The organism is Methylomonas sp. BW4-1, assembly GCF_052474385.1.
The window spans coordinates 3446319-3503989 of sequence record NZ_CP184125.1; the positions used below are offsets into that span (position 1 = coordinate 3446319).

54 protein-coding genes (2 of these 54 cut by a window edge) are annotated in these 57671 nt (G+C 51.2%); 22 read left to right on the forward strand and 32 right to left on the reverse strand.

Going from position 1 to position 57671, the window contains the following annotated elements; genetic code table 11:
- The 14 genes from ACH5Y9_RS15960 to accA all read right to left on the reverse strand — a co-directional run.
- Window positions 1–2018: the 5' portion of a type I secretion system permease/ATPase gene (locus tag ACH5Y9_RS15960; protein ID WP_445366793.1), read on the reverse strand. It extends 133 nt beyond the left edge of the window; the window shows 2018 of its 2151 coding nt (coding positions 1–2018); the start codon lies at window positions 2016–2018; the stop codon falls past the left edge of the window.
- A gap of 111 nt (window positions 2019–2129) precedes the next feature.
- Window positions 2130–3167 (reverse strand): tRNA pseudouridine(13) synthase TruD, encoded by a 1038-nt coding sequence (gene truD / locus ACH5Y9_RS15965; protein WP_445366794.1) that lies wholly within the window; start codon window positions 3165–3167, stop codon window positions 2130–2132.
- Between the two features lie 206 nt (window positions 3168–3373).
- A complete protein-coding gene (locus ACH5Y9_RS15970) occupies window positions 3374–3661 on the reverse strand; it encodes a hypothetical protein (protein ID WP_101051828.1) in 288 nt (95 codons plus the stop codon).
- A 141-nt stretch (window positions 3662–3802) separates the two neighbouring features.
- The gene (ispF, locus tag ACH5Y9_RS15975) at window positions 3803–4276 is read right to left on the reverse strand and encodes a 2-C-methyl-D-erythritol 2,4-cyclodiphosphate synthase (protein WP_445366795.1); all 474 of its coding nucleotides are present in this window, start codon (window positions 4274–4276) and stop codon (window positions 3803–3805) included.
- A complete protein-coding gene (ispD, locus tag ACH5Y9_RS15980) occupies window positions 4273–4968 on the reverse strand; it encodes a 2-C-methyl-D-erythritol 4-phosphate cytidylyltransferase (RefSeq protein WP_445366796.1) in 696 nt (231 codons plus the stop codon). Before ispD ends, ispF begins: the two co-directional genes overlap by 4 nt.
- Before the next feature lie 3 nt (window positions 4969–4971).
- Window positions 4972–5241: a septum formation initiator family protein gene (locus tag ACH5Y9_RS15985; RefSeq protein WP_101051831.1), complete on the reverse strand. Its 270-nt coding sequence runs from the start codon at window positions 5239–5241 to the stop codon at window positions 4972–4974.
- A 102-nt stretch (window positions 5242–5343) separates the two neighbouring features.
- On the reverse strand, window positions 5344–6627 hold the full coding sequence (gene eno / locus ACH5Y9_RS15990; RefSeq protein ID WP_445366797.1) for a phosphopyruvate hydratase: 1284 nt from the start codon (window positions 6625–6627) through the stop codon (window positions 5344–5346).
- A gap of 9 nt (window positions 6628–6636) precedes the next feature.
- Window positions 6637–7470: a 3-deoxy-8-phosphooctulonate synthase gene (gene kdsA, locus ACH5Y9_RS15995; protein ID WP_205453532.1), complete on the reverse strand. Its 834-nt coding sequence runs from the start codon at window positions 7468–7470 to the stop codon at window positions 6637–6639.
- 12 nt (window positions 7471–7482) lie between these two features.
- On the reverse strand, window positions 7483–9120 hold the full coding sequence (locus ACH5Y9_RS16000) for a CTP synthase (protein ID WP_033158830.1): 1638 nt from the start codon (window positions 9118–9120) through the stop codon (window positions 7483–7485).
- A gap of 128 nt (window positions 9121–9248) precedes the next feature.
- Window positions 9249–10721, reverse strand: a complete 1473-nt coding sequence (locus ACH5Y9_RS16005; RefSeq protein ID WP_101051833.1) for a diguanylate cyclase domain-containing protein — start codon at window positions 10719–10721, stop codon at window positions 9249–9251.
- Between the two features lie 13 nt (window positions 10722–10734).
- Window positions 10735–10932, reverse strand: coding sequence for a hypothetical protein (locus ACH5Y9_RS16010; protein WP_445366798.1), 198 nt, complete (start codon window positions 10930–10932; stop codon window positions 10735–10737).
- A gap of 2 nt (window positions 10933–10934) precedes the next feature.
- The gene (locus ACH5Y9_RS16015) at window positions 10935–11129 is read right to left on the reverse strand and encodes a hypothetical protein (protein ID WP_101051834.1); all 195 of its coding nucleotides are present in this window, start codon (window positions 11127–11129) and stop codon (window positions 10935–10937) included.
- A gap of 28 nt (window positions 11130–11157) precedes the next feature.
- Window positions 11158–12489, reverse strand: a complete 1332-nt coding sequence (gene tilS, locus ACH5Y9_RS16020; protein WP_445366799.1) for a tRNA lysidine(34) synthetase TilS — start codon at window positions 12487–12489, stop codon at window positions 11158–11160.
- Between the two features lie 66 nt (window positions 12490–12555).
- Complete coding sequence (gene accA / locus ACH5Y9_RS16025) at window positions 12556–13530, reverse strand: acetyl-CoA carboxylase carboxyl transferase subunit alpha (RefSeq protein ID WP_033158825.1); 975 nt, start codon at window positions 13528–13530, stop codon at window positions 12556–12558.
- Between the two features lie 88 nt (window positions 13531–13618).
- On the opposite strand from accA, the gene ACH5Y9_RS16030 reads away from it, so the two are divergent.
- The gene (locus ACH5Y9_RS16030) at window positions 13619–14929 is read left to right on the forward strand and encodes a replication-associated recombination protein A (RefSeq protein ID WP_445366800.1); all 1311 of its coding nucleotides are present in this window, start codon (window positions 13619–13621) and stop codon (window positions 14927–14929) included.
- 230 nt (window positions 14930–15159) lie between these two features.
- Here the strand turns inward: ACH5Y9_RS16030 and ACH5Y9_RS16035 are convergent, their stop codons facing one another.
- Entirely contained in the window at window positions 15160–15321 is a 162-nt protein-coding gene (locus ACH5Y9_RS16035) for a hypothetical protein (RefSeq protein WP_165385922.1), read from the reverse strand.
- Between the two features lie 375 nt (window positions 15322–15696).
- Here ACH5Y9_RS16035 and ACH5Y9_RS16040 point away from each other — a divergent pair, with 375 nt between their 5' ends.
- Window positions 15697–16344: a DUF2959 domain-containing protein gene (locus ACH5Y9_RS16040; protein ID WP_445366801.1), complete on the forward strand. Its 648-nt coding sequence runs from the start codon at window positions 15697–15699 to the stop codon at window positions 16342–16344.
- Window positions 16345–16433: 89 nt separating this feature from the next.
- Here the strand turns inward: ACH5Y9_RS16040 and ACH5Y9_RS16045 are convergent, their stop codons facing one another.
- The 4 genes from ACH5Y9_RS16045 to ACH5Y9_RS16060 form a co-directional block, all read right to left on the reverse strand.
- On the reverse strand, window positions 16434–17141 hold the full coding sequence (locus ACH5Y9_RS16045) for a dinitrogenase iron-molybdenum cofactor biosynthesis protein (protein ID WP_033157020.1): 708 nt from the start codon (window positions 17139–17141) through the stop codon (window positions 16434–16436).
- 10 nt (window positions 17142–17151) lie between these two features.
- On the reverse strand, window positions 17152–17460 hold the full coding sequence (locus ACH5Y9_RS16050; RefSeq protein ID WP_033157021.1) for a rhodanese-like domain-containing protein: 309 nt from the start codon (window positions 17458–17460) through the stop codon (window positions 17152–17154).
- 35 nt (window positions 17461–17495) lie between these two features.
- A complete protein-coding gene (locus tag ACH5Y9_RS16055) occupies window positions 17496–18071 on the reverse strand; it encodes a hypothetical protein (RefSeq protein ID WP_101051838.1) in 576 nt (191 codons plus the stop codon).
- A gap of 254 nt (window positions 18072–18325) precedes the next feature.
- Window positions 18326–19078, reverse strand: coding sequence for a TOBE domain-containing protein (locus ACH5Y9_RS16060; RefSeq protein ID WP_445366802.1), 753 nt, complete (start codon window positions 19076–19078; stop codon window positions 18326–18328).
- A gap of 305 nt (window positions 19079–19383) precedes the next feature.
- Here ACH5Y9_RS16060 and ACH5Y9_RS16065 point away from each other — a divergent pair, with 305 nt between their 5' ends.
- Genes ACH5Y9_RS16065 through ACH5Y9_RS16080 form a run of 4 tightly spaced genes read left to right on the forward strand, consistent with a single transcriptional unit; the run spans window position 19384 to window position 23400 of the window.
- Window positions 19384–20880 (forward strand): alginate export family protein, encoded by a 1497-nt coding sequence (locus tag ACH5Y9_RS16065; protein WP_445366803.1) that lies wholly within the window; start codon window positions 19384–19386, stop codon window positions 20878–20880.
- A gap of 26 nt (window positions 20881–20906) precedes the next feature.
- On the forward strand, window positions 20907–21677 hold the full coding sequence (modA, locus tag ACH5Y9_RS16070; protein WP_445366804.1) for a molybdate ABC transporter substrate-binding protein: 771 nt from the start codon (window positions 20907–20909) through the stop codon (window positions 21675–21677).
- 57 nt (window positions 21678–21734) lie between these two features.
- The gene (locus ACH5Y9_RS16075) at window positions 21735–22163 is read left to right on the forward strand and encodes a TOBE domain-containing protein (protein WP_445366805.1); all 429 of its coding nucleotides are present in this window, start codon (window positions 21735–21737) and stop codon (window positions 22161–22163) included.
- 55 nt (window positions 22164–22218) lie between these two features.
- Window positions 22219–23400 carry a molybdenum ABC transporter ATP-binding protein gene (locus ACH5Y9_RS16080; protein WP_445366806.1) on the forward strand — a complete coding sequence of 394 codons (1182 nt, stop codon included), beginning with the start codon at window positions 22219–22221 and terminating at the stop codon, window positions 23398–23400.
- 10 nt (window positions 23401–23410) lie between these two features.
- Here the strand turns inward: ACH5Y9_RS16080 and ACH5Y9_RS16085 are convergent, their stop codons facing one another.
- The 4 genes from ACH5Y9_RS16085 to ACH5Y9_RS16100 all read right to left on the reverse strand — a co-directional run bounded on the left by ACH5Y9_RS16085 (window position 23411) and on the right by ACH5Y9_RS16100 (window position 29268).
- Complete coding sequence (locus ACH5Y9_RS16085) at window positions 23411–24178, reverse strand: HAD family hydrolase (protein ID WP_445366807.1); 768 nt, start codon at window positions 24176–24178, stop codon at window positions 23411–23413.
- Between the two features lie 270 nt (window positions 24179–24448).
- Window positions 24449–26236 carry a S8 family serine peptidase gene (locus ACH5Y9_RS16090; RefSeq protein ID WP_445366808.1) on the reverse strand — a complete coding sequence of 596 codons (1788 nt, stop codon included), beginning with the start codon at window positions 26234–26236 and terminating at the stop codon, window positions 24449–24451.
- Window positions 26237–26455: 219 nt separating this feature from the next.
- Window positions 26456–28318 carry a S8 family serine peptidase gene (locus ACH5Y9_RS16095; RefSeq protein ID WP_445366809.1) on the reverse strand — a complete coding sequence of 621 codons (1863 nt, stop codon included), beginning with the start codon at window positions 28316–28318 and terminating at the stop codon, window positions 26456–26458.
- Window positions 28319–28557: 239 nt separating this feature from the next.
- Window positions 28558–29268, reverse strand: coding sequence for a PEP-CTERM sorting domain-containing protein (locus ACH5Y9_RS16100; RefSeq protein WP_445366810.1), 711 nt, complete (start codon window positions 29266–29268; stop codon window positions 28558–28560).
- A gap of 756 nt (window positions 29269–30024) precedes the next feature.
- On the opposite strand from ACH5Y9_RS16100, the gene ACH5Y9_RS16105 reads away from it, so the two are divergent.
- Together ACH5Y9_RS16105 and ACH5Y9_RS16110 are read left to right on the forward strand one after the other, a co-directional pair.
- Window positions 30025–30720 carry a hypothetical protein gene (locus tag ACH5Y9_RS16105; protein WP_445366811.1) on the forward strand — a complete coding sequence of 232 codons (696 nt, stop codon included), beginning with the start codon at window positions 30025–30027 and terminating at the stop codon, window positions 30718–30720.
- Window positions 30721–31014: 294 nt separating this feature from the next.
- Window positions 31015–31521, forward strand: coding sequence for a glutathione peroxidase (locus ACH5Y9_RS16110; RefSeq protein ID WP_445366812.1), 507 nt, complete (start codon window positions 31015–31017; stop codon window positions 31519–31521).
- Here the strand turns inward: ACH5Y9_RS16110 and ACH5Y9_RS16115 are convergent.
- From ACH5Y9_RS16115 to ACH5Y9_RS16135, 5 genes are all read right to left on the reverse strand, one after another.
- A complete protein-coding gene (locus ACH5Y9_RS16115; RefSeq protein WP_445366813.1) occupies window positions 31511–32692 on the reverse strand; it encodes a flagella assembly protein FlgT middle domain-containing protein in 1182 nt (393 codons plus the stop codon). The genes ACH5Y9_RS16110 and ACH5Y9_RS16115 overlap by 11 nt on opposite strands.
- Window positions 32682–33374: a hypothetical protein gene (locus ACH5Y9_RS16120; RefSeq protein ID WP_445366814.1), complete on the reverse strand. Its 693-nt coding sequence runs from the start codon at window positions 33372–33374 to the stop codon at window positions 32682–32684. Before ACH5Y9_RS16120 ends, ACH5Y9_RS16115 begins: the two co-directional genes overlap by 11 nt.
- Before the next feature lie 114 nt (window positions 33375–33488).
- Complete coding sequence (gene rsfS, locus ACH5Y9_RS16125; RefSeq protein WP_101051849.1) at window positions 33489–33830, reverse strand: ribosome silencing factor; 342 nt, start codon at window positions 33828–33830, stop codon at window positions 33489–33491.
- Window positions 33808–34473, reverse strand: a complete 666-nt coding sequence (gene nadD / locus ACH5Y9_RS16130; protein ID WP_445366815.1) for a nicotinate-nucleotide adenylyltransferase — start codon at window positions 34471–34473, stop codon at window positions 33808–33810. Before nadD ends, rsfS begins: the two co-directional genes overlap by 23 nt.
- Complete coding sequence (locus tag ACH5Y9_RS16135; RefSeq protein ID WP_445369898.1) at window positions 34473–35711, reverse strand: glutamate-5-semialdehyde dehydrogenase; 1239 nt, start codon at window positions 35709–35711, stop codon at window positions 34473–34475. The genes nadD and ACH5Y9_RS16135 overlap by 1 nt, the downstream gene beginning before the upstream one ends.
- A gap of 215 nt (window positions 35712–35926) precedes the next feature.
- Here ACH5Y9_RS16135 and ACH5Y9_RS16140 point away from each other — a divergent pair, with 215 nt between their 5' ends.
- The 6 genes from ACH5Y9_RS16140 to nhaD all read left to right on the forward strand — a co-directional run bounded on the left by ACH5Y9_RS16140 (window position 35927) and on the right by nhaD (window position 46955).
- The gene (locus tag ACH5Y9_RS16140) at window positions 35927–37039 is read left to right on the forward strand and encodes an NADH:flavin oxidoreductase/NADH oxidase (RefSeq protein ID WP_445366816.1); all 1113 of its coding nucleotides are present in this window, start codon (window positions 35927–35929) and stop codon (window positions 37037–37039) included.
- Window positions 37040–37127: 88 nt separating this feature from the next.
- A complete protein-coding gene (locus tag ACH5Y9_RS16145) occupies window positions 37128–38345 on the forward strand; it encodes an MFS transporter (RefSeq protein ID WP_445366817.1) in 1218 nt (405 codons plus the stop codon).
- A 554-nt stretch (window positions 38346–38899) separates the two neighbouring features.
- Entirely contained in the window at window positions 38900–42637 is a 3738-nt protein-coding gene (locus ACH5Y9_RS16150) for a response regulator (RefSeq protein ID WP_445366818.1), read from the forward strand.
- 8 nt (window positions 42638–42645) lie between these two features.
- Window positions 42646–43644: an HD-GYP domain-containing protein gene (locus ACH5Y9_RS16155; protein WP_171696353.1), complete on the forward strand. Its 999-nt coding sequence runs from the start codon at window positions 42646–42648 to the stop codon at window positions 43642–43644.
- A gap of 306 nt (window positions 43645–43950) precedes the next feature.
- Entirely contained in the window at window positions 43951–45297 is a 1347-nt protein-coding gene (locus ACH5Y9_RS16160; protein ID WP_445366819.1) for an OpgC family protein, read from the forward strand.
- A 218-nt stretch (window positions 45298–45515) separates the two neighbouring features.
- Window positions 45516–46955 carry a sodium:proton antiporter NhaD gene (gene nhaD, locus ACH5Y9_RS16165; protein ID WP_445366820.1) on the forward strand — a complete coding sequence of 480 codons (1440 nt, stop codon included), beginning with the start codon at window positions 45516–45518 and terminating at the stop codon, window positions 46953–46955.
- Between the two features lie 114 nt (window positions 46956–47069).
- Here the strand turns inward: nhaD and ACH5Y9_RS16170 are convergent, their stop codons facing one another.
- Together ACH5Y9_RS16170 and ACH5Y9_RS16175 are read right to left on the reverse strand one after the other, a co-directional pair.
- Entirely contained in the window at window positions 47070–48362 is a 1293-nt protein-coding gene (locus tag ACH5Y9_RS16170; protein WP_445366821.1) for an MFS transporter, read from the reverse strand.
- Window positions 48363–48456: 94 nt separating this feature from the next.
- A complete protein-coding gene (locus ACH5Y9_RS16175; RefSeq protein ID WP_445366822.1) occupies window positions 48457–48756 on the reverse strand; it encodes a hypothetical protein in 300 nt (99 codons plus the stop codon).
- Between the two features lie 14 nt (window positions 48757–48770).
- Between ACH5Y9_RS16175 and ACH5Y9_RS16180 the strand changes: the two genes are divergently transcribed.
- From ACH5Y9_RS16180 to ACH5Y9_RS16200, 5 genes are all read left to right on the forward strand, one after another.
- Complete coding sequence (locus tag ACH5Y9_RS16180; RefSeq protein WP_445366823.1) at window positions 48771–49280, forward strand: sigma-70 family RNA polymerase sigma factor; 510 nt, start codon at window positions 48771–48773, stop codon at window positions 49278–49280.
- A 6-nt stretch (window positions 49281–49286) separates the two neighbouring features.
- On the forward strand, window positions 49287–50252 hold the full coding sequence (locus ACH5Y9_RS16185) for a FecR domain-containing protein (protein ID WP_445366824.1): 966 nt from the start codon (window positions 49287–49289) through the stop codon (window positions 50250–50252).
- A gap of 78 nt (window positions 50253–50330) precedes the next feature.
- Window positions 50331–50633 (forward strand): BrnT family toxin, encoded by a 303-nt coding sequence (locus tag ACH5Y9_RS16190; RefSeq protein ID WP_101052155.1) that lies wholly within the window; start codon window positions 50331–50333, stop codon window positions 50631–50633.
- Window positions 50623–50901 (forward strand): hypothetical protein, encoded by a 279-nt coding sequence (locus ACH5Y9_RS16195; protein WP_445366825.1) that lies wholly within the window; start codon window positions 50623–50625, stop codon window positions 50899–50901. Before ACH5Y9_RS16190 ends, ACH5Y9_RS16195 begins: the two co-directional genes overlap by 11 nt.
- A gap of 452 nt (window positions 50902–51353) precedes the next feature.
- Complete coding sequence (locus tag ACH5Y9_RS16200) at window positions 51354–53801, forward strand: TonB-dependent siderophore receptor (RefSeq protein ID WP_445366826.1); 2448 nt, start codon at window positions 51354–51356, stop codon at window positions 53799–53801.
- A 168-nt stretch (window positions 53802–53969) separates the two neighbouring features.
- Here ACH5Y9_RS16200 and ACH5Y9_RS16205 read toward each other — a convergent pair whose 3' ends face one another.
- Window positions 53970–54509, reverse strand: coding sequence for an REP-associated tyrosine transposase (locus ACH5Y9_RS16205; protein WP_445366827.1), 540 nt, complete (start codon window positions 54507–54509; stop codon window positions 53970–53972).
- Between the two features lie 407 nt (window positions 54510–54916).
- Between ACH5Y9_RS16205 and ACH5Y9_RS16210 the strand changes: the two genes are divergently transcribed.
- The 3 genes from ACH5Y9_RS16210 to ACH5Y9_RS16220 all read left to right on the forward strand — a co-directional run bounded on the left by ACH5Y9_RS16210 (window position 54917) and on the right by ACH5Y9_RS16220 (window position 57339).
- Entirely contained in the window at window positions 54917–55423 is a 507-nt protein-coding gene (locus ACH5Y9_RS16210) for an RNA polymerase sigma factor (RefSeq protein ID WP_445366828.1), read from the forward strand.
- Between the two features lie 287 nt (window positions 55424–55710).
- A complete protein-coding gene (locus ACH5Y9_RS16215; protein WP_171696361.1) occupies window positions 55711–56232 on the forward strand; it encodes an RNA polymerase sigma factor in 522 nt (173 codons plus the stop codon).
- A 48-nt stretch (window positions 56233–56280) separates the two neighbouring features.
- Entirely contained in the window at window positions 56281–57339 is a 1059-nt protein-coding gene (locus ACH5Y9_RS16220) for a FecR family protein (protein ID WP_445366829.1), read from the forward strand.
- 51 nt (window positions 57340–57390) lie between these two features.
- Here ACH5Y9_RS16220 and ACH5Y9_RS16225 read toward each other — a convergent pair whose 3' ends face one another.
- On the reverse strand, window positions 57391–57671 hold the 3' portion of the coding sequence (locus tag ACH5Y9_RS16225) for a type II toxin-antitoxin system VapC family toxin (RefSeq protein ID WP_445369899.1). Its footprint extends 127 nt past the window's final position; 281 of the gene's 408 nt are visible here — the last part of the coding sequence; its start codon lies off the right edge, out of view; it ends in the stop codon at window positions 57391–57393.

A 57671-nucleotide genomic window follows, 5' to 3' on the forward strand; every position in this document is an offset into this window, starting at 1 on the left:
ACCAGTATCAGAGTCTGTTCGCCCAATTGCGCAGCAAACCGCTGTTTAAACGCCTCCTCGCTACTGTTGTCCATCGCATTGGTCGGCTCATCCATAATAAAAATGGATGGCGACAACAGCAAAGCTCTAGCCAGCGCAATACTCTGCCGCTGCCCGCCGGACAAGGATGCACCGCGTTCGCCCACTTGCAAATCAAAACCCGCAGGATGTTTACTGACGAATTGATCAACACCGGCAATCGCCGCCGCTTTTAACACCGCAGCGTCATCGGCGTAGCGTGAACCCAAGACAATATTGTCCTTCACGCTGCCAAACATTAAGGCAATATCTTGCGGCACATAGCCGATTTGCCGGCGTAAATCGGAAGGATCGATTTGGCGAATATCGGTGCCGTCTATCAATATCGAACCCTCTTGCGCCTGATATAAACCCAGCATCAATTTTTCCAACGTACTCTTGCCGGAACCTATGCGGCCGATAAACCCCACACGCTCACCAGCCTTGATCTTAAACGTAATGCCGTCCAGGGCCTTGACCGGTTGCTGCGGATAGCTGAAACGGACGTGCTTGAACTCTATCTCGCCCTTGAAACCCGGCCTATGCAAATAGTCCTTGCCACTCTCGCGTTCCACCGGTAAGGCCATCATGCGGTTAAACGACCCCAAGGCGGTCACAGCTTGATGGTAACGGGTCAATAATGCAGCGACCTGCCCGACCGGCGCCAAGGCCCGCGAGGTCAACATTGTGCAAGCCACCAGGCCGCCGGTCGTCAAATCGCCATCCGTAATCTGGTAAACACCGGCCACCACCACCAGTACCGATGCCAATTGCTGTAGAAAAGCAGTCAAATTGACGGTTAAGCCGGCGTAAAACCGCGACTTTAACCCCAGCCGGGCAATTTCGCCGACATTCTGTTCCCAACGGCGCTGCAATTGCCCTTCCGCACCGGCCGTTTTGATAGTTTCCAGATTGGACAGCGCTTCCACCAGTGTGGCATTTTTCTCACCGCCGAATTTGAACATGGCGTTGATCGTGTTTTTCAACGGCGCCTGCAAGGCGATGCCAATCAACATGGCCAACGGTAAAATCGCCAACGGAATCAAAGCCAAACTGCCGCCGACGCTATAAATAATCAGTAAAAACAAAAACAAAAACGGCAAATCGATCAATGTCACCAGCGTTGCCGAGGTCAAAAACTCGCGAAACGATTCGAATTCGCTCAGGTTGTTGGCAAATGCACCCACCGATGGCGGCCTGGCTTCCATGCGAATATTCATCAGTTTTTCAAAGATATTCGCCGATAAGATAATATCGGCGCGCTTACCGGCCGCATCGATAAAATAACTTCGCAGCAGCTTCATCGCCAATTCGAAGCCAAACACGATCAGCACACCTACCGTCAGGACCCACAAGGTTTCCAGCGCGTGATTCGGCACCACGCGATCATACACATTCATGAAAAATAACGGCGCCGCCAAAGCAAACAGATTGATTAATACCGAGGCCGCCAACACTTCCGCATAAATCGGCCAAGATTTATACAGGACGTCCCAAAACCAATGTTTGACCTTAGGCACCGCCGATTCGGCGGTTCTGCCGTCAAAGCGATGCTGTAATTGCACAAAAAAAGCCGAACCGCTGTAACTGGCTTGCAGCTCCGCAAAGCTAACAGTCTTTTCGCCGCTCTCGGTTTCCGGCAACACCACGGTATAGTTTTCTGCGTTCTTGGCAAGCAACACGCAGGCGTTGCCATCTTTAAGCAACAACACTGCCGGCAGCACCAAATTGGAAATTTTCTGCAAGGGCCTGCGCAATAAGCGGCTGGTCAAACCGGCGCGTTCAGCGGCTCGCGTAAACAAGGCCGGCGTTAATTTATTATCGACTAAGGGCAGCCCAGCCACCAAGGCCGTAGCGGTTTGCGGGATATGCAACAACTTGCAGACCGACAGCAAAGCCAACAATAAAGGATCGTCAAACGTGGAATCTGCTGGTCCGGATATCTGGCCGCTATCAGGCATGGAGGATGTGAGTAGAAGTTATAGTTCTTATAACGCTGAAACGCGCTACTGTACTTAAGTATTATAAAGCGCTGCCATTACAACTTAAAAAGCAATTTTATCAAAGCAAATTCAATCACCGGCACCAGGTGCATCACTGATAATTTCCCGTAACAAGGCGGTGGCATAGCTACCGGCGGGCAAATTGAAGCTCAACTTGAGTTGATTATCCAACCACTGCCACGCCATATCTTGCGGCAATGCGCGCAAGGCCCGACGATCTGCTTCCAGATCAAACGCAATCAAGCCGTCGGCTACGGATGCGTTAGCGGCAATCACGGCACTTTCTATCGCACCGGCCTCAGCCGTAGCCGTCTTACCGCCACGACCCCACATGATCCCGGTGGGATGAATATCACCCTGTTCGACGCGAGCCGACAGACTGGCGTCGTTGGTATCGCCGCTAAAACAGCTATTACTGCCGTCTAGCTTGAATACATCGCCACTTATCGCACGCTGCCAATTGGCTTGCTCGACGCGCCGGGCCAAGATTAAATTGAACAAATACGAACGCGCCGCCGATAAATATAGGGAACGTTGTTCCCGCTTGACCTTGGCACCAGCAAACATGGCCAGCGCGCGCTGGATATTTTGGCCATGATGCCCGAAACGCTGCGGGCCGAAGTAATTCGGAAAACCCTGGGCTTTGATGTGTTGCAACTGCTTTTCGGCAAGTTCTTGATCGCCTGTCCAATTGCGGATCAGCAAAGTAAAGCGGTTGCCGGCCAATACGCCGCGCTTAAGTTTCCGGGCATGCCGGACCGTTTGCAAAACCTGCAACCGGTCGGTTTCGATAGCTGACCAATCCGGATCAGCCTTACCCGGCAGCCACACGCTGAACCATTGCCGGGTGCGGCCATGTCTATCTTTCAGACCGGCGTAGCTGACATCGTGTTGTCTGACACCGGCATGGCGAGCCAACTGCCGCGCGACATATTCGGTGTTTTCGCCGATTTTTTGGATATGGAGGAATACATGCTCGCCACTGCCTTCTGGCTCAAACGATAGAATTTCTTCGACGACGAAATCTTCAGGCTCGGTTTTGATGGCGCCGGTACCGGACGGGCCACCGTAGGCGTAAGGCCATTCGGGTAAACTAAAATCTGTCATTGGAGATTTGGTCAAGTTGTTGCAATACGAGTGCATGGATGCGGGAGGTATAGCGCCACAGGAGCTGTTGCCGAGACGGCACCCGACATATCAGGGTTGTTACCAATAAATTATCCGGAAACGCTACGCGCCCCCTGGCCGACCTAACCAAAATTTTCGTTGCCCTGCTTCAGCGTATCGCGCAGCAAACCAAAATGTTCAGAAAATTAGCTTGGTTGAAAAAGTATAAAAAAAACACCTAACACAACAAAGAAGATTCCAACCTTAAAGGTAAGGTAGTGCGAGTGATAATACTCTTCCTCCGTAGTTGGCGGACGTGAGTCATTTTGCGCGTCTAAATACCCTTTAACTCCCCTTTTTTGCCTGCCGCTTAGCCAAGGAATCATCCCGGAGCTAATAAGGATAGTGATACCAAAAAGCACAATTCCGAAGCCGTCGCCATAGTGCTCGAAGCCATAAGCAATAAATTCGCTTATGGCGTCATTTCTACTCATAGTCGACTCCTTAATTTACAGAGCATCAACACCAAAAATCTGAGGGGACGCACCGCATACCGAACGAAGGCCGTAACGAAGACACTAGCCAGAAGGTGCGCGGTGAGTGCCTTCTGGCTAGATCAGCCACTAATAAGGTTTTTATTTCTCAATCAACACCACCACCTGCACCGCAATACCTTCCTTGCGCCCCTCGAAACCCAGTTTCTCGGTGGTAGTGGCTTTGACGTTGATGAAATCGACATCGACAGCCAAGTCGGCAGCGATGTTGGCGCGCATGGCCGGCACGTGCGGCAGCATTTTCGGTGCCTGGGCGATGATGGTCACATCGGCGTTGACTAATTTGTAGCCTTTTTCCTGAACGATTTTATAGACGTGGCGTAGCAATACGCGGCTGTCAGCGCCCTTGAATTCGGGGTCGGTGTCTGGAAAATGCTTGCCGATGTCGCCTAAAGCCGCCGCGCCGAGAATGGCGTCAGCTAGTGCATGCAGCACCACGTCGCCGTCGGAATGGGCTTCCAGGCCTTTTTCGTAGGGAATTTTTACGCCACCCAAAATGATGTGGTCGCCGTCGTTGAAACGGTGGACGTCGTAGCCTTGGCCGACTCGGATCATGCTTGTTGCTCCATATAAAATTGCGCCAGCGCCAGATCTTCCGGCCGGGTGATTTTGATGTTATCGGGACGGCCTTCGACAATTTTCGGCAGGAACCCCAACAATTCCAGCGCACTGGCTTCGTCGGTAATGGCCGGATTGCCTTCGGTTTGCTGCAAGGCGTCGCGCAACATGCCGTATTTGAACATTTGTGGGGTCAACGCCCGCCAGACATGTTTGCGATCTATCGTTGCAGTAATCGAGTCGCCGTCGACGTGCTTCAGCGTGTCGTGTGAAGACAGCGCCAGTATGCCGCCGACCGCATCGTCTTTTAGCGTGTCGATTTGCAGATGAATATCGGAGGCAGTCAGACAAGGCCGGGCGGCGTCATGCACCAACACCCAGTCGTCTTCGGCGGCCTGGCCTTGCAAAGACTTCAGCGCCGATAGTACCGAGTCGGCCCGCTCTTTCCCGCCAGGTGCGGTAATCACCTGCGGATGTTTAGACACATCCAACTCCGGCCAATACGGATCTTCAATGGATATTGCTACAGCCACGGCTTGAAAAGCGCCGGACTGCAATAATCGGTCTAAGGTATGTTCAATGACGGTTTTGCCGGCCAGCGGCAGATATTGTTTAGGGCGGTCGGCTTGCATGCGTTTGCCGACGCCGGCTGCCGGGACAACTGCCCAGCATTTAGGAGTTTGATTCATGCTCTACTCAAGCACTTGAAAGAAGGTTTCGTTTTCCTTGATCATGCCCAGCTCGTAGCGGGCGCGTTCTTCGATGGTTTCCAAGCCACGGCGCAAATCCAGTACCTCGGCATATAAGGAGTCGTTGCGTTCCTTTTTTTCCTGGGCTTCCTTGGTCAAGGTTTCCAGGCGTTCCCGATAATCGCTAATCTGCGAGACGCTGGCATCACCTAGCCACAACCGATACTGGAAGTGAACGATTAACAGGATGATGATGGCGATCAGGGTTTTAATGGCTACTCTCGATCTGTAAGATGGGTTGCGTCTAGAAGAACGCAACCCAACAATAAAGCAATTCGTTGGGTTACGGCTGCGCCTAACCCAACCTACGCTTCTTTATTTCAGCATTTTGAACGCGCTACGGCCGGCGTATTTAGCCTTTTCGCCCAACTCGTCTTCGATTTTCATCAAGCGGTTGTATTTGGCAACACGGTCGGAACGGCTCAATGAACCGGTTTTGATTTGGCCGGTGCCGGTCGCCACAACCAAGTCGGCAATGGTGGTGTCTTCGGTTTCACCTGAACGGTGAGAAACCACGGCGCTATAACCCGCAGCAGCAGCCATATCGATGGCCGCCAGGGTTTCGGTCAAGGTACCAATTTGGTTGACTTTGATCAGAATGGAGTTGGCGATGCCTTTCTCGATACCTTCTTTCAGGATGGCAGGGTTGGTCACGAACAAATCGTCGCCGACCAATTGAATTTTGCCGCCCAATTTTTCAGTTTCATATTTCCAGCCGTCCCAGTCGTTTTCATCCAAACCGTCTTCGATCGAAATGATGGGGTATTTATCTACCCAGGCAGCCAGGAAGTCGACCATTTCCGTGGAGTTAAAGCTGCGATTTTCCGCAGACAACACATATTTGCCGTCTTCGAAGTACTCGGAAGCCGCTGCATCCATACCCAAGTAGATGTCTTCACCCGCTTTATAGCCGGCTTTTTCGATCGCTTCCAGGATGACTTCGATAGCTTCTTCGTTAGAAGACAGGTTAGGCGCGAAACCGCCTTCATCGCCCACGGTGGTAGCCAAGCCGCGGCTTTTTAGTACCTTGGCCAGGTTATGAAATACTTCAGCGCCGTAACGGATCGCTTCGCGGAAAGTGGGGGCCCCAACAGGCAGAATCATGAACTCTTGCAAATCCACGCTGTTATCGGCGTGGGAGCCGCCGTTGATGATGTTCATCATCGGTACAGGCAGAATGAATTCGCCGGATTTGTTCAGGAATTTGTACAAGGGTACGCCGGCTTCTTGCGCAGCAGCACGGGCAGCAGCCATAGAAACGCCCAAAATGGCGTTAGCACCAATGCGGCTTTTGCTAGGAGTGCCGTCCAAGGCAATCATTTTTTCGTCCAATGCGGCTTGGTTGTTGGCATCCATACCCACCACAGCTTCACGGATTTCGGTGTTGACGAAGTTAACCGCTTTCAACACACCTTTGCCCAAATAACGGGCTTTATCACCGTCGCGCAACTCAATCGCTTCGCGTTCGCCGGTGGAGGCGCCGGATGGCACCATCGCAGTACCGACGATGCCGGATGCCAAATACACTTCCGCTTCTACAGTTGGGTTACCGCGTGAATCCAGAACTTCTCTTGCCTTTACGTCTACTATTCTTGCCATTATTTTGCCCTATAGTGTGGTTTCAATCAGGCTGGTGGATTTAACAGCCCGGTCTATCGTTACTAACATTTCCAATAATTCTTTCATGCGGTGCAAGGGCCAGGAATTGGGACCGTCGCTCAACGCTTCTTCGGGTTTGGGATGCGATTCCATGAACAGCCCGGCGATACCCACAGCGACTGCGGCGCGCGCCAACACGGGCACGTGCTCTCGCTGACCACCGGAGACATTGCCCTGCCCGCCCGGTAACTGCACGGAATGGGTGGCATCGAATACCACCGGGCAACCGGTGTCGCGCATTACGGCCAGCGAACGCATGTCCGAAACCAAATTATTATAGCCAAACGACACGCCGCGCTCGCAAACCATGATTTGCTGATTGCCGGTGGCTTTGGCTTTGGCGGCGACATTGGCCATATCCCAAGGCGCTAAAAACTGGCCTTTTTTGATATTCACCGGCTTGCCCAAAGCCGCGACGCTTTGAATGAAATTGGTCTGGCGGCACAGGAATGCCGGGGTTTGCAATACATCCACCACCGCCGCCACTTCCGCCAGTGGCGTGTCTTCATGCACGTCGGTCAATACTGGCACGCTTAATTGTTGCTTCACTTTTTCCAGGATCTGCAAACCTTTTTCCAGGCCCGGACCGCGAAAACTGCCCAATGAAGAACGGTTGGCTTTGTCGAACGAGGATTTGTAGATAAACGGAATAGCCAACTCGTCGGCTATTTCTTTCAATTTACCGGCGGTATCCATGGTCATTTGTTCGCTTTCGATCACACAAGTACCGGCGATCAGGAAAAACGGCTTATCCAGGCCAACTTCGAAATTACATAATTGCATGTTTAACCTTGTTTATGCCCCTAAAGGGTGTTTCTTGTGTTTGGCGGCCGCTTCGACGAAGCCGGAGAACAACGGATGACCGTTACGCGGTGTCGAGGTGAATTCAGGATGGAATTGGCAGGCCAAAAACCAGGGATGATCGGGCAGCTCAATAATTTCTACCAAGCGGCCATCCAGCGACTTACCGGAAAAACGCATGCCTGCGGCTTCCAATTGCTTCAAATACTGATTGTTAAATTCGTAACGGTGACGATGGCGCTCGGTAATCACATCTTTTTGGTACAACTCGAATGCCAATGAATCGGATTTTAAGCGGCATTTCTGCGCGCCCAAGCGCATGGTGCCACCGATGTCGGAGTCTTCGTCGCGCACGTTCAACTGTCCGGCTTCATCCATCCATTCGGTAATCAAGCCGATGATGGGGTGCGGGCTATTCGGCAAAAACTCGGTGCTATGCGCGCCTTCCAAACCGACCACATCGCGAGCAAACTCGATAACCGCGGACTGCATGCCCAAACAAATGCCCAAGTAAGGAATCTTGTTCTCGCGGGCGAAGCGTACCGTAGAAATCTTACCTTCTACGCCGCGCTCACCAAAGCCGCCTGGCACCAGAATCGCATCGACATCTTTCAGCTTTGCCGTGCCTTCGGCTTCGATGGTTTCGGAATCGATATAAGTGATTTGCACCTTGTGACGGGTGTGGATCCCAGCGTGAATCAAAGCCTCATTCAAGGATTTGTAGGCATCGGTGTGATCGACATATTTACCGACAATGGCAATATTGACTTCATCGGTGGGGTGAGTCAGGCCATCGACCACTTTCTCCCAAGCCGACAAATCAGCCGGCGGCACGTCGAGGCGTAACTGAGCCACGACGATGTCGTCCAGGCCTTGTTCGCGCAACAGCAGAGGAATGCGGTAGATGGTATCGGCGTCAATCGCGGAAATAACCGCTTTCTCATTGACATTGGTGAACAAGGCGATTTTTTTACGCTCACTGGCCGGAATCGGCTGCTCGGAACGGCAAATCAAAATATCCGGCTGGATACCGATAGTACGCAGCTCTTTTACTGAATGCTGCGTCGGCTTGGTTTTAATCTCGCCGGCCGACTTGATGTAGGGCACTAAAGTCAGGTGGATAAATACCGCCCGGTCTCGGCCCAATTCCACGCCCATTTGCCGGATGGATTCCAAAAACGGCAGAGATTCGATGTCACCAACAGTACCGCCGACCTCGATCAACGCCACATCTGTACCTTCCGCACTGGCATAAACGCGGCGTTTGATTTCGTCGGTAATATGCGGAATGACCTGTACGGTCGCCCCAAGATACTCGCCTTTACGCTCGTTACGCAGCACTTGCTCGTAGACTTGGCCGGTAGTGAAGTTGTTTTTCTTGGCCATCGTGGTTTTTAAAAACCGCTCGTAATGGCCTAAATCCAGATCGGTTTCCGCACCATCCTCGGTAACGAACACCTCGCCGTGTTGAAACGGGCTCATGGTGCCGGGATCGACGTTGATGTAAGGATCGAGTTTGGTGAGAGTAACTTTCAGGCCGCGATCTTCCAAGATGGCTGCCAACGATGAAGCGGCTATCCCTTTTCCCAAGGATGAAACCACTCCGCCGGTGATGAATATGAATTTTGTCATGAACGTTTGGCGCCCTGTTAAGCAATAGCAAGGGGGTCGAAAAGCGGCAAATTCTAACAGTTTTATGGTGCAATTGCCTTTTTAATTGCCAAAGCAAGCTGAGCAGGGATCTCGATTATTGAAAAACATCAACGAGATTCGGCAGTAAACACCAACTGATTTTTGCCACGTTGCTTTGCCAGATACATCGCATCGTCAGCACATTTAATCAACAATTCGGCTTCGAAATGATCGGTGGGATACATGGCAATGCCGATACTGGCACCAATTTTGACAGTCTTTCCATGAATTAAAAATGCTTGATTGATCGCTTTCAACACATTTAGCGCCACTTGCTTGGCTGCCAACACCGAGTGCAGCGACGTTAGCACGAATACGAACTCATCGCCGCCCAAGCGCGCGACGGTATCGACTTCACGGCAACATTGTTCAAAACGTCTAGCCACGGCTTGCAATAACTCATCGCCGGCATCGTGCCCCATTTCATCGTTGACATCCTTGAAACCATCCAAATCCAAAAACAGTACTGCCAAAAATGTCGAATCGCGCTTGGCGCGCAGCAAGTCTTGCCGCAAGCGCTCGATCAACAAACCACGATTCGGCAAACCGGTGAGTTGATCATGAAACGCCAAATGCATTAATTGTTTTTCCTTGCGCTCCTGCTCGCTGACATCGGTAATCGTGCACAAACTAATCTGATCGTTAAACTCGAACAGGGTTTGAGTGTTGATTTTGGCGACAAAGGTGGAATTGTCGCGCCGCAGCCCCAGCATTCGAGCATTGTCCGCAATAATCAGTTCTTTTAAAGGCTTGCCGATCAAGACCTGATCGCCATATCCGAACAACTGATTGGCGGCCTTATTGACGGAAAGCACACTTTCGTCTCGGCCATACAAAACGATACCGGTCTCGATGGAATCGATAATATTGCGCAAGGCCTGCACATTGCCCTGCGATTGCTTGATTTGCGCCAGCAAACGTTTGCAGACCAGAGCAAAATTCAACAGCGCCAGTAATAACAGACTAGCTTGCAAGGTACGCAAGTAGAACACTTCCTTGGTAGCGTTCTGCTGCAATGCTGTAGTAAGTTCATTCATCAACCCCAGCAATTGCGAGTTATGCATCAACAATGTATTTAATGCCGGCCGCAAAACCTCGGCATCAACCCCTGCACCACCTTGTTCAACCGGCAATAAACGTTTGTGGATCAAAGTCCAAAGCTGGGACGCCGATACCGTAATCATTTGCGTATTGGGGGCTTCGGTGGCAGCCAGATAAACCGGTTTGCCATCACCGCTACTGGTCATGCTGCCTTGCAAAAATCCGTTTAAGGTTTTATCGAACAAATCGACGGCATCGGAAAATTCGCTAAAAGCGTTGTGCTTTTCCGCGTCGGTTTGCGCGACATGCAACATCAGCAGCGATTTGGTCATGCGCTGCGACAACATCCGCTGGCGGCCGGACAAATTAATAGCCAACGCACTCTTTTCCAGCTTTGCAGAAATCCAAAAATTAAGCCCCAGCGCCACCGCATCAAATACGATGAATAACACCACCGGAATGAAAATCGCCGGAAGCTTGCCGCGGGTCTTTTCGGTCATGTCAGGCGGCCGCTTATAAGCCCTGATCTACGCCACTTTGTAACTTAGGCCAAGTGCTGAACGCAAACACCCAAATCATGATGACGTTAAGCACCGGCACCAACAAAACCAGGACCCAGCGCCCATCGAATCCGGCTTTTTCCAAAATCCGATAGCCCAACCACAGGCAAAACAGCATGAATACCGGTAACAACACAAAAAATAGTTCCATGGCTAGCGCTCCTGTTTTGTGTTCGGCCACTCTTGGAAGGCCAATTGCAAAAACACGATCAATAACCCAAAGACCGGCAAAAACACTAGCGCCGCCCACGCTGGGTTTAGCCCGGCTTTTTTATAGATCAGGATCGCCGGAATCGCGATCATCATACCCACGATCATGGCCTGGAGTATCTCGGGAAACATCAACATGACACCTCCTAACGGTTTTCGTTGCCTATCATTGCATGCTTTCCAATGCGCGCCAATCCAATTGGTAACAAGCGTCCGTCGCGCTGAGCCAAGCCCATTCCGCTACCCATAAACCTGCTACCGCAGCCAAGCGACCATTTAAATAAATCAAAGGCCGAATTTCTCTTTCCCAAGGCGGAACCCCAGCCTCTTGATAAAGTTTTTTTAGACAATGATGACCGACTCGGCCAGGCATTTTAAGGGTTTCGCCACCCCGCCTGGGCTCCACTGTCACTATCGCATTATTCCACAAGTTTTTAGATAGCCCGGCCGATGCAGTGCTTCTGGTCAATACATAGCCATTGCCTAAGGTTATCCGCTCCTGCTCTTGGTTCCACGGCTTTGCCTGAGTTTCTTTTTGTAAACGTTGCAGGGGGATGCAATACAATTTTTGCCGATATTTTCGGATGGAATGGCCTTGAATATTAATATGCGGCAACGCATCGGCACGCCCACCAATCAACTGCTCAACCAGCGCTTGCAACACCGCCTGGCTCGGCGGTTTCAACCCGATGCGGCCCAACCATTGCCGTAAAAGGCAATTCATTTGCATCGCTGTGACGGCTGATAAATCGGCGATATTGAAACTGCCATCGGTCGGATCGACAACCGCCTGCAAGGCCTGCTCCGCCCAAGCCTCTATCATCCGTGCCGCGTCGCCGCAATGCCCGGCCGAACGTGCAATCGTTTTATCCAGTGCCGGCCAGCGCCGCTTTAATAAGGGAAGAATGTCGTTACGTAGGAAATTGCGGTCGAAATCGCTGCTTTGATTACTGGGATCTTCCACCCACTGCAAACCTTGAGTTTGTGCATAGCGTTGTATCTCGACCTTGGCCACATTCAATAGCGGCCGCAGCAGTTGTCCTTTCCCAAACGCACTGGTAATCGGCATGCCGGCCAAGCCTGACACGCCGGCGCCTCGGAACAATTGCAACAGCAAGGTTTCCATCTGATCCTCGCGGTGCTGGGCCAGCAGGATAATATCGTCGACAGCCAATAATTCCCGTAGCGCCCGATAACGGGCCTCTCGTGCCGCCGCCTCCGGACTTTCGCCGTTGTTGGCCCTCGCATCAACCGTTAACAATTGAAAATCTACACCTAAGCGCTCTGCTTGCCGACGACAATGCTCACCCCATCCCGCCGACTCCGCTTGCAAGCCGTGATCGACATAAACGGCAATAATTTTGCCGGCGAGCGACGGCAAGCCAACGCATAAATCCAGCAGCACCGTCGAGTCCAAGCCGCCGCTATAAGCAACGAAAACTTTCCGGCACGTAACAGGTAATAAAGCGGCGATGACCTGAGTATTGAGATCGGGCATGGTTTACTCACAAAAAAGGCCGATTTCACTCGGCCTTTTAATGAACAACTAAATTAACTGACGGCTTTATTTGACCGGCTCTTCGATGTACGAACCAAAACGCATAATCCGTTGATAGCGTCTTTCCAGCAGCAGGTCCATATTATCCGCCTGTTGCTGAAGTTCGTTCAGATGTCTGCACAATGCCTCTTGCAGATTGGCGGCAATTTTTTCGAAATTGCGATGACCGCCACCGACGGGTTCGCGAATCACTTCATCGAGAAAACCTTGTTCGCGTACGCGGTCTGAAGTAATGCCCATCGCTTCCGCCGCCAACTGGGCTTTGTCGGCACTTTTCCATAAAATAGAAGCACAACCTTCCGGCGATATAACCGCATAGGTGCTGTATTCCAGCATCAATAATCTATCGCCCACGCCGATGGCCAACGCGCCACCTGAACCGCCCTCGCCGATCACGGTGCAAATAATCGGCGTCCGCAATTTGGACATTTCGAACAGATTGCGGGCGATCGCCTCGCTTTGACCGCGCTCCTCGGCACCTATACCCGGATAGGCGCCTGGGGTATCTATTAAACAGATGATGGGCAGTTTGAAGCGTTCGGCCAACTTCATCACCCGCAAAGCTTTTCGATACCCTTCCGGACGCGGCATACCGAAGTTGCGATAAATTTTTTCTTTGGTATCGCGGCCTTTTTGATGACCGATCACCACCACCGGCTGACCTTCCAGGCGAGCCATGCCGCAGACTATCGCCGGATCGTCTGCGTAGGAGCGATCACCGTGCAGCTCGTGAAATTCGGTGAAAATCAAATCGATATAATCCAGCGTATAAGGCCGGCCCGGATGTCTGGACAATTGCGAGATTTGCCAGTCCGACAAATCCGCAAAAATGCTTTCCGTCAAACTCTCGCATTTCTGCTCAAGCTGCTTCAAGGTTTCGGAAATGTCAAAATTGTTGTCGAGTTCGACCTTACGCAGCTCTTCTATTTTGGCCTGTAGTTCGGCAATCGGCTGTTCGAAATCTAAGAATTTTAAATCCATGTCAATCCGGCATTAGAATCAATAAAATGGTCGGCAATTCTAATGAAAAATGCCGCCATTGCCTATTTGTTTTACCGAGTCCCCGCAAATGAAGAATGCTACCGCCTTTGACAATACCGCCTATGCGCCGCTTGCGGCCAGAATGCGACCGACTACGCTGGACGATTTCATCGGCCAGCAGCACCTGTTGGGCAAGGGCAAATCGCTGCGCGTGGCAATTGAACAAGGCGCCCCTCACTCGCTGGTCTTTTGGGGGCCGCCCGGCGTCGGCAAAACCACTTTAGCCAAAATCATTGCCGCTAGCGCACACTGCCATTTCATCGAATTGTCGGCAGTCATGGCCGGCGTGAAAGAAATCCGGGCAGCAGTGGCCGAGGCGGAAGACGTCAAACAAAGTCGCAATCTGAATACCGTGGTATTTATCGACGAGATTCACCGTTTTTCCAAAAGCCAGCAGGATTCTTTGCTGGCCCCCATCGAAAGCGGCGCGATTATTTTATTCGGTGCCACCACCGAAAATCCTTCGTTCGAATTGAATAACGCCTTGTTGTCGCGCTTGCGGGTTTACGTGATGCGCAGTATCGAAACCGAAGATCTGCAAGCCTTGTTGCACAACGCATTGACCGACAAAGTACGCGGACTGGGTGACCGCAATTTGCGGATCGAAGACGATATATTGACCATGATCGCTAAAGCCGCCGATGGCGACGCCCGCCGCTGTCTGAACATCTTGCAAATCGCCGCCGACCTGGCGGAAAACCTCGACGGCCGGGAAACCGTCAATCGTGAAGTGCTGGACGAAGTGCTACTAGGCCACGCCAATCGCTTCGACAAAGGCGGCGATATTTTCTACGACCAGATTTCGGCCTTACACAAATCGGTACGCGGCACCGATCCGGACGCCGCTCTTTATTGGTTTGCCAGAATGCTGGACGGTGGTTGCGATCCTTTGTATATCGCCCGCCGAGTGATTCGCATGGCATCCGAAGACATAGGTAATGCCGACCCGCGCGGCCTGGAATTAGCGTTGAACGCCGCAAATGCATACGAACGACTAGGCAGTCCGGAAGGCGAACTGTCGCTGGCGCAAGCCATCGTTTATCTGGCCTGCGCTCCCAAAAGCAACGCAGTGTACGTGGCCTATAAAGCCGCGATGGCGGACGCCCGCAATAGCGGTTCGCTGGAAGTCCCCATCCATTTGCGCAACGCGCCAACCAAATTAATGAAGGAATTGGGACATGGCGCGGACTATCGTTACGCCCATGACGAGAAAAATGCTTATGCCGCAGGCGAAAACTATTTTCCGGAAGCGTTAAAAACCCGGCAATATTATTTTCCGGTGGAGCGCGGTTTGGAGATAAAAATAAAAGAGAAACTGGGCTTTTTAAGGAAGTTATAAAAATTCAAACGCGCACGTAATCTACCGGCGTAGCTAAAATTGGCCAATGCGGAATAGATCATAAAAACTATGACAACTTTCATATTATCGACAGCGGCACTTTCTAACTCTTACCACTAATATCATCTAGGCAAAAAAAACTCCCGTAGACCCATGAGACTACGGGAGTATGAACACAAGCGAATAATGAAAAATATCGCTTGCAAGTCTCTGACTATAGTGAAAAACTTTCAATTCTTAACTGCTTGCACACGATTATTTAATAGAATCGTACTCCATAATGCCGCCACCCCAAACATCATTGTTGACAATATAAATTGCCCGGAAACAAAAGCGACAATACCTAAAAATGATACAGAACCGATAAATACATCTTTTTTTAATTCGTTCATTTGCGCCACCTAATATAAAAAATAATAATTAAAAATTTAATAGTTTTTAAATCATCCCAAATCTTCAATGCCCTGTTCGAAAACGTGGCTTAAGTAAAACCTAAAATCGAATCATCCGCCACCGGCAATCGATAAATTTTGAATAGCTATCGCATTATTTTACTTTCAACAATATCCATATCTACTGTAACCCTGATTAAATCTGGAGTTTGCTTATTGATGTTTATTGCGTTTTAAAACACCAAGTCGAATATGTGAATATATTCACAATCGAACGTCCACACTCAGTCTAGCTGCGTCAGAACCCGGTAAGCACCCGAAGTTGAAGTACACGAACACGGGCTTATAATGCATCCACCAACCCACGGAGCTTTTATGAAACTCAGTTCACGATTTATGTTGTTTTTGTTGATGTTTGGCTTAGCCGCCTGCTCCAGCGCCTATTACAGCGGCCTGGAGAAAATCGGCATACCCAAACGCGAAGTGATGGTGCATCGCGTGGAAAAAGCCCGGGATACTCAAGAGGAAACCAAGCAACAATTTAAGTCAGCGCTCGAACAATTCACCGTGATGACCAATTTCAAAGGCGGCGATTTGGAAGCCACCTACAACAAACTGAACGGTGAATATGAGGCCAGCGTCAAGAAAGCGACGGAAGTGAACAAGCGCATCGCTGATATAGAGGACGTCTCCAACGCACTATTCAGCGAATGGGAAACCGAACTAACCCAATACAGCAATGTTTCACTAAGACGGAACAGCCAGCAAAAGTTGACGGCCACCAAAGCGCACTATCAACAATTGCTAGCGGCAATGCGCAAAGCCGAAACCAAAATCGAGCCGGTACTCAGCGTATTTCGCGATCAGGTGCTGTATCTGAAACACAATCTGAATGCCCAGGCCATTGCTTCGCTAAAAGGTCAGCTGGACTCGGTTAAATCGGATGTATCGGCTTTGGTAGTGGAAATGGAAAAGTCGATTAACGAGGCGGATGCGTTTATCAAAACGATGGAAAAGCAATAACGCTGCGCGATTAAATTATTACGGCCAAAGCTAAGCGGAACAAAACTTACCCTCTCCACGGAAAGGGTAAGACGCACAATTTCAGAACCTTATTCCTGATGAGCGAAACGCTTCCGCTCCTCGGCACTTTTACCGAGAGCCTTCGCCATCCAAGGCGGCGCAGCGTCAAACACTTTCTGAAACTCGGTGAGTTTCTCCACCGCATCGATCACATCGGGTTCCTTGATCGGATAAATATCGGCACGGATCACCTTGGCGGCCGCCGGCCCACCAATGGATTGCACAAACAATACGTGGCAATCCTTGATCATATTGGCCCGGAACAGATTTCTGTCGTCGGCGCTGTCGGCTTCCACTGTCGAGCGAATATCGATCAAGCGCATATCAGATCGGGACAATTGGTAGACCAAAAACCGGATGCAGGAACCAAAATGACCGTTCAATAGCTGCCCGCTATTGGAGGCAATCGCCACCCGGATCGACTCCGGAATATCACCCTCTTTATAAGGCATGATTTCCGGCAGCCCCTCATCTTCGTCTTCCTCGCCCCACAAATACCGGACCGCCAGCTTGATGTTTTCCAGACCGATGCCAATATCTTCGCCGTCTTCCTCGCCATCCAGACTTCCGATGCCGGTCTTCAGATTGGTAACGGTAATCGATTTCAGTTTTTCGTCATCCAACGGCGAGCCGACTTTTTCGTGCAACACACCGATCAACTTCGGTACATCTACTCCCGGCAAAATCCGCGAAGCCAGTGCAATACGCAAAGCCAGATCTCGTGATAATTGTTCCATAGCGTCACCCTTAAAGTTTGTGCTGTTCTTTCCAGTCGGCATAGCCGCCGGCCATGCTGTAGACCTGTTGAAAACCAAAATCGCCGAACATTTCCGCCAAATGCTCGCTGGCATGGCCGTAATAGCAATAAATCAGCAAAGGTTTGGCCTTGTCGGCTTTTTTTAACAGCGAATCGCGCAATTGCTCGTGGACATGCATGGCATTGTCGATATGCCCGGCCCGATAATCCTTGAGATCACGGCAATCCAATATCATCGGTTGCTGTTCAGCGATCAGCTTTTCGGAATCGACAGCGGAAATAGTTTTAAAATTTTTCATGGCGCATTCCCCAAAAAAGGTCCGCGGAACCCAACTTAAACCGGCCCAACGGCTAAATCTTTCTTAACCTCAATAGTTTGCGATAAAGCTGTCTCCAAACTGATCGACTCGGCTTTGATTTTATAGCCCTTGGCTGCCTCATATGCAGTGATGACCTTGTCTTCGCCGGATTGGCCTTTCAGATCGGATTTTTCGATATAAAGCTCTTCCAGCATCAAATTCCAAACCATGCCTTCCTGATGCGGCAATAAATTGAAGACAACGCCGTCTAAAACGATTTGCGTTGGTTTGGCGATGTTTTGCACGTAAAACAGCGTGACGGTTTCAGGCGTCAAGGCATCCTTATATTTTTCAACGAATACCGGCAGATCCTCCAATTGGAAAAACAAGCCGTTGATAAACAGAATTTTGTCGCTGTCGGCTAATATCGCTGATTGATTGATCACCAGCTCCGGGGTTTTCCGGTCACGAATATTCGTCGACCCTTCACGCAACTCGCCTTCGACCAACACCAAGTCGCCGCGAAACGCCGAAATGCCGGCTTTGCTGGTTTTGCCAACTAAGGTAGTGATCCATAAAAGCCCTTGGCTGTCGTATTTTTCAAGTAGCATCTGCTTAAATCCCCAATGAAAGGTAATGAATGAAAAGTCGTTAACAGCATGCAAGCAAAACACTTGCCAGGACGACTAAAACCACACCAAACCCATGGTTGAGACGGTTTTTGCTTGGTTTTCTGATGGGAATCATTCGCGGAAACCGGCAGTTTGGCGGCGAAGCGACCCGACAATGTCGCAAACGCGACAATTATCGAATGATGATTATTTAAGATTTGTAGGATTTATAACGAATATCTTTATCGGCCTAGCTAACAGTCGCCGGTAGGCACCAATGCAGCCAAGATCACAGCATTACTCTTAAACACGGCTGTCGCATTGGCGCCCGGTTTGAGTGTAAGAGCCTCAGCGCTAATCTGGGTGATAGTAGCGGCAATGGTTTCGCCACTGGGTAATTGGATAATCACTTCAGAATCCACACCATCAAAATGGATGCGAATCACACGACCAGCCAGACGATTCCGCGCCGACAATCCATGAAACCCAAGATCATCATCACCCAACACCAAAATATCCGGCGCATTGACCAATAACACGGCGTCGCCGCCTACCTTCAATTGCAAATTTACACATGTTGCCAACGGCACACTGGCAACAACTTGCTCTCCCCCCTTCAATGACACAAATACTTCGACGTTTACTGCGCCAGAATGGATCTTGGCAATCGTTCCGAACAGCTGGTTTCCGGCACTGGTTTTAATCACCTGACGTTTCAACAAAAGCATGACATCCGGATCGTCGATCAAGCTTTGATTGAGCTGCTGCAAAAGGGCGCGATGCTGATCCTCTAGGCGGGCAAATAGCTTGAGCAAGGACAAACCCGCCGCCGTTAGCTTGGTACCGCCTCCCTTGCTGCCGCCCGTCGCGGTGGCTACTAAAACCTTCGGAGCCAGATTATTTGCACGCTCTATCATCTGCCACGCACCTTTGTAGCTTAATCCAGCCTGTTTGGCGGCTTGATTGATAGATCCGCTTTGCTCTATTGCCCGTAGCAAGCTGATCATGCGCCGATCCAAAACGCCGGCTAGACGCAATTCACCTTCAAGCCAAGGGAGTTCTAGCGCCTTTGGATTTTTCTCTGGTGTAGACATTATTCAATTATTTATCTGATTTGAACAAAACGGATTGGCAACAAACACTATTTCCCACATTGAAATAAGTTATTTTTGTTTTTCGTTATTTACTTTTGTACATAACGAAAAGTAGACTGCCAACATTCCTTGGCCGTGATGAACACCATAGCAAAGTCATACAAAAGCCAGGACATTATCATAAACCCAAGGCATTTAACCCGCTTAATAGGTAAACCATGGCCCCCAAAAACCGTTATCGCAAAGTCTGTTTTCTCACGGCAATGAGTGCGATCACAACGAACAGCCTCTATATTGACGTAAGTGAAGCGGCGGAAAATAAAACCTACAGCAAGCCGCCCATGGCCGCATTTTCCAGTCAGATGCAGGACGCCCTGCTGGGCAACGATAAATTCGAAAAGCCGGTCTGGAATCTGCACGATGCGCTAAATCTGCCAAAATGGCTGGATGCGTCTGTAGAGCAACGCACCCGTTACGAAACGATGGACGGCAACTTCAAGGCCAACGGCCGGGGCGGAGATCAGCAAATCGCCTTGCAAACTGCGCTATGGCTACAAGCGCACATCGCTAAATTCAGGATAGGTGCGGAATTTCTCGATGCCCGCGCCTTAGGCGCCGATAGTGGTTCCGGCGTGAATAACACCCACGCAGATGCAGCGGACTTTATTCAAGGTTACCTAGCCTGGGCAGATCAAAACATTTTTTACAGCGGCATCGGCGCTGAAATTGTGGCGGGGCGGCAAACGCTGAACTTGGGCAGTCGCCGCTTAATTGCCCGCAATGCGATGCGCAACGACATCAACAGTTTTACCGGCGTAAAACTCCGGCTGCTGAATTACGATCAATGGCAATTTACCGGCTTTGTAACGATGCCGGTCAACCGCTACCCGACCGCTTCAGCTGATATTCTCAACGAGGTCCACGAGTTCGACGAAGAAGACACCCACACCTGGTTTTCCGGCGGCTTTTTGGAACTGTACAACTTGGCCTGGGGCGTCAACAGCGAAGTTTATCTATATCATCTCGACGAAGGCGACAGCATCCGCAACCCCACCCGCAATCGCCGCTATTTCACACCCGGTGTGCGATTTTTCCTGAAACCCAAGAAGGCCAATTTCGACTTTCAAACCGAAACAATCGGCCAGCTAGGCACCGTCCGTTCCAGTACTGCCGCCAGCAATGGCCGCGATTTGGAGCACGCGGCCTGGTACCAACATGCCGATTTCGGCTATACCTTCGATGCCCCTTGGTCACCGCGTTTTGCGTTGGAATACGACTATGCCAGCGGTGACGAAAACCCAAACGACAATCAAGACCAACGCTTCGACACCTTGTACGGCGCACGGCGCTTCGAGTTCGGCGCGACGGGTATGTATGGCGCATTCGCCCGCAGCAATATCAGCACGCCTGGTTACAGAATCGCCGCCGCGCCGCGCAGCGATGTGCAGCTTGGACTGAGTCACCGTTTCTATTGGCTGGCATCGGCCAGAGACAGTTGGACGGCGGCCGGTTTGCAAGATAGCAGCGGCCGTAGCGGCGATTTTATCGGCCAACAATTGGAATTGACTGCGCGTTGGGATTTCAACAGCAGCCTGAATTTCGAAACCGGCTGGGCACATCTGTTCAAGGGCGAATTCGCCAAAAAAGCACCGTCGGCACCGACTGTTAAAGACGACGTCGATTATGTTTACGTGCAGAGCCAATTACGGTTTTAAACGCTTTATCATTAAGGAGAAATAGCATGTCGTTTATCGCTTTAAACCGAATTATTCTGACCCTATCGCTGGCCGCGCTAAGCACAATAGCGCAAGCCGAAACGGCTTTAGTCGCGGTGGCGGCCAACTTTACCAAACCCATGACCGAGATCGCCGAGGCGTTTGAAAAAGCCAGCGGCCACAGTGCCAAGCTTTCCTTCGGATCGTCCGGTAAATTCGTCGCCCAATTTGAGAACGGCGCGCCGTTTGAGGTGTTTCTATCGGCTGATGACAAAAGCCCGCTGAAACTGGAGCAATCAGGTTTGGCGGTGGCCGGCACCCGCTTTACTTATGCCATTGGTAAGTTGGTACTGTGGTCCAGCAACCCTAATTATGTGGACGAACAAGGCCAAATTCTCAGCAAAGGTGACTTCAAACATCTGGCTCTGGCTGATCCGAAACTGGCGCCCTATGGGGCGGCCGCAGTGGAAGTCCTGAAAAGCCAAGGTTTATTGGAAAAACTGCAACCCTTATTCGTGCAAGGCGAAAACATCGCCCAAACTCATCAATTCATCAGTACCGGCAACGCCGAGCTGGGCTTTGTGGCTTTATCGCAAGTGATCGAAAACGGCAAAATCGGTTCGGGCTCCGGCTGGATCGTCCCGAAAAATCGGCATACTCCCATTCTGCAAGATGCGGTGCTGCTGAAAACCGGCGCCGAGAATCCGGCAGCTCAGGCTTTGCTGGCTTTTCTAAAATCACCGCCGGCATCAGCGATCATCGAGAAATACGGCTATGCCTTACCGGCGGTCAATTAATTTTCCACGCAATACCGTTATGAGACGGACTCCCCCCACACTTCACGAGGAATTACTATGAAAACCAGCGCACGTAACCAATTTTCCGGCACCGTTAATCAAGTCATCATCGGTGCCGTCAACGCTGAGGTACATGTTGGCTTAAAAGGCGGCGAAACCATCGTCGCCTCGATCACCAAAGAATCCGTTGAAAACTTGGCCATCGAAACCGGCAAGAAAGTCATCGCGTTGGTCAAAGCGCCGCAAGTGATCGTCGTCACCGATTTCGGCAGTTACCGGATTTCGGCGCGCAACCAGCTGGAAGGCACGATAACTGACGTCAAGCCCGGCGCGGTCAACACCGAAGTGGATATTGCCCTGCCCGGCGGCGACAAAATCGCGGCTACCGTCACCAACGATAGCGTGGAAACCCTGGGACTGCGTAAAGGCCAAACGGCCACGGCAATATTCAAGGCCGGCGCCGTGATTCTTGGCGTGCAAGGCTAATAAAATGCGCGACCCGGCCACCAAGCCGGGTTGGCTTTAACCACCGGAGGTGGTCATGCTGCTGGAAATGAATGTCAAACTGCGTCGCGGTCATTTCGACCTCAGCACGCAATGTTCGGTGGGCGACATCAGCGTTGGCCTGTTCGGACAATCCGGCGCCGGCAAAAGCACCTTGCTGGGCTTGATCGCCGGCACTATCCAGCCGCAAAGCGGGCATATTGCCCTGGACGGCAAGATTTTGTTCGACAGCCGTAAAGGCATCGTAATGCCGCGCGAACAACGGCCGATAGGCGCTGTATTGCAAATCGATTGCGCCGACGCCAGCGAAACCGTGCGCGACAATTTAACCGCCGCCTATTACCGAACCCTAAAACAGCGCCGGCTATTTAAACCGGACTATCTAATCAACTTACTGGAACTGGGCGCCAACCTGGATCAGCCTATCGAACGGCTCTCGGTTGGTGAGCGTCAGCGCGTGGCACTCGCCCGTTCCCTGCTGAAATCGCCAAAACTATTACTGTTGGACGATACCTTCGCCGCCATCGGCCATGGTTACCGCTCGCAACTGCTGCCGATTTTAAAACGCCTGCAAGACGAATTCGGCTTGCCGGTACTGTATGCCAGCCAGTCGCTGAGCGAGATTCTGGAATTGACCGACCAGTTGATCGTGTTGGAACACGGTCAGGTGCTGCGCAGCGGCTCCTTGCGCGAAGTGGCCAAACAACAAGGTATCTTGCGTTATCTGGGAATCCGCCAGATCGACAATATCTTGCCGATCAGTATCCGCAGTCACGATGTCCAGACGGGTTGCAGTATGGCGGACAGTTTCGGTCTGCCGCTGGCATTGCCGCTACGCCCGCAGTTTGCAATCGGCAGCCAGAGCCAGGTATCGATCCGCGCCAACGACATCGCTCTGTCTCGGGCCTACATTGATGGCATCTCCATTCAGAATCAACTGAAAGGCCGGATCTGCGCGATCATTCCCAGCGGCGAAAGCCTGATCGTGCAAGTCGATTGCGGGGGGACTTTATTGGTGGAAATTACGCCGGGCGCCTGTCAGAGCATGGCGTTGCGGGAAGGCGACGTAGTGTATTGCCTGATTAAAACTCACGCCATCGTTTATCTGGCCGAGATGGACACCCTACCCTACCAACGCATTGTCAGCCACGGCGACGGCTACTATTATTTGAACAATGCCGGCGTCGACACCCAAAGTGCTTTGGAATACCGCTACTGAATTCGGCGGTTTAAACGGCACCCAAACTGTCGCTGAGAAAAGTATCTAACTGTTGTAGCGCGATTGCTTGCCCCGCTGCAACGGCATGGTCTGCGGCAAGGTTATAACCCCAGAGGGCGAGGAATAATTTCACATCCGCCAACTCCGGATGTTTTTGCACCCCATCGAGAGCCGGTAGGCGATCCTCGGTAAAATAAATCGGCTGGCCCGGATGCCGGGCTTTCAAACCTTTCAGGATTTCCGGTTTGCTGAGCTTGCGGTCCATACCGAAAATCCGTTCGTCGGCCAATTCAATGTTGTTGGCGCTAAGGATTTCCTTCACGAAGCGCTCTTGTTTGGTGGTAATCACGCACCAAAAATGCCGTTGCCCCAAGTCACGCAGTTTTTCCGCAACGCCCGGATACAAGGGATTCTTGGCGATCCAGTCGGCACGATCACTGGCAATCCAATTGTCGCGAGTATCACCGAACAGCTTTTTCAAATCGTCGATGCTTAAATGGATTTCATCCAGCATCCGTTGCACTTTAGCGGCGTAGTTGGCGTAAATAGCGGCAGTGCTTTTGCCCAAATACATGAGGCGGATGATCAGAATAGCTTCGTAACCCGTCTCTATAATCGGCCGCACTTCGCGAAACTGCTCAACGATAGCCTGAGGTACTGCGTCAGGCATGTCTTTCCAAATAGTAGTGCCGGCTTTCCAGCCGGTGATCGCGGTTTCAATCGCGCTGTCGCAGACAACGCCATCAAAATCCAGCGCATAAATAATGGAATCGTTCATTTGAAAGGGAAGCTAAGGTTCACGGAAGATGGCGACTATTGTAACGGATGGCGCGGCGGATAATCTTGATTGCGTCGCAAATCCCGCCAGGAATCGTGCCACTCGCAATTATCAAAACTAGAGTCGATGCCGAGTGTGATTCAGTCGCGTAACTACCTGCGCTCGCCTTTGACTGGTCCAATTCTGGACTGTGTCGATTTTGCTGTCTGCCTGAGGTTTGAGCAAATATTGCGCCGGAAGTACGCGATACGAATCCCCTGACGGATAAGCTTATTTTGTCACCTGTATACTGACAGTGCCTGAATTACCAGATGTATCAGTTGCAATCGCTTTGATAACATGGTTGCCTGCTGAGATTTTTTTGGCGTTCCAGTTATAACTCAAACTACTGCTGGTCGTGGAAGCAACCAACTTGGTATCGATATAAATCTGCACCTTGGCAACAGCGACATTATCTTTTGCCGAAACAGAAACCGCGACCAAACCACTGACTTTAGCCCCGTTCACTGGGTTAGAAATATTAACCGTGGGTGCGATCAAATCAGCAGTGGCTGTATTGCCAGTAGTGCCGCCGGTAGCATTTTGATTCTGTACGCTAACAGCCACGACAGCAGATGAACCCGTATTGCCAGCCAAATCGATTGCGGCAGCAGTTAGGCTAACGTTGCCATTGGCTAGACTACTGGTATCCCAACTAAATTGATAAGGCGCGACACCGTCGGTTCCGACCAACTTGCCATTGGCAAAAAGCGAGACTTGGCTGACGGACACATTATCGCTAGCGGACACCGCTACAGAGGCCAACCCACTAACCACACTACCGGCACTTGGCGACATAATAGCCGCTGTCGGTGCTTGAGTGTCCACTGAAACGGTATTGATAGCTGTTTTTATTGCATTAGCCGCGTTGATTCGCCCATAGCCGTAGTTCAAGTCAAAATTAACACCGGAGACCTTATCGGCAGAACTTTTCAATATTTTCTCGACATTGTCAGGCGTAAGTTTGGGATTGGCTGCCTGAATCAGTGCGACAACACCAGCGGCAACAGGAGTGGCGAGCGAAGTACCGTACCAAGCAGCATAAGTTCCGCCTTTATTGGTCGTCGCGATGGATACGCCCGGTGCGGCAACATCAATGTATTTACCGAAATTCGAGAAGCTTGCTTTCACATCGTTGGTATCTGTAGCGGAAACAGCAATCAGATTTACATTATCTGCAAACCCAGGGTCCAAACCATCATTGCCGGCAGCCACCAATACCAAACCGCCTTTACTGCGCATGTATTGAGCAGCAGAGACTACTGCAGCACTATCGCTTGCGGCATAGCTAAGGTTAGCGACATCAGCACCATTATCCGCAGCCCAGCTCAAGCCTCGTGCAACATCACTCCAATAGGCATAACCACTGGCATCATTTGTAATTCTGATAGGCATGATTTTGGCGTTCCACGCTACGCCTGCCACACCACTGGCATTGTTGGTAACAGCAGCGGCGGCACCCGCCACGGCAGTACCATGTCCATTAATGTCAGTAGTCACCGAACCACTATCTACCGCGTTCCAGCCAGGCACTATATGTGCCGCTAAATCTGGATGTGAACCATCTACCCCACTATCAAGTATCGCAATGGTAATGCCGTCTGCTTTTGAGACATCCCATGCGTTAGGGCTCTGAATTTTAGACAAATGCCAGGCGTTGGCAAATTGTGGGTCGTTCGGAATAGCACTCAATGGCACAGCCATATCGAATTCGGCAAATTCGATATGAGGATTTTTTGACAAGGCCCGCACCACAGCTACTTCAGCATTTTCCGGGACATTGATGACATGAATAGCCGAACTACCGATCTTTTCTGCAATATTACCGCCGTTGAAATGAAGCACTTTTTCAAACTCGGTTTTTGGTAACCCTGCCTTGGGTTGAACTAAAATCTGTCCCGATTTCCACGTTTTGCCGGCTGGTAAATTCGTTGCGGTATTCGGAAAAGCTTGCCCATAAGCAAATCCGGTAGGCAAACTGAACAAACTGACAACCACAACATCCTTAACTCTTAACATTACAATCCCATTCATATAACAAAAAGGCCATTGTAAGGGGCTTAGGGCAAATACTTTATTAAGAGCACATTAAAACTTCTGGGGAACATACGCGAGTTGTCTCGCAAGGATTTGTTTAGCCGACTTGTACAATAAAAAACAGGGGCGAAATACACCCCTGTTTTTTATTGCCTTTCAGTACCGCCAACAAAACTGTTGGCAGTTTTCCGAATACGAAGGCTACTTACTGACGAGAATACTGACGGTACCGGTTTTATTGGCGGTATCGGTGGCAACCGCTTTTATCGAATGGCTGCCGGCAGCCACTTTCTTGACATTCCAGCTATAGCTCAAGGTTTTGTTAGTCGTAGACGACACCAGCTTGTTATCGATATAAAGCTGCACTTTAGCGACGGCAACGTCGTCATTAGCAGCAGCAGAGATACTCACCACGCTACCACTCAGTTTCGCACCGTTAATCGGGTTAGAAATAGTCACAGTTGGCGCCGCTTGATCCGTGGTGCTTACCGTGGTTTGATTTTGTACGTTCGCAGTCACGGCGCTTGATGAACCTTGGTTTCCGGAAAAGTCAGTCGCCACCGCCATTAAATTGATATTGCCGTTTGCCACAGTCGTGGAATCCCAACTGAATGTGTAAGGCGCAGTGCCATCTGTTCCGACCAATTTACCCCCTGCGTAAAATGAAACCTGGCTTACTGCGACATTATCATTAGCGTTAACAGCCACAGAGGTTAAACCACTGACCACAGCGCCAGCGGTTGGAGATGAAATGGCGGCGGTCGGCGCGAGAGTATCTCTAGCCACGGTATTGAGCGCTAATTGCACCGCGGCGTTAGCATTAATACGCCCATAGCCATAGTTTGGATCAAAATTAACGCCGGATACTTTATCGGCAGAATCTTTCAGCACTTTTTCGACATCCGCAGGCACCAAATTGGGATTTGCGGCTTGAATCAACGCGACTACGCCCGCAGTGACCGGGCTAGAAAATGAAGTCCCGTTCCAATTGGCATATCCGCCACCTCTCAAAAGCGTGGCAATAGAAGTGCCGGGAGCGGCGACATCAATAAAGGCGCCAAAATTGGACCAACTGGCTTTCGCGTCATTCCAATCGCTTGCTGAAACAGAAATCATGTAGGGATTATCGGTATATCCGGGATCGACTCCGTCGTTGGCGCCTGCAACAACCACTAATCCGCCTTTGGCATTCATATACTGCGCTGCCGATGACACGGCCGAACTAGCACTCACACCGTAGCTAATATTCGCGACATCGGCACCATTATCTGCAGCCCAACTCAAACCCCTAGCTATATCGCTCCAATAAGCGTATCCCGTAGAATCGTTAGTAATCCTCACCGGCATCACTTTAGCATTCCAGGCCACGCCGGCAACCCCAGTAGCGTTATCGGTGACAGCCGCCGCTGTACCGGCAACAGCCGTACCATGACCATTGATGTCAGAGGTATCAGAGCCGCCGTCCACGGCATTCCAGCCCGGAATCATATGATTAGCCAAATCCGGATGCGAACCATCAACGCCGCTATCCAATACAGCTATAGTAATGCCATCAGCTTTGGAAACATCCCAAGCCCCAGGCGTTTGTATTTTTGCTAAATGCCACGCACCGGCAAAATTCGGATCATTCGGGGTAGTCGTACTCATGGGCTGAACCATATCCAGCTCAGCGAACTCGATATGGGGATTTTTTGATAATGCCCGTACCACCGCTTCTTCCGCTTGTTCAGGAACGCTAACGATATGAACCGGCAAATTGCCGATCTTTTCGCTGCTTTTACCTTGATTGCCCCGCAGAATTTTTTCAAACTCCGCATCCGACAAACCCGCATTGGGTTTAACTAAAATTTGCCCTGGTTTCCAGGTTTTGGCGACGTTACCAGCTGACGCCGGCAACTGTTGCATATCCTGATTTATTTGCAAAATTTCCTGGTCTAGCAAGTATTTATCAAGATAAATGATTGCGGGCACTGCCAGTAGCGCGACACCTAAAGTGATGTATAAATTTTTTTTGTTCATGACTGTTCCCCTCGTTTTTGTTTTGAATATCCAAATCTTAAACACCTCATCCTTGGCTTCTTTGCCTTGAGGCTTTCTGAACGTAAGCTAATTTGAATGTTCTGAATTAGCTTTCTGCTTGGAAGGAAGTCTAAAAAAACTGGGCTGCCATTACTGTGACTTTGCTTTCAGAATCACCATAACAACAATGGGGTAACACATATTGCTAAAGCTACCAGACAATTTCTGGAAAAAAAAACGCCGGTTTAACCGGCGTTTTTTAGGTGTGTAAACAAGTCGGACAATCAGACTTTGCTTTTACGTGACAAACCCATGCCCAACAAACCCATGCCCAGCAAAGCTACAACGCTTGGCTCGGGCACGCTGCCTTGACCACCGCCACCGCCGTCGCGTGTATAGTTACCGATCAGGAAGCCACTATCCGAGCAACCTGCACAACCTGCCGTACTTAGTGATTGCAAATGCGCACCCAATTGACCGGCAGGTAACGTAGCTTCCGAGCTCTGTAGTGCCGCTGCGGAATAAAAGTCATCCAAAGTCCAATTGCGGTTTAAGGTTGCTGTAAATAACAAATTCACGGTATTTGTTACGTCCGCAGCATTGGGTTGGCCTGCCGGATCGAGTGCTTGAAATGAAAACGAAGGATTGAAACTCCCTCCACCTTGAACTGTTGCAGGAGATTGAATCTCCCAGCCAACTGGATTGTATCCCCCAAAAGTTACATCCGCGACGTTGACCAACGACCCCAAGTTGAAATAGAACTCGTCAAGCTTTGCATTCGGATGTAAAGGCGAAGCGATATCCACTGTCCAACTAGCGACTGTATCTACGACATTAATGCCGACGTTGATGAACAGATTGTCCGGATTATTGGTTCTGGGATCGCCTGTTAGGCTACCCGCTACGCTAAATGAGGCCGCTTGAGCGCCTCCTCCGAAAATTGCGGCTGACGATAAAAATCCCGCCAACAGTATGTGTTTAATTTTGGTTTCCATGATGATCCCCCGCAAATAAATTTGTAAAACGTCGAACTATTTCTTTGACTATGATTTCGTGAAAAAGGCACAAAACCCTGAAAATACCTAAGCAAATAGTAGACCATAAAAAATTTATGCTATAAAACATATGCTTAAAAACAAATACCCCCCAAAAAACAACACAGCCTGTAAATTTTTTCGTCAGTATTTGCTTACATTACCGTGCATTACAATTCAAACCTACCTGAGCATCAACTAAGAAAAACTGCGTCGTGGCATCAACTTAATCGGTTTTTCCCCAGGGATTTTCATTAAGTTTTTTTTGCAAATCCAATGCCAGAGCGCTTTTGCAAAGCAATTTCAGGAAAAAATCCCGACGCATTGTCATAAAAATTTAACACTACCCCGAACCACAATTTTCATTTGGAAATTCAGCATATTTGCCTGTAAAAAAAACTGACAAAACACTTGCGCTGTTGAATGTTTTGCCAGTCATGATCAATTGACCCAATCGAAAAATTAAAACTTCGTTTTTTAAATACAGAAAACCTACCTGGGAGAATGCGCCTTAGCTAGTGCTGCCCAAGCGCGGGCCTTGCGACTCGACAAATCAACTATTTCAACGATCTATGGTATAAAGCGCTGCGATTTAATCGTAGCGCTTCCATCATGCTTTGGAATACAAGCCGCGGAAGCTATGCCTAGAAAGCCAATCGGTAACGCTGTAGGTGTTAGTTAGTTTTGGATTAATAACAATATTGAGGGGGACAAATCATGATAGAACTTCTGGTAATCTTAGGGCTGGCAGTAGTCGGTTGGCTGGTCTGGAAAGGCAAACTAAAACTCAAGCCAATTGGCAAGACGCCGGAGAACAAACAGGGGACACCACCTCAACTAACTGCTTCCCGTGCAGCCAATTCCCCTTCGCAACCGAATACCGCGTCGCCAACCACTCCAATAGCGAAAGAAATCGAGACCCCGGTAGAGCCTCCCATCCAAGCGCCTGAACCAATTGCCGAACCCGCGCCACAGACGCCAATCGTCACAGCAGTTACCGAAGAGCCGAGTACACCGACGAAAGAAGAGCCGGCAATCACAATACCGGAAGATTCAGTATTAAAACGCCATTATCTGGCAGCATTGCAAGCGGAGAAAGAGGCCCTCAGCAATCCCTATCCCACCGACTCCGTGCTGCGCCGTCACTACGAAACGCTGCACAAAATCGCATCGCCTCAGCATTCACAAGCGGTGGACGAATCGGTGCCCTCCCAGCCGGAAGCTGCGGCCCAGCCAGCCAGCCCTGTAGAAGCGGTTCTGCCTGAAGATTCGTCAGTGCAGACGCACGACCTTGAGCAATTACGCCGCGAAATTGCAGCCGAATTGCCAACACCGCCTACCGACTCGGTGTTGAAACGCCACTATGACAGCTTAATGCAAACCAAACTGCAACAACGGCTAGCCTCACAATAGGCACTGAGAAATCTCGGCAGGTTTCGACAGCCGCCCATACGCCAGGACGCTATGGGCGGTCGTCCCGCGAGAGAATGGCCTAGGCGCTATACCTTCAAAGCCCATTAAAATTCCTGGTAAGCCCCCATGCAAATATGGGTATGTTGGCACTACAGATTTTTGACAATCCGATGAATAACGGTATGCTGGGTAAATGTTTGTCTATGCATCTTGATGAGGATACATAGGCTTTAAGAAGCGCCATCCCAACGTTTACCACAAGCACAAGTAATTCGACAACTGACCGGCATCAGCATGAATGACATATACCAATTCTCGGCGACTAACATTAACGGCGAAACTGTCGCTTTGGCAGATTACCGCGGAAAAGTGCTGCTAATCGTCAACACCGCCAGTCGATGCGGCTTTACCCCGCAGTTCCGTGGCTTGGAAGCGCTGTACCAGACCTATAAAAGCCGCGGCTTAGTGATCCTGGGGTTTCCGTGTAATCAATTCGGCCAACAAGAACCAGGCGATAGCCAAGAAATTGCCAGCTTTTGCGAACTGAACTATGGCGTTAGCTTCCCCATGTTCGAAAAAATCGACGTTAACGGTAACCACGCACATCCGCTGTTCGAGTATTTGAAAACCGCAGCCCCGGGAATCCTGGGTTTAAATGCCATTAAATGGAATTTCAGTAAATTTCTGGTCTGCCGAGATGGCAAGGTTTTTAAACGCTATGCGCCGATAGACACGCCGGCAGGTATCAGTAAAGACATAGAGCGCTTACTGAGTTTGAGCGACGCCCCCGTTAAGGCGTAGCAAAACTTTTCACCCAATCGCCCGGCCTTACTGCACCGGCAACCGCCGAAGAATCAAGAGTACCCGCCGCCGTAGCAGCACTGACGTCGGTTATCGTCAAGATGCCTTGCGACTCGCCCAAACCCGCTCCCGCCGTACCGCCGGCGGACGCCGAATAAATCATCAGCTTATCACCGACTCTGATTTTATCCTGGGCGCCGGCGGCAATCACAATGCGATTATTGCCAGCCTGGATTACACGGGTGGTAAAGGGATAGCAGCCGAATAATTTGTGAATATCTTCACTGGCCTGCTGAATGATCTCGCTGATGGCGTGACCGGCCGATGTCGAGTTGAAGCGGTCGCTACCCACCGTGTAGCCGCTCGGCAGCGAGACGTCGCCCAGGATGGAATCGGTATAACGATGTTGAAACAGCAAGGCACCGCTAAAACCGTCGTAAACAAATACGTCAATCCCAACACTACGGCGAGCGACAAAATCCCGGACCATGGATTTTAAGTCTGCCAGAGCGCCGCTACCGCGCACGTATTCGGTGGATTCCACCCGAAAATCGCGAATCACACCGGATAACACAAACTGCGCATTCTGCTGTTTGGCGATATTCAGAATTACCGATTCGGCTGTACCCTCGGCAAAGCGAATCTCCGGCGCCATATCGGGCCGGCTATATAAAGAGGTGTTGGTCAGATTACGGCCGATAAAATCGCCGGTTTCCATCAACTGGTTATTAATCTCTCGGGGAATGCCGCTGTATAAATCCTGGCTTTCGGTGCCGCTGATTTGATCGGCATTCATGACCGGAAAACCGGTGGCGACTATTTTTTTCCGATACGGCGAACCGCAGCGCTGTTTATCCGATAACACGGCCAGCGCTTGCACATGATATTGATCGGCATCCTGCCATTCGTCGACCACTTTAATATCACTAACCAGCATCGCCGAGTTATTGTTGCGTTTGAGCTGCAAGGATGCCTGATGCACCGCATCGTCGATAGCAGCGCGGCGGGCCGCTTCGATACCGCCGCCAACGATTGGCGCACTGCCTTGCACGCTGACCTGCTGGCCGGATACGGCAACACCATTTTCATCGCCGCGCCGTTTATCGTTGCCGCTGCTGCAAGCAGCCAGTAATGCGATCAGTAACACTGTTAGCAAGTTTCTATAAGGCACTATAAAATCCGTTGATCAACAAATACTGAAATATTGTCCGCAAACCGGTGTTGGCTATCCATTCCACATCATACAGACCGGCTTCCAGCAAAGTATCGTCCACGACATTGGGCTTTTTGGAAAAGCCAGACACATAATATTGATCGCTACAATCGCGTGCACCGCAGGCCAGGTTGGCCGAAGTCACCGTTGCTGTTTTATAGCCCAGCCGGGTAAACGCCAGTTTGTTATCTTCCTGCAGACACTGGCCGGCGACATAGGTACCGCCGGACATGCATTGGTAAAAACGCGGGCTCAGACGTAATTCAAGAGTCGTTTTTAAATTGTCTCTGACAGTCCGGTAATCGGCGGCACGCGCTTCGCGTAAGTAACTATCCAGATAAACCCGGTAGACCTCGTCACGCATCACTTGAGCGCCGACCGTGGTTTGATTGCCCAATTTTTCTTGATACAGCAAATCCGCCAAGCCGCGATAGGCATCCAGTTTGGCAGCTTGTTGCGCTTGTAACCAGCGTTGATTAACCGCCAGCTTACCGCTATCGTCAAAACGGCTATAACCGGTAGCCCGCAGGGTTTTTCCGGCTGACGGCGACGGCGCCTCGGCACTTTTACCGCCCACGGACGCGCACCCCGTCGCGACTGCCATTATCAACAGCAAACAGATTGTCGTAAACGCTTTCATAACCCCTCCTCCTACTCGCCTAAGTCATCGACTACTTGGGCTTTTTCTTGAGGGCGGATGACAAATTATGCCCTTGAGCCGGTTGAAATTGCTTTTAGCAAATCGCGGCAAAAACTAACTGTGCGTCTTGTCGCCGGCCACTGACCAGAGTTTTTCCAGCTGATACAGTTCGCGAGCTTGACCGGTCATCACATGCACGATCACATCACCCAAATCCAACAAAATCCAGTCAGAACTTTGATCGCCTTCCAATCCCAGCGGCTGCTGCCCCTGCTCCTTGACCTTTTCCACTACATAATCACACAGCGATTTGGCATGCCGAGACGAGGTACCGGTGGCAATGACCATATAATCGGTAATACTGGTTTTGCCACGCACATCGATAGTCTTGATGTTAAGGCCTTTGCGGTCGTCGAGCTCGGTTTCGACCAGCTTAAGTAATGCTTCTGTTTGCATTCAATTTCCTGTGTGATGAATGAGGGGGTTGATATAAATGATGCCGCCGAATCAATTCGATAACCCGGTCAGGCAGTAAAAATTGTGGATCGCGTCCGGCCGCCACCAGTTCGCGGATAGCGGTAGCGGAAATCGCCAGCGCGGTGACTTCCTGAAAGGTTAACAGCCCTGCATTCTGCCGGCGTAATTGGGCTCGGTCTTCGGCGATTCGCCGCTGTAAAAACGCCGATAACGCCAATTCCGCATAGCCGGGGCGGGTCATCACCACGATGTGTGCATAGTCGAATAAGCGTTGCCATTGATGCCAGCGCTCCAAACCGGCAAAGGCATCGGCGCCGATAAACAACAGCAAAGGCGTATCGCCCATTTCGTTGCGTAAGGAATGCAGCGTATCCACCATATACGATGGCCCCGCCCTATCCAACTCGCGCCGATCAACGTTAAATCCGTGAGTATCGGCGACGGCGGCTTCCAGCATTTGCAAACGCAGGTGCGCCGGCACGTCGGGTTCGTCTCGGTGCGCCGGCAGACGGCAGGGAATCAAGCGCAGCTGCTCCAATTCAAACAGCTCTTTCACTTCCAGCGCGGTGCGCAAATGGCCGTAATGGACCGGATTGAACGTGCCGCCGTAAACCCCGATCATTATTGGCGGATATGCCCGTCGCCCAGCACGATGAATTTCAACGAGGTCAGACCATGCAAGCCAACCGGACCGCGCGCGTGCAATTTATCGGTACTGATGCCAATCTCCGCACCCAAACCGTATTCAAAGCCGTCGGCAAACCGGGTAGAAGCATTGACCATCACCGAGCTGGAATCCACTTCGCGCAAAAAGCGCCGCGCCAAAGTGTAATCCTCGGTGACGATGGCCTCGGTATGAGCCGAGCTGTAAGTATTGATATGCGCTATCGCCTCGTCGATGTCGACGACAATCTTGATGGACAAAATCGGCGCCAGATATTCGGTATGCCAATCTTCTTCAGTCGCGCGTACAGCGTTTTTGATCAAGGAACAGGTTTTCAAGCAACCGCGCAGTTCCACGTTTTTTGCCGTGTAGTGTTCGGCCAAAATCGGCAACACCGTCGCAGCAATGCTTTCCGCCACCAACAAAGTTTCCATCGCATTACAGACGCCATAACGATGGGTTTTAGCGTTCATCGCTATTGCCACGGCTTTGTCGATGTTGGCCTTGCCGTCGATATACACATGGCAAATACCATCCAGATGTTTGATGACCGGGATGGTCGCTTCGCCGCTGATGCGTTCGATCAGGCTTTTGCCGCCGCGCGGCACGATCACATCGACATAATCCTTCATCGTAATCAATTCGCCGACCGCCGCTCTATCGGTGGTTTCCACCACTTGCACTGCCTGCTGCGGCAAACCGGCTGCGGCCAAACCGCTGGCGATGCACACCGCAATCGCCCGATTGGAATGAATCGACTCGGAACCACCACGCAAAATACAGGCGTTGCCCGACTTCAAGCACAAGGCCGCCGCATCGACAGTAACGTTAGGCCGCGATTCGTAAATAATGCCGATCACACCCAAGGGCACGCGCATTTGCCCCACCTGAATCCCGCTGGGCTGATAGTTAAGATTGGTAATTTCCCCAACCGGATCGGGCAGCGCGGCAACCTGCTTCAGGCCTTCTATCATGGCTTGGATGCGGGCTGGTGTCAGTTCCAGACGATCCAGCGACGCCGGATCCATACCGTTCTGTTTGCCCGCCGCCAGGTCTTTGCGATTTTCGCTGGCTATCTCGGCGCTACCGGCGGCGATAGCCTCGGCAATTTTCAATAAAGCGCTATTTTTCCGCCCGCTCTCGGCCTTGCTGATCTCGCGGCCGGCCGCTCTGGCCTGTTGCCCCAATTGCTGCATGTACTGTTTAACGTCCACAATTATCGACCCGATGAATTGGAAAAGCCGGCATTATAGCAAGCCGGGCCAAGTTACAACGAATGCGGCAAACTCAACGCCCTTTCCTGCCGTAAATTCGGCACTGCACGACAGAGCCCTTCCCATTGCCAAGCCAGAACCGAGCTCGTAGACTGCAACATTGGATTAACACCCACTTTATTCAAAGGTACCCTGAAATGAGTCAGCTTTTTTCGCCGTATTCCCTCGGCACGGTTACGCTGCCCAACCGTATCGTCATCGCGCCGATGTGCCAGTACTCGGCGACCAACGGCGAAGCCAGCGATTGGCATTTAATGCACCTGGGCAATTTGGCGATGTCCGGCGCCGGCTTGTTGATTATCGAAGCCACTGCAGTGGAACCGGAAGGCCGCATCTCGCCGGCCGATCTCGGCCTCTGGTCGGACGGCACCGAAGCCGCTTTGGCCAGGGTGTTAACTGCGGTGCGAAAATATTCGCAGATACCCATAGCGATTCAGCTGGCACACGCCGGCCGCAAGGCTTCCACCGCCGCGCCCTGGGACGGTGGCGGTCTGGTCAATATCGAACAAGGCGGCTGGCAGACCGTCGCACCGTCGGCACTGCCTTTTATGCCGGACGACCCCGCGCCGACTGCGCTCGATGCCAGCGGATTGCAACGCATCGTGCAGGCGTTTGTATCGGCCGCCAAGCGCACGCATAAACTGGGGCTAGACGCCATCGAGATACACGCCGCCCACGGCTACTTGCTGCACGAATTTCTTTCGCCCTTATCCAATCAGCGTGACGACGAATACGGCGGCTCGCTGGAAAACCGCATGCGTTTCCCATTGGCGGTATTCGAAGCGATGCGGGCTGCCGTGCCTATACAAATGCCTATCGGCGTAAGGATTTCCGCGACCGATTGGGTGGACGGCGGCTGGGATTTGGCGCAAAGCGTGATCTTTGCCCAAGCCTTGCAAGCCCGCGGCTGCGCATTTATCCATGTCTCCAGCGGGGGCCTGTCGCCTTTGCAAAAAATCCCGGTCGGTCCTCATTACCAAGTGCCGCTGGCGGCTAGCATCCGCGCTGAAACTGGCCTGCCCACCATCGCTGTCGGCCTGATCACGGAAGCGGAAGAGGCCGAAGCCATCATCGCCGACGGCCAGGCCGATATGGTGGGCTTGGCGCGCGGCATACTCTACGATCCGCGCTGGCCCTGGCATGCCGCCGCCAAACTGGGCGCGCAAGTCGAAGCGCCGCCACAATACTGGCGCTGCCAGCCGCGCGAACAAAAGGCTTTATTTGGCGACATTCGCTTTCGGCAGCGCTAAGACTTTGAATAGCTTAACCAAGTCAATCAGTCACATAATAAATTCGCCCATGCAGCTGTAGCCGGCTGTATTTAAACATTGGAGATTCATGCGTTTTTTAGGCACTGCAAACCCCGCGTTTTTAAAACTGTTAACTTTTCGCGTGCTCATCGTGCTGGCCTATCAAATCGTGGCGATTGTGGTGGGCTGGCATATCTACGAACTGACGCACGACCCGCTGGCCTTGGGCCTGATAGGCCTGGCCGAAGTGGTCCCGTATTTTTGCAGCGCGCTGTTCGCCGGTTACGCTGTCGATCATTACTCACGGCGCTGGTTCGCGATTTCAGCGTGTTTGCTGTTATGCCTCAACGCCCTGACCTTGACCGCCATCGCCGCGCAATGGATTCCCGATAATCCGCTGGTATTGATGTACGGCTCCATAGCCGTCACCGGCGTGGCACGGGCCTTTATCGGCCCATCCTACAGCGCACTATTCGCCCTGGTTTTGCAACGCGAACAGTATGCACGCGCTGCCGGCCTGGGAAGTTCGGTATTTCAGTTTGCTTTAGTCGCCGGCCCGGCATTGGGGGGGATTCTGGTCGGCTGGGCCGGCAAGACGGTGGCTTACGGCATTTCCGGTGGTTTATGCATACTGGCCGCGCTGGCTTTGTTGTCCTTACGCATCAAGGAACCGCCGGCAGCGGAAAGCGCGCCGATTTTTACGAGCATCGCCGAAGGCCTACGCTTTGTATTCGGCAATCAGATTATTTTGGGCGCGCAGTCGCTGGATATGTTCGCGGTATTGTTTGGCGGCGCGGTAGCCATGCTGCCGGCCTTCATTCACGACATATTTCATTACGGCCCGGAAGGCCTGGGGATTTTACGTGCAGCGCCCGCCGTTGGCGCGGTGATGACCGGCTTGTTTCTAGCCCGGCATCCCCTCAACAAGCACGCCGGACGCTGGTTGCTGATCGCCGTAGCCGGCTTTGGCTTTTGTATGATCGGCTTTGCGCTTTCGACCAATTTTTGGGTAGCAGGCCTGGCCTTACTGTTGTCTGGCATTTGCGACGGGGTATCGGTGGTAATGCGCACCACCATCATGCAATTGGCCACGCCGGATAATATGCGCGGCAGAGTCGCGGCGATCAACGGCATATTCATCGGCTCGTCTAACGAACTCGGCGCGTTCGAATCCGGGGTTGCCGCTCGGCTGCTGGGCTTGGTGCCGTCAGTAGTGTTTGGCGGAGGCATGACGCTGTTGGTAGTGGCGGTTACGGCTAAATGCGCGCCTAAACTACGCAGGCTGGAGCTTAATCAGCTCCAGTAATCTTCGTGTCAATTGCCCAAAACAGCGGTTTTATTCAGACTTTTTTCCGCGCATCAGTAAAAAACCTGCGCCAATAGTGGCTACCACTAAAACCAACATCAAGATTGGATGCTGATAAAACATGTCAAAAAATGCACCGGTGCTTTGCGATGTACCTCTGTAATACGGACCCATAATTTCTCCCCTATTTTTGCTTAATTGTCAGCTCTTTAGGCGGATAAGCTGATTCAAGTTAAAGAATTTACCTTGCAATTCAAGCTTGTCCAATTTTATTAGCCCGACTACCTACCAAACCTATAGCCACACTATTCGCGTGCCCTTAAATTGAGCCCCCTCGGCAGACTCAGGGCGAATGGGTTAAGCATCGATTCAAAAATTCCAGTGATGCACTAAAATTTAGTCTGGCTACATAAACTTCGACCGGCCAAGAATAAACAAGCCCTTCCCTTATTCTGCGTATAGAAATTATTCGAATCGCCTGGTTAAAATGGGAATAACAATAAACGTAGCCAAACCGCTGATGCCCCTTTTGCATTAGCATCAGGAGCTATCCCATGCCGCCGTTCGTCCAACATCGCACACTCAGAATTCTGCTGTCGATGGTCATTCCGATTTGCGGTGCAGTCTTCCAATATCATCTGTGGGACATCCTAAAACCGACCATCTGGATTTTTCTGTACCCTTCTGTATTTTTAAGCGCCGCCGTGGGTGGTCTGGTCGGCGGCTTGCTGGCTACGCTGATAGCGGTGGCATTAGCCGATTTTCTGTTTATCCCGCCAAGCTTTACCTTTTACATTGCAGAAACTCGCAGCATCTATTCGATGTGTATATTTTTCTCGATGGGCATACTGTTCAGCATTGTCTTCGAGCAACTGCACCGCTCTCTGCTAGCAGTCAAACGTTTGTCAAGTTTTGAAGTCAATAGCTATTCACAGCGGCTGGACCAAGCGCTCAGTGTTGCCGACGCTGGCATCTGGGAATGGCACGTCCCCAGCGGCGAAGTGTTTTGGAGCGAGAGCTTATGGCGGCTCTACGGTCTTAAAAAAAATAGTTGCCAGGCCTCCTACGACAACTGGCTAAGCACCATCGCCGAAGAAGACAGAGCGACAACACACGAAGCAATGGACCAAGCACTCAAACAAAAAGCCGACGTCCTGTTAGAGTGGCGAGTGCATTCCAAGCTGGACGGCCACACCCACTATTTGCTGTCGCGCGGCCAGCCGCTGTTGGACGAGCACGGAGAACTCCTGCTTTATCGCGGCGTGGTGATCGACATCACTGACCGCAAACAATCGGAACACGTACTACAGCAACTCACGCAAGAACTCGAAGATAAAGTCGAAGCAAGGACCAAAGAATTTTTCGATCTATACAACCAAGCGCCCTGCGGTTACCACTCGTTGTCGCCCGAGGGAACGATTTTACGGGTCAATCAAACCGAGCTGGATCTTTTGGGCTATACCAGCGATGAGTATTTAGGCCACCCGATCACCGAGTTCATGACACCCGACAGCCGAAAGCTATTCGAAAGTCACTTTCCGGAGTTTATGCGTACCGGTCACGTGCGTGATCTGGAGTTCGATTTTTTTTGCAAGGACGGTAGTATCCGGCCATTTCTGGTTAACGCCGATTTGATCCGGAATGCTCAAGGCGAGGCCCAGTACTCGACCAGCACCTTGGTGGATGACCGCGAACGTAAAGCCCGCGAACAAAAGCTCCAGGACCTGAACAAATTTCTCAACGAAGTATTAGAAGTGCTGCCCTTCGGTGTGGTGGTCTACGACGAGTCGTATAAAGCCGTTTTCCGTAACAGCTTGTTTGGCAAACTTTTAAGTTATCCCTCCGAGCTGTGCAAAAAAGAACCTCTGTATTTTGCCGATGCCATTCGCTTCAATTTTGACCGGGGCGACTATCCGAATCGAACTTTTGATGACGTCCTAAACGGCTTCATCGATATGATGGCAGCGCGCGAAACCGTGTGTTTTGAACGCCAGCAAGCCAATGGCATTTATTTGGAGATTTGCGGCCAACCCATCAGTAATGGCTGGACCTTACTGACTTACACGGACATCACCCCGCACCGCTTAGCCGAACAATCGCTGGAAACCGCTCGCGGCGCAGCCGAGGCCGCCACCCGCGCCAAAAGTGCATTCCTGGCCAACATGAGCCACGAGATTCGCACCCCGATGAACGCCATACTGGGCTTGGCATATCTGCTGGAAAAAAGCGAATTGCCGGGCGATGCTAACCATTTGGTCAGCAAGATTCGCATGGCCGGACGTTCGCTGTTGGGCATCATCAACGATATTCTGGACTTTTCCAAAATTGAATCGGACAAGCTGGAAATCGAACACGCACCGTTTCGCCTGGGAGATGTGCTGGATAATTTATCGACCATTATGTCCACGAACGCCGGCGAAAAAGAACTGGAACTGATCATCGCCCAGCCACCCAGCAAAACCAAACAACTTTATGGTGACGCGCTGCGGCTAGAACAGGTGTTGATTAACCTGACCAGCAATGCGATTAAATTCACCGAGCAAGGTCATGTGGAACTAGCGATCGCAGTGACCGCCGAAGACGACCAGCAGATAACCTTGAGATTTGCAGTTCGCGACACCGGCATCGGCATTCCGGCGGACATACAGCAGGACATTTTTTCGCCATTTTCTCAAGCCGACAGTTCGACGAGCCGTCGATTTGGTGGCACCGGCTTGGGCTTGAGTATATGCCGACGTTTAATTGCGGCTATGGGCGGCGAATTGCAGGTCACCAGCATCCCGGGCAGCGGCAGCGAGTTTTGGTTTAACTTGACGTTTAAACGCGGCCAAGACGTTTGGCTGGCCGCACCGGACATGGCGAATCTCCCGGTATTGGTGGCGCACGGTAATCCAATCGCCCGCGAAGTGTTGGCAGATATTGTGGCCGGATTGGGCTGGAACGCAACAGCGGTCGGTTCGGGCTCGGCCGCCCTTCAACATATCCAAAGCCGCTTGCTGGCGCGAGAGCCCAATCAAGTTCTGCTATTGGACTACAAAACCCCGGGCATGGACGGCTTCACCGTCGCCAATAAAATCCGCAACGAACTCAAGGACCATCACGACCCAATTATCATTATGGTCACCGCTCACGCTAGTAACGCCCTGCAGACTCACAGCGACATGCGCCACGTAGACGCCTTACTGACCAAGCCGGTCACCGCTTCGGCACTGTATAACACGGTGGCACGCGCATTACGGGTGCGCCAAGGCGGCGAGCCGCTTAGACCTAAACATGCCCAGCAGCGCCTTGCCGGCTTACGCATCTTGGTGGTGGATGACAGCGACATCAATCGTGAGGTAGCACAACGTATTCTGGAAGGCGAAGGCGCGCATGTCGAACTGGCCCATCACGGTCGCCAGGCCCTTGAATGGCTGGAAGCGCATGAGAACGGGATCGATATTGTACTGATGGATGTGCAGATGCCGATCATGAACGGTTACGAAGCCACCCAGCGCATCCGCCGTATGCCGGCCTTGGCCGATCTGCCCATCGTGGCACTGACCGCCGGCGCGTTTATGGAACAACAAGAGTTGGCACAAGCAGCAGGCATGACCGGCTTTATTGCCAAACCGTTTGATGTGGATGCCGCCATCGCCTTGATTATCAAGTTGACCGGCGGAACTCGTCAAATTGCGCCGATGTATAAACCCCATCTTGCCATACAGCCCAATACTTCAGATCTCGAGCTACCGAGTTTGGACGTCGAACGCGGCCTAAAACTTTTCCCGGATGTAAGTACTTACCAACAATATTTACGTAAGTTTGCCCGGGATTACGCCGACAGCTTACACACTATCAAATTCGCGGACACCGCTGAAGCACGGGCGTTTCTTCATAAGCTGAAGGGTGTTGCGACCACCCTGGCCCTACTAGAACTTGGCAAACAAGCGGCAGAAGTTGAACAGCAGCTAGTTAGGGGCGCGGAAATAACTGGACCCTTGCGAATTTTAAAGTCTGCTTTAGACAAAGCACTGGATTCGATTGCTGAATATGCCCCCGACAAACACGTTGTGGACAACACCCAAGCAAAAACGATAGACCGGCAACAACTGACAGCACTCCTTGCGCAGATGCTCGCTATATTGGCAAACGATGACATGGTGGAATTTAGGCCGCTGTTGCTTGAACTTGATAAGACGGTCGGACCTACTAGCCTTGAACCATTAAACCGAGCCATCGAGAACTATGATTTTCGAACTGCGGAAGCTGAAGTCAGGACACTTGCAGCTGAACATTCTATTACTCTGTGAGCATTGCCATGCCTAACGGTCCTATCTTAATTATTGACGACGAGCCGCAAAATCTGCGGGTGCTGGAGCAAATCTTAGCAGGCAAATATAAGTTGGTGTTTGCTCGCAACGGCCATGAGGCGCTGGCGGCTACACGTAAATTTCGACCGTCTCTGATTTTATTGGATATTCAACTGCCGGATATGGACGGTTATACGGTGTGTCGGCAGTTAAAAGCTGATCCGCTTACCGAAAGCATTCCGGTGATCTTTATCACGAGTTTGGCGGATGCCGATGATGAAGTCACTGGTTTTGAGGCCGGCGCGGTGGACTACATCGTTAAACCGGTTTCATCACCGACAGTAAGGGCGCGCGTACAAACCCACCTGTCCTTGGTACGCGCGATCCATCTGGAAAAAAGTCATCGCGACGCCATCTACATGCTCGGTGAAGCCGGCCATTACAATGACAACGATACCGGGGTGCATATCTGGCGCATGGCGGATTATGCGGGCGCCTTGGCACGTGCCCTAGGCTGGGGAGAAGAACAATGCCGGCTCATCGAATTGGCGGCCCCGATGCACGACACCGGCAAAATAGGCATCCCGGATGCGATTCTGAAGAAATCCGGCGCATTGGATGCCAGTGAATGGATCATCATGAAAACCCACCCCAGAATCGGCTACGACATCCTTAGCAAAAGCGATGCACCGGTCTTTAAGATGGCAGCGGAGATTGCCTTACACCATCATGAGCATTGGGATGGCAGTGGTTATCCCGATGGACTGGCTGGCGAGTTAATTCCCGAATCGGCGCGTATCGCAGCCTTAGTCGATGTGTTCGACGCGCTGACGATGAAACGTCCATACAAAGAAGCTTGGCCTAACGAGCAAGCAATAGCCACCATTCAAGCGGAAAGCGGCAGCCATTTTCAACCAGCGATGATCGAGGTCTTTATTGCCGTTCTACCCGAGATCTTAGCGATTCAAGCCAAATGGTCCGAATGCGAGGCCACGTCCAGGGTGTGATAACTGCGCATTTATCGATCTGCGAACTGACCAAACGGGTATTGTCATTGAAATGAGAAATTATCACCTCGCCAAGGGTTGTCTAGATCCGAAAGCTTCAAAAAATCCAGTGTCAGGCACATCCCAATAGTCTGGATTGACTTCCCGGTTTGGGACTCCAGCATTCTCTGGAATGACGGCATACTTGAAATATTCTTATAATCAGGAAGATTTAGCTGAAATGCGTCATTCACACAACCGATGTTATTGGATAAAAGGACCTATATGGCATTGCCGGACCCGTCACTGCAAAGCAGGAATTTGCCGTTGGATTTTTTTAGAGGTTTGGCGTTGATGGTGATTTTTATTAACCACATGCCGGATAACCCTTGGTTTTGGTATACCCCTTCGCGATTCGGCCTCAGCGATGCGGCGGAGGTTTTCGTGTTTTCATCCGGCTTTGCCTCCGCACTAGCCTATGGCCGCTGTTTCCAGCGCGCAGGGTTGTGGCTGGGAGTGATTCGAATCTTGCATCGCTGCGTACAAATTTACAGTGCGCATCTGGCTTCTTTTGTACTGCTGGCTATGGTTTGCGTCGTTGGTAATCGCTGGGTGCCGGAAATGGATGATATTCAACGTCTGAACATAACCTATTTTTTCGACGCCACCCAGCAAGCGCTGTATGACTTGTTCACCTTGGCTTATGTACCCAATTATTTCGACATCCTGCCCATGTATCTGGTGATGATGTTATGGCTGCCGATATTCTGGGCGCTGTCTCGTTTACATGTCGGCGTGGCCCTAGCGAGTTCGGTAGCGCTGTATTGGGCAAGTTTTCACTTCGGCTGGGAATTGAGCGCAGATCCGGCGAGCGGTCGCGCCTGGTATTTCAACCCCTACAACTGGCAATTGATGTTTTTTACCGGTTACGCATTTGGCGCAGGCTGGGCCAGAGTGAACCTAAAATACAGTTGGCTGTTGTTGGTCTGTCTGGCGATCATCCTGGTTTCGATTCCTTTGGAGCATGAAGCGACGTATACCCGAATTGAGTTCTGGGGCAATCTGCGTGCAACCTTGGCGCCCTGGCTCGACAAAAGTCACTTGGGAGTGTTGCGTTGGCTGCATTTACTGGCATTGGCTTATGTCATGTATCGCTTGTGCGACTGGCGATCTCAGTGGCTAAATTGGACGCTGCCGCGCGCCGTTGTCATCATGGGCCAGCAATCGTTACCGATTTTCCTTTGTTCCATGGTGCTTTCTTATGCCGGCGGCATCTGGCTGGACCAACTTGGGCGCGACGAATGGTCGGCAGCAGCCTTAGTCAATCTGAGCGGCATCGGGCTGATGTTGCTAGCCGGCCAACTCATGGCTTGGCTGGACACCAAACCCTGGAAGCCTTCCCCGGAAAGATTGGCGCAAAACGATAGCAATCGCTATTCCGCACTATTGACTCCCGATTATCGCTTGAGCAACCAAGTCTTGGCACTGCCCTGTTTGATCGGCTTGGCCGCGCTGCCTGCGGTGTTGACCAATCCACAACATGTCGGCGAAGAGGTCACGCCCGACCTAGTCGTTCAAGTACACGAAACCGATACCGAGGCTTTACAGCCTGTGGAGGCGTTGTTACCAGAAACCGCCACCGACAAGATGATCGACAACCGGCAACAGCTGTAACGGATTTTAAGGCCGCGGAAGCATAAGCGGTTCATCGGTTTTTCTGGCAGTTGCTGCTGAGTCTTTTATCTCCCGTGCGATTGAAAAACCGTCACCCGCGCTCGGCTTAGCACAACAGCAGGGGCGCCGCTGACATCCGCCAATCGCCTGGTACATTTGGCTAACGGTGATGTAGAAACATCACCCGTGAAATCGGAACCATGCAGATGGATAATCATATGAAAGAGTTAAACAAGGGTTTGTTCGGTTTGATTGGCAGCGCATTGTTTTTCCTGCCCACGCCGGCAATCGCTGAGACCTTATCCCAAGCGCTGGATTTGAGCGGGCATTGGGTCGGATATTTGTGTGTGGGCCTGTTTGCAGTCGCTTATCTACTTGTAGTGCTGGAAGAAGTCTTGGAATTACGCAAATCTAAGCCGATGATGTTGGCGGCGGCATTGATTTGGGTGGCGATTGCTCTGGTTTATAAGGATCAAGGCTTGTCGTCGGTCGCGGAAACGGCGATTCGGCACGATGTGTTGGATTATGGCGAGTTGTTGCTATTCCTGATTGTCTCGATTGCCTACATCAATGCCATGGAGGAGAGACGGGTTTTTGATAGCCTGCGGGCTTGGCTGGTTAACAAAGGTTTGAGTTATCGCCAACTGTTTTGGGTAACGGGAATCCTAGCTTTTTTGATCTCCTCGGTATCCAATAATATGACTACTGCAATGTTGATGTGCGCAGTGGTCATGGCGGTCGGCAAGGATAATCCCAAATTTGTTGGCATTGCCTGTGTCAATACTGTGGTAGCCGCCAATGCCGGCGGCGCGTTTTGCCCCTTTGGCGACATCACCACTTTGATGGTCTGGCAAAAAGGCATCATCGAGTTCTGGGCATTCTTCACGTTGTTTGTGCCATCGGTGCTTAACTTCCTGATTCCCGCTGCCATCATGCATTTTGCCATTCCGAAAACTCAGCCAAGCCCTCTTCATGCCCAGGTTGTCACACGTCGCGGCGCCAAACGTATCGTGGTGTTATTCCTGCTCACGGTGCTCACGGCAGTCGGCTTTCAGAATAGCCTGCACATGCCGGCTGCGGTGGGCATGATGGCTGGTCTGACCTATCTGCAATTGTTCGGCTATTTTCTGCATATTACCCACCGCGACGAACCGGAACTGGGCCTAGACCCGATGTCCGGCGAGGAAAACCCCGCTGCCGACGACGAGGATAGTATGCGCTTCGACGTCTTTCATCATTTGGCGCGCATGGAATGGGATACCTTGCTGTTTTTCTACGGCGTGGTGCTGTGTGTGGGTGGTATGAACTTTCTCGGCTATTTACGCCATTTATCAGAGTTTCTGTACGGCGAACTTGGCGCAACGCCTGCCAATGTCTTAGTTGGCCTGATCTCGGCATTGATAGATAACATTCCGGTAATGTTTGCAATTTTAGCCATGCGCCCCGAGATGTCGGAAGGTCAATGGCTGCTGGTCACGCTGACGGCGGGTGTTGGCGGCAGTTTGTTGTCGGTCGGCTCGGCAGCAGGCGTGGCGCTTATGGGCCAAGCCAAGGGCATTTACACCTTCATGACTCATCTGAAATGGACGCCGGTGATTGCCCTAGGGTATTTGGGCAGCGTGGCTGCGCACTTTTTAATAAATTCCGCGCTTTTTTAGCTCTGCAGTCCGACAAATGGGGGGGATACGCGCGACTTATCCACCCCAAAGTTCCGCATGTGGCTGTGTGTCGAACGAGTGCATTCATGGTCATACTGGACAAAACTTGCCCAACTATCCGTCCAAGCGAGACAGCCGCATAGGCTCTTTCATCGTAAAGGCCACCAGCATCGATACGGCCGCGCATGCGCTAACGTAGTATGCAAACCATTCCGCGTGTCCCAGGCTTTTCAGCCAAAGCGCCAGATACTCGGCAGTGCCGCCGAATATCGCTACGGTCAAGGCATAGGGAAAGCCCACCCCCAAGGCCCGAATATGCACCGGAAACAGCTCGGCTTTGACGATGGCGTTAACTGACGAATAGCCCGAGACAATCAGCAATGCACAAACATACCAGCCCAACGCCGAAGCCATGGTTTGCGCGTGGCCCAATAGATCAAGCAATGGCGCCGTAAACAGGGTTGCACCGGCGCCAAAGGCAATCAGCATCGTACGGCGGCCAACGTAGTCCGAAATCAAGCCAAACAGCGGCTGTAGCAACATGAATACAATCAAGGCCAGCGTGCAGATCGTCGTGGCGTCGTCCTTGCTAAAGCCGGTGGTGTTGACCAGATACTTTTGCATGTAGACAGTAAAGGTGTAATACGACAAGGTCCCGCCGGCGGTCAAAGCCACCACCGTCATTACCGGTTTGGGATAGTTCAGCAGTTCCCGTAGCTGGGCGCGTTGGCCGGGAAAAGTCTGTTGTTCGACAAAAGCCGTGGTCTCGGCCATATTGCCGCGTAAGCCCATCGCCACCACCGCCAGCAAGCCGCCGACGATAAAGCCGATACGCCAACCCCAATCATGCAGCTCTGCGCTGCTCAACAGGCACTTTTGCAAGAGCATCAATAAACCCAGGGCCAGAATTTGCCCCAACACGATAGTGACGTATTGAAAACTGGAGTAATAGCCACGCCGCTCCCGTGCGGCCATTTCACTTAGATAAGTGGCGGAGCTGCCGTATTCGCCGCCGATACTAAACCCCTGCAACATGCGAGCGAACAATAACAAACCCGGCGCCCACATACCGATTACCGCATAGCCAGGCGTGCAAGCGATGATTAACGACCCTAAACACATCAAGCTGACCGAAAACAGTAAAGCGCTTTTGCGACCTTTGCGGTCCGCCAGGCTACCCAGCCACCAACCGCCCAGAGGTCTGAAGATAAACCCAACCGCAAATATCGCCGCATTATTCAACAACTGGGCAGTTTGATCGGTTTCCGGGAAAAAAGCCGGGGCAAAGTACAAGGCAAACGCAGCGTAAATCGCCCAATCAAAATATTCCACGAGGTTGCCAACCGAGCCGCTGAAGATATTGAACAGCCGCCTTGTTTCCGAGTACGGGGCATTGGAATGAGACATGTCGTTTAAGCCGATGAGTTTTTGCACATCTTAACTTACGCCCCCCGTTGAACCACACCCATTTCGATGGCGTGTAACAGAGCCGATCCATGCCTCAACGGCGGGGCCTGGGGGATTTAGGTGATTTCACGCATTCCCAAACAAAATACGCCAAATCACGCATTTTAAACATCCGATTTCGAAGCGGCGCACTCCCCGGCTCGACCATGCGCATGAGCGTGAGCAACTGTAAGAAAATGATTTTATTTATTTTTTCAAAACCCCAAACAGACAAGCCGCCTAAATTAACGACTTCGGAGCAGTTCTTGCTTACTTTTGAGTTTGCAAAAAAAAGCGGGGCCGCTAGGCCGAAAGCATTAACGGCAAAGCGTAAGACCTTTTGTAAACTGGGCATGTAAAACTAAATCGATGAGCACAGAGTGTATTGACGACGGCCAACAAGACCTCACCCGCCTGTATCAGGACCACCACCCCTGGCTGCTGCAATGGTTGGAAAAGCGGGTGCAGGACCACCTACAGGCGGAGGATCATGCCCAAGATACATTTCTGCGCGTCATCGCCGCAAAAGACACACCAAGTCTCAACGAACCCCGCGCCTACCTGACCACTATCGCCAAACGCCTGCTGATCAATCACTGGCGGCGCAACAGCATCGAACAGGCTTACTTAGCGAGACTCGCGGCCTATCCCGAGGAGCGGGTCATTTCGGCGGAGGATAGCGCCATCGTGCTCGAAGTCTTGCGGGAAATCGACGAATTACTCAATCAACTACCGGCAAAAGTGCGTAAGGCCTTTTTGTTGGCGCAACTCGACGACCTCACCTATGCCGAAATCGGTCGGCAATTAGGCGTCAGTGACCGCATGGTCAGAAAATATATGGCGCAAGCCATGTTTCAGTGCTTAAGTGCAGGCTTTTAATCCCAGATGCAACAAAAACGCCCCCTGGAAATCGACCCGCGCATTCTGGCTGAAGCAGCCGAGTGGTTTGCGTTATTCCGATCCGGACGAGTGCAAGCCAATGAAACCGCGCAATGGCAAGCCTGGTTAGCCGCGCATCCCGACCATCAAGCCGCTTGGGGCAGAGTGGAATTTCATATCGAGCGCTTCAAAGCGCTGCCGCCCAAAGCCGCTTTAACCGCCTTGACGGCGCCGGATTTGCAGCGCCGACGCGCCATCAAACATTTGGCATTGCTCGGCGGCGTCGGCTTGGCGAGCTGGCAGTTTTCACGTGCTGGCTATTGGCAAGCCTGGACGGCGGATTACCATGTCGCCCAAGGCCAAATCCAAACGATCACCTTGGCGGACGGTTCAACAGTGGTGCTGGACAGCGGCAGCGCCTTGAACGTGGCATTCAGCGCTGATTTGCGGCGATTGCAACTGGTATCCGGGGAAATTTATATCGAGACCGCCAAGGATAACGCGGGTTGGCAGCGACCCTTTGTGGTCGATACCCAGGATGGCCGGGTTCTGGCGCTGGGCACCCGCTTTAGCGTCAGCCAACAAGCCGACCGCAGCGAGGTCACAGTGTTTGCCGACAGCGTGGAAATCCAGCCAGCCCATACGAACAGCCCTAAACAGCGGTTACATGCCGGACAAAATGCCCAATTTGCCGCTGATCGCATCGAACCCATACAGCCAAGCAAACTGGACAAACCCGCCTGGACCCAAGGCGTCATCGTCGCTGACGACATCCCGCTCAGCGAGTTTCTGCTACAACTGAATCGTTACCGGCAAGGCTACGTCACCTGCGCGCCGGAAATTGCCGACATGCGCATCATCGGCTCCTTCCCGCTCAAGGATACCGACAAAATCCTCTCGTCGCTCGAAACCAACCTGCCGGTCAAGTTAACTAACCCGCTGCCGTATTGGGTTAAGGTCTTGCCGCGTTAAGCGCGCCAGACAACTTAACATCGCTATACACCGAGTATTAGTTGACTGCACCTTGCTTGAGAAAATACCATACATCGTATGGCATACAGGCAAAAACAAGTATATTTCTCTCCTGAAAAAAACGCTTTGCTAAAAGCGGAAAGAGGGATTGGTTTTGAGGATGTCTTATTAGCCATTGAAATGGGACATGTACTCGATGATTTGGCGCATCCAAATTCTGAAAAATATCCCAATCAATCGGTTTTTATCATCTTAATCGCCATAAAAAATTATGTTTACATCGTGCCTTACGTTGAAGAAGAGAACAGCATTTTTTTAAAGACGATTATCCCTTCCCGAAAAATGAATAAACGTTACAACAAGGCGGCAAATGATGACTAAGCTAAATTTAGATGCTTTTGAACAAGACATTCTCGATAGTGTTGAAAACGATGAATGGCGCAGTAAAGGCAATATTCAGGAGCGCCTGGTAGAACTGCAAGATTTTTTGAAACACGAAAAGAAAAAATCAGTTTCCATCAGACTTTCTGAAAACGATCTTTATGCGTTAAAGAAAAAGGGACTGGAAAATGGCGTGCCGTATCAAAATATTATTCAAATTTTGGTGCACCAATATACGTCTAACAAAATCCATCTTGATGTTTCATGAGTGAGTTACTTCCCATCTCCTCAATCGACTTGGCCGTTCCCTGATAAGCCAGCTACATCATCCTGTCACGCATTTCGAAATGATCCTATCGTCTCGGTAATCGCTCCCAGCATCGCCCCACCTCCTGCAAATCAAGCTTACGTAGCGTGGCTCAAGGGCATGTTGGGGTGAGGCACGAACCCCAACACTTTCGATCAGTTTAGCTTTTATCGGTTGCTGATGGCTTTATGGGTCGCGGTGTCTCGCTTTCATGGTTAGCGGGTGGCTCAACGGTTGTCGTGTTGGGGTTCGAGGCGCACTCCACCCTACGCATTTACACCAAAAACTCAATTTTTTTACAAAAAAACAAATACTTAAAAAATATTTCAAATTTTTTCAATTTCCAGTTCCGCTTTTTCAGTCTCGATTGACATAGGTGATGACAACCGCATTTTTTACAGGAGATAAAACCGATGTCATCGACGCTACACACCAGCAAATCGAGCTTGGCACCCTCGCGATTGCACTTAGCCATACAAGGCATTCTACTGGCCTCCGCATTAACCGTATCCGCTCCCATCCATGCGGAAAGCAGTAACGGCCACGCCAGCATTAAGCGCAGCTACCATATTGGCGGCGGCTCGTTGAGTCAGGCCTTAAGGCAGTTTGCGACTAGCTCCGGCTTACTATTTTCAGCGGAAGCCACGTTGACCGACGGCAAAACCACTAGCGGGCTGGATGGCGAGTACACCATCGAAGAAGGCTTTAGAAAACTGCTGGCGGGTAGCGGTTTGACGTACAGCTTTACCGGTGAGGACTCGGTGGCTATCAAGGTGGTGGATTCGGGGAGTAATGCGGCATCGACTTTGCCGGCGGTGACGGTTTTGGGGAAGGCGATTTATGATTCAACCGATCCCTACAACCCTGATTACAACCGATCTCACGCATCCACGGCAACCAAGACAGATACGCCGATCATGGAAACGCCGATGTCTATCAAGGTTGTACCTAGAGCTGTGATGGATGATCAGCAAATTGTCTTATTTGACGACGCAGTCATTCGAAATGTAAGCGGCGTACAGCGTAATTTCGACTTCGGCGATTTGTACCAAGGCTTTATTGTTCGTGGTTTTAGTTTAGGGGCGAACATTTACCGCGATGGTCTCAGGCAAAACACGGGCTACTTCGAGCCTGCTGGCATGGAGCGGGTTGAGGTACTGAAAGGAGCAGCGGCCATGCTTTATGGTCGTACCCAGCCCGGAGGTTTGGTTAATTACGTTACCAAGAAACCACTGGATAAAGCGCATTATTCTCTGCAACAACAGTTCGGTTCTTACGACTTGTATCGCACAACGGCAGATGCGACAGGCCCAATTGACGACGATAAATCATTGCTATACCGTTTAAATATTGCCTATTCGAGCAACAACTCATTCCGCAATTACAACGAGAACGAGCGGATTTATGTCGCCCCATCCTTGACTTGGCGCCTTTCCGATCAAACCGAGATGACGGTGCAGCTCGAACACCAACATGACGACTATGTGATGGATTTTGGTATTCCTGCCGTCGGCAACCGTCCTGCGCAGGTTCCCAAAAGTTTTTTTGTCGGCGATGCGGCGGTTAACAATAGCTCCATGGATAGCAATCAAATCGCCACCATCATTTCGCATCGCTTCAATGACCACTGGAAGATAGAACACAAATTCAATTGGCATGAATGGACACACGAATTCAACTCGATTTTCCCGGCGGGCAGCATCAATGCCGACAAGCAAACGATCAATCGAGCCTTGATGACGGGGCCAACAGACAGGGAAAGTTTTGCCACCAATCTGGATATTTCCGGCGAATTCGACACCTTCGGCCTAAAGCATAAGCTCTTGATAGGGGGCGATTACTTTAAGCTTACCACCGATACCTATGACAACCATTGGACCTATGGTGTGATACCGGCGCTGGATATTTTTAATCCTAATAATCACATGCTGGATGCCAATGCGATCAACGCCGTACCAAACGACTTCTGGTGGCAGGAAAAAGATCAATGGTATGGTGTTTACGCTCAGGACCAAATCACCCTATGGGATAAATTGCATTTCTTGGTCGGCGCGCGTTACGACATCCTGGACTATGGTACCGGTTGTTGCTCGGAGCCAATCAGTATTGATGATAGAGAAGACAACCGATTGAATCCCCGATTCGGTATCGTTTATCAACCGTGGGAATGGCTATCCGTGTTCGGCAATTACGTGGAATCCATCGGCACCAATAACGGCTTAACCCCCACCAAAACGGTCAATAAGCCGGAAGTTGGCACTCAATATGAAATTGGATTTAAGACCGAGTTTTTCGACGGCCGTTTGTCGTCGAATCTCGCCTACTACCATTTAACCAAGGAAAACATGTTGACCGGCGTGCCGGGCCTGCCCTATAGAATTCCTGTTGGCGAGGCAAGAAGCCAGGGGATAGAGCTTGACCTGACCGGCGAGCTCACCGATTACTTGAGCCTGCTCGGCACTTATGCCTACACCGATGCGATCTTTACTAAAGACAATGACTTTGCACCCTGGGGAATGACATCCAAACAAGGGAATCGTTTACCCAATGTCCCAGAACACTCAGGCAGCTTGTGGCTAACCTTTCATCCTGACGAGCGCTTTAAAATCGGTGCTGGTATGTTTGCCCAAGGCCAGCGCGCCGGCAACAATGATACTACCTATGAATTGCCCGGCTTTGTGCGCGTGGATGCCATGGTGTCTTATAACTGGAAAATCGGCGGTTCGAAGTTGACCACTCAATTCAATGTCAACAATTTATTGGATAAGGATTATTTCCGGGGTTCACGGGTGCAGGATAGCACTGGAGCCTTGCCGGGAGAACCTATCTCATTTATCGGATCATTACGATTGGATTACTAGCTTCAAAATCATCTGTTTGCTCGTTTACCACTCGCGCGCGGTAGGACCGTAGGTTGGGGTGAGGTAACGAACCCCAACATTGATGGCCTTCAAATCATCGGTAATTTTGATGTCGCGTTGTCGGTTGTTTGCGGGTGGTTTTATGGTTGTCGTGTTGGGGTTCGTGCCTCACCCCAACCTACGCTCCCCAAACCGTTTGTCGTTTTCGGGGGAGGCGGTGCCCCACTCGGCGGGCAATGTGCCGGCGTTTATGTATTTATGGATGCTGGAATGTAACCAATCGGCTGGGCGGGTGACGTATCCGTGTTTGACGGGGTTGTAATGGATGTAATCGATGTGGTGGCGAAAATCGTCTTCGCCTTGGATGGTGTGTTCCCAAAATCGGCGCTGCCAGATACCGCGCTCGCCTTTGCTACGGCGGCTAGCGTTGATGCGTTCTGTTTTGGGGATTTGTCTGGAAAAACCGGCTTTGATCAGCATCCAACGGGTCGGGTAATCGGAATCATTGGGCGGCAGGGTAAATATGGCGTGCAAATGATCGGGCATGACTACCATGGCGTCAATTTGAAATGGATGGCGGCTGCGCACAATGCGAATGGCTTCGCGGAGCGCATCAATGTGTTCAATCAATAAGCACCGTTTTCTTTCCGCCAGGTTAACGGTAAAAAAATAACTGCCGCCTTCGATGAAATGACGTCGGTATAGCATGGTAGCCGTTGGGTTGGGGTTTAGGGTGTTTGGAAATATAGCATGAGAGTCATGATGAAAATTCGCCCGTTTTGGGTTTTGCTGCATCGCTACACAGGCCTGATGATGACGGTATTTTTAATCGTCGTCGGTTCGGCCTTTGCTGCTTGCTGATGATTTTATGGGGCGTGATGTCTCGCGCTCAGGTATGGCTGGCGGCTAAACGGTTGTCGTGTTGGGGTTCGTGCCTCACCCCAACCTACGCTCTCGGCGATTTTTCGCCTGTTCTCAAATTAAACCCAAAAACCCGGTCAAACCAAATGCCGCTCACATTCGATACGCTGATGCAAAACACGAATTACTCAGAGTTGTTCGGAACTCATGGGCGCCGAGGCACAGCTTAAAAGCGGCAATCTTTTTGATATTAGATGACGAACCACCACCCACCCTTAACTGCCGCGTTTTTACAGCACCAAACCGAGCTACAGCAATTTCTGTGGCGGCAGGTTCAGTGCCGGGAAGCGGCAGCCGACTTGTTGCAGGATACCTTCTTGCATATCGCCGAATACCCATTACAAGATGCTATCGGCAATTGCCGGGCGTTTTTGTACCGGGTGGCCGGCAATCTGGCTTTGGATTATTTGCGTCGCCAAGCTCGGCAACAGGCACGGGACGGCGGCGCTTTGGATGAACACTGGCAGTGCCCCAAGCCGCTGCCGGAGCGCTTTTTACAGGGCGAGCAACGATGGTTGGCGCTCGAAAGTTGGCTTTGTGGTTTACCCACACTCAACCGACAAATCTTGTGCTTGCATCGCTTGGACGGCAAACGTCACCCACAAATTGCCGCCGAATTAAAGCTCTCGACACGTCAGGTCGAACACCTCTTGTACCGAACCGGAAAATTGCTGGCAGGAGCCCGCCTGGACGATTATTGATATCTATCGGATATGAGATTTCACTTACTCCGACAAGAAAATAAGTCATATGCCACGATTTTTCTTAAACAATTGCTTACCAGCACAGGGTGCGTTGTCAAAACATCGGCTTGATTAGCGTTTTAGCCATAATCTAACCCAATGAATATATTGAGATTTTATGAAAAACACATGCCATGCTAAAACCCAAAGCCAGTTAAATGGAATATTTTTTGCTGTCCTACCAGGTTTTCTACCCAAAAAACCAACCCGATTGACTGCATTAAGCCAGCCTCGATCAAAAATGCATGAATACATTACTGGACAAACTATTCCGCAGACACGGCAAGGAGCTTCTGGCATTCGCTGAACGCCAAAGCAATGTCACAATCGCGGAAGATATTACCCAGGAAGCTTTTTTGCGATTAATGCAGCATCCCAATCTGCCGGCCATCGAAAACCACCGGGCCTATTTGTTCAAAACCGCCGCCAATCTCAGCAAAAACGCCTACGATCACGAACAGGTCAGGTTGCGGTATACGCCAGACGAACCGGTGGAGCTGGAGCAACTGGTTTGCCCACTGCCTGCGCCGGAAACGACGGTCGCAATCCAGCAGCAACTGGAGCGTTTTCTATCGGTTTTGCTGCAACTGCCGGAAGTCGTGCAGCATGCCTTTATCTTAAGCAAACTGGATGGTTTAAGTTACCCAGAGGTTGCCGAAGCACTGGGCATTTCCAGCAAATCGGCGCAACGCTATGTGTTCAAAGCCTGGCAACATCTTATTCAGCATCTGGGGCATGATTTTTTGGGTGATAATCTGACCCGATAAGCAGGACTCAACTGTCTTATTAGGTAAAGCGCAAACAAGACTGGCCAGATGAAATCCAAAACTTACAAACTCAGCGGTACGCCACAAGAACAAGCCGGATTTTGGGTGTTTACTCAACATTCTGACGAGTGGACGACGGCTGCAGAACAGCAGCTACAGGATTGGCTGGCACAAAATGACAGCAACCGCCTGGAATACGAGCGCGCACTCAAGCTTTGGCAACAGCTGGATCAACTAAAACCAGCCACTTTTCCGGCTCGGCAAGCGGCACAGGAAACTCGGGCAAAGCGCATCCAGCGCAAACAACGTATCCGCAAAGCGCAAACAACCGGGTTGATGGGTTTACTGGTTTTGACCACGACTTTTGGTTTAAATGACTATCGGCTAACCGATTACTATGCCACCGCAGTCGGTGAACGCAAGTCGATTGATTTGGCCGACGGCTCGCAAATCACCCTGAATACCGATACCCAACTGTCCGTGAAAATGACCGGCAACCGCCGGGTGATTGGTCTGGAAAAAGGCGAGGTTTACGTGAGTGTGGCCCATGAAATAGAGCGGCCTTTCGATGTGATAGCCGGCAATGGCCGTATTCATGATATTGGCACGCGCTTTAATGTCTATTCGGCCAACAACACAACGCAAGTCACCGTCACTGAAGGACAAGTACAGATCATTCCGGACAGCAAAATAACCGGAGCGCGTTGGCTGGATCATGTCATCAGCCGATCAGCATTTTGGCTGCACCTGAGCAGCACGCCGAAAAATGACGAAACCCCTGCATTGCTAGCAGGCCAGCAAATTAGCTACGACGACCAAGGCCAAGTCTATGCGCCGATTGCCACCAATGCTGCCAACATCATTGCCTGGCGCAGTGGCCGACTGGTGTTTGAGATGGCGCCTTTGGAAACCGTGTTAAGCCAAGTACAGCGTTATCACCAGGTCAGTTTTCAATATAGCGGTGATGCTATCAAACAGATCCGGGTATCGGCCAGCTTCGAAATCGACAACCTGCCCAAAATACTGAATACCCTGCAGGCGGCACTGCCGATCAAAACCGAGCAATTTCAAGATGGCAAGATTGTGGTTTCTGCGAACCGAGGTTGACAGGCATACAAACCAGCCCTTTGTCCCAAGAGGCTGATTAGCCCATCATGTTTACAGCCAAGGATTAAGCGCTTCAATACCTGCGTTGCTGAAGTCTCGAACATTACGAGTAACCAATCGACGCCCATGCGTTCGGGCAGTCGCGGCAATGATCGAGTCAAAGGCAGCTAGAGATTTCCCTTGTGCCTCTGCCTCAACCGTCATTTGCGCCCACACCTTTGCAACCCTAGTGTCAAATACCAGAATTCGATCTTCAAATCCGATCTCCAACTCTTGTAGCCATAGCGTAAGCTCAGATCGGCGCTTTGATTCTGGCAACCGGTTCACACCAC

What these genes read in the sequence shown, in the direction of transcription:
- truD (WP_445366794.1), bottom strand. Translation starts at nt 3,167, where the DNA reads ATGACAGATTTTAGTTTACCCGAATGGCCTTACGCCTACGGTGGCCCG.
- ACH5Y9_RS15970 (WP_101051828.1), bottom strand. Translation starts at nt 3,661, where the DNA reads ATGAGTAGAAATGACGCCATAAGCGAATTTATTGCTTATGGCTTCGAG.
- ispF (WP_445366795.1), bottom strand. Translation starts at nt 4,276, where the DNA reads ATGATCCGAGTCGGCCAAGGCTACGACGTCCACCGTTTCAACGACGGC.
- ispD (WP_445366796.1), bottom strand. Translation starts at nt 4,968, where the DNA reads ATGAATCAAACTCCTAAATGCTGGGCAGTTGTCCCGGCAGCCGGCGTC.
- eno (WP_445366797.1), bottom strand. Translation starts at nt 6,627, where the DNA reads ATGGCAAGAATAGTAGACGTAAAGGCAAGAGAAGTTCTGGATTCACGC.
- kdsA (WP_205453532.1), bottom strand. Translation starts at nt 7,470, where the DNA reads ATGCAATTATGTAATTTCGAAGTTGGCCTGGATAAGCCGTTTTTCCTG.
- ACH5Y9_RS16000 (WP_033158830.1), bottom strand. Translation starts at nt 9,120, where the DNA reads ATGACAAAATTCATATTCATCACCGGCGGAGTGGTTTCATCCTTGGGA.
- ACH5Y9_RS16005 (WP_101051833.1), bottom strand. Translation starts at nt 10,721, where the DNA reads ATGACCGAAAAGACCCGCGGCAAGCTTCCGGCGATTTTCATTCCGGTG.
- ACH5Y9_RS16010 (WP_445366798.1), bottom strand. Translation starts at nt 10,932, where the DNA reads ATGGAACTATTTTTTGTGTTGTTACCGGTATTCATGCTGTTTTGCCTG.
- ACH5Y9_RS16015 (WP_101051834.1), bottom strand. Translation starts at nt 11,129, where the DNA reads ATGTTGATGTTTCCCGAGATACTCCAGGCCATGATCGTGGGTATGATG.
- tilS (WP_445366799.1), bottom strand. Translation starts at nt 12,489, where the DNA reads ATGCCCGATCTCAATACTCAGGTCATCGCCGCTTTATTACCTGTTACG.
- accA (WP_033158825.1), bottom strand. Translation starts at nt 13,530, where the DNA reads ATGGATTTAAAATTCTTAGATTTCGAACAGCCGATTGCCGAACTACAG.
- ACH5Y9_RS16030 (WP_445366800.1), top strand. Translation starts at nt 13,619, where the DNA reads ATGAAGAATGCTACCGCCTTTGACAATACCGCCTATGCGCCGCTTGCG.
- ACH5Y9_RS16035 (WP_165385922.1), bottom strand. Translation starts at nt 15,321, where the DNA reads ATGAACGAATTAAAAAAAGATGTATTTATCGGTTCTGTATCATTTTTA.
- ACH5Y9_RS16040 (WP_445366801.1), top strand. Translation starts at nt 15,697, where the DNA reads ATGAAACTCAGTTCACGATTTATGTTGTTTTTGTTGATGTTTGGCTTA.
- ACH5Y9_RS16045 (WP_033157020.1), bottom strand. Translation starts at nt 17,141, where the DNA reads ATGGAACAATTATCACGAGATCTGGCTTTGCGTATTGCACTGGCTTCG.
- ACH5Y9_RS16050 (WP_033157021.1), bottom strand. Translation starts at nt 17,460, where the DNA reads ATGAAAAATTTTAAAACTATTTCCGCTGTCGATTCCGAAAAGCTGATC.
- ACH5Y9_RS16055 (WP_101051838.1), bottom strand. Translation starts at nt 18,071, where the DNA reads ATGCTACTTGAAAAATACGACAGCCAAGGGCTTTTATGGATCACTACC.
- ACH5Y9_RS16060 (WP_445366802.1), bottom strand. Translation starts at nt 19,078, where the DNA reads ATGATCAGCTTGCTACGGGCAATAGAGCAAAGCGGATCTATCAATCAA.
- ACH5Y9_RS16065 (WP_445366803.1), top strand. Translation starts at nt 19,384, where the DNA reads ATGGCCCCCAAAAACCGTTATCGCAAAGTCTGTTTTCTCACGGCAATG.
- modA (WP_445366804.1), top strand. Translation starts at nt 20,907, where the DNA reads ATGTCGTTTATCGCTTTAAACCGAATTATTCTGACCCTATCGCTGGCC.
- ACH5Y9_RS16075 (WP_445366805.1), top strand. Translation starts at nt 21,735, where the DNA reads ATGAAAACCAGCGCACGTAACCAATTTTCCGGCACCGTTAATCAAGTC.
- ACH5Y9_RS16080 (WP_445366806.1), top strand. Translation starts at nt 22,219, where the DNA reads ATGCTGCTGGAAATGAATGTCAAACTGCGTCGCGGTCATTTCGACCTC.
- ACH5Y9_RS16085 (WP_445366807.1), bottom strand. Translation starts at nt 24,178, where the DNA reads ATGAACGATTCCATTATTTATGCGCTGGATTTTGATGGCGTTGTCTGC.
- ACH5Y9_RS16090 (WP_445366808.1), bottom strand. Translation starts at nt 26,236, where the DNA reads ATGTTAAGAGTTAAGGATGTTGTGGTTGTCAGTTTGTTCAGTTTGCCT.
- ACH5Y9_RS16100 (WP_445366810.1), bottom strand. Translation starts at nt 29,268, where the DNA reads ATGGAAACCAAAATTAAACACATACTGTTGGCGGGATTTTTATCGTCA.
- ACH5Y9_RS16105 (WP_445366811.1), top strand. Translation starts at nt 30,025, where the DNA reads ATGATAGAACTTCTGGTAATCTTAGGGCTGGCAGTAGTCGGTTGGCTG.
- ACH5Y9_RS16110 (WP_445366812.1), top strand. Translation starts at nt 31,015, where the DNA reads ATGAATGACATATACCAATTCTCGGCGACTAACATTAACGGCGAAACT.
- ACH5Y9_RS16120 (WP_445366814.1), bottom strand. Translation starts at nt 33,374, where the DNA reads ATGAAAGCGTTTACGACAATCTGTTTGCTGTTGATAATGGCAGTCGCG.
- rsfS (WP_101051849.1), bottom strand. Translation starts at nt 33,830, where the DNA reads ATGCAAACAGAAGCATTACTTAAGCTGGTCGAAACCGAGCTCGACGAC.
- nadD (WP_445366815.1), bottom strand. Translation starts at nt 34,473, where the DNA reads ATGATCGGGGTTTACGGCGGCACGTTCAATCCGGTCCATTACGGCCAT.
- ACH5Y9_RS16135 (WP_445369898.1), bottom strand. Translation starts at nt 35,711, where the DNA reads ATGCAGCAATTGGGGCAACAGGCCAGAGCGGCCGGCCGCGAGATCAGC.
- ACH5Y9_RS16140 (WP_445366816.1), top strand. Translation starts at nt 35,927, where the DNA reads ATGAGTCAGCTTTTTTCGCCGTATTCCCTCGGCACGGTTACGCTGCCC.
- ACH5Y9_RS16145 (WP_445366817.1), top strand. Translation starts at nt 37,128, where the DNA reads ATGCGTTTTTTAGGCACTGCAAACCCCGCGTTTTTAAAACTGTTAACT.
- ACH5Y9_RS16150 (WP_445366818.1), top strand. Translation starts at nt 38,900, where the DNA reads ATGCCGCCGTTCGTCCAACATCGCACACTCAGAATTCTGCTGTCGATG.
- ACH5Y9_RS16155 (WP_171696353.1), top strand. Translation starts at nt 42,646, where the DNA reads ATGCCTAACGGTCCTATCTTAATTATTGACGACGAGCCGCAAAATCTG.
- nhaD (WP_445366820.1), top strand. Translation starts at nt 45,516, where the DNA reads ATGAAAGAGTTAAACAAGGGTTTGTTCGGTTTGATTGGCAGCGCATTG.
- ACH5Y9_RS16170 (WP_445366821.1), bottom strand. Translation starts at nt 48,362, where the DNA reads ATGTCTCATTCCAATGCCCCGTACTCGGAAACAAGGCGGCTGTTCAAT.
- ACH5Y9_RS16175 (WP_445366822.1), bottom strand. Translation starts at nt 48,756, where the DNA reads ATGCCCAGTTTACAAAAGGTCTTACGCTTTGCCGTTAATGCTTTCGGC.
- ACH5Y9_RS16180 (WP_445366823.1), top strand. Translation starts at nt 48,771, where the DNA reads ATGAGCACAGAGTGTATTGACGACGGCCAACAAGACCTCACCCGCCTG.
- ACH5Y9_RS16185 (WP_445366824.1), top strand. Translation starts at nt 49,287, where the DNA reads ATGCAACAAAAACGCCCCCTGGAAATCGACCCGCGCATTCTGGCTGAA.
- ACH5Y9_RS16190 (WP_101052155.1), top strand. Translation starts at nt 50,331, where the DNA reads ATGGCATACAGGCAAAAACAAGTATATTTCTCTCCTGAAAAAAACGCT.
- ACH5Y9_RS16195 (WP_445366825.1), top strand. Translation starts at nt 50,623, where the DNA reads ATGATGACTAAGCTAAATTTAGATGCTTTTGAACAAGACATTCTCGAT.
- ACH5Y9_RS16200 (WP_445366826.1), top strand. Translation starts at nt 51,354, where the DNA reads ATGTCATCGACGCTACACACCAGCAAATCGAGCTTGGCACCCTCGCGA.
- ACH5Y9_RS16205 (WP_445366827.1), bottom strand. Translation starts at nt 54,509, where the DNA reads ATGCTATACCGACGTCATTTCATCGAAGGCGGCAGTTATTTTTTTACC.
- ACH5Y9_RS16210 (WP_445366828.1), top strand. Translation starts at nt 54,917, where the DNA reads ATGACGAACCACCACCCACCCTTAACTGCCGCGTTTTTACAGCACCAA.
- ACH5Y9_RS16215 (WP_171696361.1), top strand. Translation starts at nt 55,711, where the DNA reads ATGAATACATTACTGGACAAACTATTCCGCAGACACGGCAAGGAGCTT.
- ACH5Y9_RS16220 (WP_445366829.1), top strand. Translation starts at nt 56,281, where the DNA reads ATGAAATCCAAAACTTACAAACTCAGCGGTACGCCACAAGAACAAGCC.